The organism is Lactobacillus sp. ESL0260 (assembly GCF_003692935.1).
Taxonomy (GTDB): domain Bacteria; phylum Bacillota; class Bacilli; order Lactobacillales; family Lactobacillaceae; genus Lactobacillus; species Lactobacillus melliventris.
This window is the reverse complement of record NZ_REHO01000013.1, coordinates 458,404-516,074: the sequence shown is the minus strand read 5'-3', so window position 1 is coordinate 516,074 and position 57,671 is coordinate 458,404. Positions and strand designations below refer to the sequence as shown.

Below are 57,671 nucleotides of genomic sequence, written 5' to 3'. Positions count from 1 at the left end.
TTTACGACTAGCTGCAATAATTTCATCTTTTAGATGGTCATAATCGTCAACTGAAAATGCTACAGGTAGTTTGCCTTTGTCAGCAATCTGTGTAAGCATCATTGAAATCACATCATTAGGTTTAAGACCAATTTTTCTAATAACTAGTTCTGCAGTATCCGCTATTTGTTTGTCTATATTAACAGAATATCTTTTAGTAACAATCTTAGTTGCCATAATTTGCCTCCCGAAATTACTTTGTTACATAATAATATCATAAAAGTACCTAAAATAGCATATTTTAGGTACTTTTTGCAAATTTTAGCCTAAAAATTGTCTTAAATAAAATACTATACTAAAACTGACTTTGAATTTTTGCTTTTCTTCTGAACCAAAAAAATATACCACTTAGTTTCTTAAAATTGCCACTTAGTTAAAAGTGCTAGATTTTACATAAAAATAAGCGTTTAATAAAATCATCAAGTGATGAAGGGCAGGTGAGAAGCGTGAAAATAAAAATAGAGCTGGATCCGGATATGGATAATGATGAAACTAGTGTAACTATCCGTGCTAAAGCTGTGACACCAGAAGTTGAACAAATTTACCGTCAACTTCAAGGTATTAGCAGCCACCCTGATCAAATTGAATGTAAAAAAGATAACGTGTCCTATTACTTGAGTATGAACGAAATTTTATTTTTTGAAACAGAAGATAAACAAGTGATTGCACATACTGCGAGGGATGCCTTTACAGTAGATTATAAACTCTATGAATTAGAAAATTTATTAAACTATCAATTCATGCGGGTATCTAAGTCAACAATTTTAAATTTAAATCAAATTTATGCGTTAACACGCTCGATTTCTAATTGTAAAATTAATTTTCGCGATTCTTATAAAACTGTCTATGTTTCACGTCATTACTACCATAACTTAAATGATAGGTTAAACGAGAGAAGGTCATCATAATGAGAAAAAATAAAATTAGAGAAATATTTTGGGGGATAGCATTAGTGGCTGCTGCTATTTTCTTGGTAATGAACCAGCTGCACCTGTTTTCTTTTCACTTGAAAGTAAGTATGATTATTTGGACTATTGTGTTTGGAGCGGCTTTAATTGAAAGCGTGGCGGATAAAAGTTTGTTTGGTACAACTTTTTCTATTGCTTTTCTCTTAATTGTTTACGCTGAACCATTGCATATTACCAAAATTGTTCCATGGACAGTATTGATTGCTGCATTGTTGATTTATATAGGTTTGACATTAATTTTTAGAAAAAGCTGGTTTTTAGGAGGAAACTACTTTAAACATAAATTTAATCCTAGGGATTACTATGATGATTGGTCAGACTTTGATAAAAGTTATAAAACGACTGATAATAATACCATTAATGACAGTAAAGATTATACAACTGATGGCGATACCATTAATGACAGTAAAGACCATACTGATGGTGAAGATATAGTAATCAATCAGAAGCTGTCATCAGTTTCACGCTATGTTCATTCACAAAATTTACGTAGTGTCATGATTAATTCTTCATTAGGTGAAGTTGAAGTCTACCTTGATCAGGCTAAGGCTGCTGGCGATGTAGTGACAGTAGATATTAACGGTACCATGGGTGAAATTGAAATTTATGTGCCACTTTCATGGAAAGTTAATAGTGAAAACTTAGATCTTGTTTTGGGAGAACTGGAAATTTCTGGTGAATCTAGTGGCGATGGTCCCACATTGGTTTTGACCGGCCACTGCAGTATGTCTGAAGTTGAAATTAATTATGTATAAAAATAAAATAGTTGCTTTAAAGCAGCTACATGATTATGTCAAAGAAAACTATAAAAATGCTGAAAAAGCATATTAAAAATGGTTTGAAACCAATGACTATAACTATTATGCAGCAAAAACTGCTATGAAAAAGAGTTCTCTTAGTGATTATCAAATGGGTTGTGAACAAGCCAAAAAGGACTATGCAGAGAGTCATTCTTTTAAGGCTTTTCCTAAAAAAGGTGTTAACTTAGTTAATCGTGTTACCCAGAATAAAGCAATTGAAATAGAACGCTACATTGACGGCTACAATGATGCCAAGGCCAAAATTTTACAGTCGAAAAAATAACTTTTCTAAAAATTCAAAGTACCAGGCTAGAAGTGCCTCGGTACTTTTTTATTTCAATTAGGTTTTAAATTAGTAAAAATTGATGTTTTATTTACAGCTGGTAACGGTAAAAATAATAGGGAATATTCCAAACTTGCGAATCAGCTGCAACTAGATCATCATTCATTAAATATTTGGGCAGTAATGCAGTTGCCTGACCTTTTTTAACCAGCTCTAAAATCATTTCCAGAGAATTGATTTCAGTTATGTCATTTTTATTCTGCGTTAACTTGAGAGTCAAGTTCCGAAACGGACAATTGATATCAGCATTGATAGCAACTGGTACTTTGCCGGCTGTTTTTTTGTTGCCTTTTAAAAAACAGGCTTCTAAATGACTTTTTTTGATTAGCGAATATTTGGGTAGAGTAATAGGGGTAAAAGTCCAGACCATGTCATATGCATGCTTAGTTATTAATTCTTGAATTTCATTGGTATTTTTAATAATAATGTCGTAGTGCTCAAATGAAAATGGTGCTTTTTTGGTAATAATATAGCCAAAAAGCAACTCAGAAATGAGGACTTTGGGCCTGTTAATAGACAAATCCTCTTTCAGGTTTTGGTAGTTTTGTAAAACTTTAGTGGCGAAATCATGCATTTTTTGACCGTTTTTGGTTGGTTTGACTCCTAAATTAGAACGCACAAAAAGGGGCGTATTCAATTCTTGCTCCAGTGCTTTGAGCCTGGCTGTAATGTTGGATTGGGTGTAGCCTAATTTCAGTGCTGCTTTGTTAAGCGATCTAGTTTCATAAATTGTTTGGTAAATATGTAAGTCGTTGAAATTCATGTTGCTCCATATCATTAAAAGTGATAACTCTATTATAAACTTGGATTATGCAAGGCTATTTTATCTTAATATACTAATTTTGTAATCTAAAAGGAGGAACTTATTATGACTACAAAAATTGGTATTAACGGCTTTGGCCGCATTGGCCGACTTGCTTTACGGCGAATATATGAAGTGGCCAGTGATGATATCGAAATTGTCGCAATCAATGATTTGACTTCACCAGCTATGTTAGCACATTTATTGAAGTATGATACCGCGCATGGCCAATTTCATCATGAAGTAACTGCTACCACTAATAGTATTGTAATTGACGGTAAAAATATTCCGGTTTATGCGGAAAAAGATGCCAGTCAAATTCCGTGGGTCAAAAATGATGGTGTCAAAATAGTGCTTGAATGTACCGGCTTTTACACTTCAACTGCAAAATCACAGGCTCATCTTGATGCCGGTGTTAAAAGAGTATTAATTTCTGCTCCTGCAGGTAACATGAAGATAATTGTCTACAGTGTAAATGATGATCAACTAACTGACTCTGATCAAATTATTTCCGCTGGCTCATGTACCACTAATTGCTTGGCACCGTTAGCACAAGCAATGAACGATGAATTTGGCATTCAGGTAGGAATCATGTCTACCACTCATGCTTATACTGCTTCGCAAATGTTGCAGGATGGACCTGACCGTGGAGGCAATGTCCGTAATGCCCGTGCCGCAGTTGCTAATGTTATTCCCCATTCTACAGGAGCAGCTAAAGCGATAGGACTAGTTATACCTGAATTAGACGGCAAACTTACAGGTATTGCACAAAGAGTTCCGGTTATTTCCGGTTCAATTACTGAACTAGCCGCTATTTTGAAGCAAAAAGTTACAGCTGAAGAGTTTAATGCCAAAATTAAAAAGCACACTGAAGGTAATCCTTCTTTTGGTTATAATGATGATCAGATTGTATCATCAGATATTATTGGTACTGAGTATGGCTCGGTCTTTGATCCGACTCTGACTCAAGTTGAAACTGGTGATGACGGTGCACAATTAGTTAAGGGTTACGCCTGGTATGATAATGAATCCGGCTTTGTAGCTCAGATGATTAGAACACTGCAAAAAGTTGCCCAATTAGGTTAATTATCAATATAGCTCATATTTTTACAATTAAAAACTGTTTATCATCAATAAAAAATGGTTCTGCCGAGTGCAGAATCATTTTTTGTGTCTTTAAAATATGCTAGTCGCTTTTTATCCATGGCGCTGTGAGCATTTGACTAACAGTTTGCTTAATATTATTGCTTTGAGCAATCATTGAGATTACTGCAGCACCAGCTGCCTTAGTTTTAGCGATTGCCTCTAAATCGTTAACAGTTATCCCGCCAATAGCAACAATTGGCCGAGTAGCATTTTTGACCAGTTGTCTTAAGCCGGCAATACCAATTTCGGGGTCGGCATCACTTTTAGACTGGGTGGCATAAATTGGGCCACTACCATAATAATCAATTCCGCTAATTTTATTGGCTTGTTCAACTTGCGTTGAATTCGAACAGGAATAGCCGATAATCATTTGCTCGCCAACTTCTTTAATGACCTGTCTAATTTCTTCATCACTTTGACCAACATGAACTCCCTCGGCATGAACTTGTTGGGCCAACTTGACATCATCATCAATGAAAAAGGGCACGTGATACGTTTGACACAGTTGATGTAATTTTTGCGCCATAGGTAGTCTCTCAGTTTTACTTAAAGTTGAATTAGGACCCTTGTCCCGAAACTGAAAAGCCGTGATGCCGGCAGCAAGGGCTTCTGCGACTATACCAGGTAGTGTTTTACCTTTGGGCACATCTTGACTGCCACAAATAAAGTAAGCATGTAAAAAATCAGTGTTAAATTCTTTCATTATTTCTCCTAAATTACTTTGCCCAATGATTTAAGGGGCCGTGACCATGACCAACTTGAATAGTTTCCTTAATGGTTTTAGTAACGTACTTTTTGGCAATTTTAATTGCGGCAGGTAAACTTTGACCTAAAGCGAGTTGAGCTGTAATTGCTGCAGCTAAGGTGTCACCGGTGCCGTGAGTGCGTTTAGTATGTACTCTGGAGCTGCTGACCCAAAGATCAGAACCATCGGCAAATAAAGCATAATCTTTTACTTCTGCGCTATTAGTGTGCCCACCTTTAATTAGCACATTTTTAACACCCATATCTTGTAATTTATGGGCTAATTCAGGAAATTGATCTTGCATTTGTACCTTAATGCCAGTTAAAGTTTCTGCTTCTGGTAAGTTAGGTGTGATTAAATCGGCTAAAGGCAGCAATTCATTTTTAACGGTGGCGACAGCATCTTGACTTAATAATGGAGCCCCACCCTTAGCAATCATCACGGGATCGATGGTAATGGGGCCAAAGTCATACTTTTGCAGGTTAAGTGCAACTTGGTGAACATGAGCTGCATCACCTAACATTCCCGTTTTACAAGCACGAATATGAAAATCTTCTGCTAAAGATGCAAATTGGGCATCGATCATTTCTAAGGGCAGTAAAAAAGATTTTTGCACGCCTAAAGTGTTTTGTGCTGTCACTGCTACTACAACAGCTGTTCCAAATACTTTTTGCATTTGAAAAGTTTTTAGGTCAGCCATGATCCCGGCACCACCACCTGAATCTGTACCGGCAATAGTTAAAACCTGGGGAAAAGAATTAATTTTTTCTGTCATCATGAAGTTCCTTAATCAAAATCAGCAATTTGCTTAATATCAGGGACTGTTACTTTGTACAAATAATCCATGAGGTACATACCAAAAGTACCTGGTCCAACACCGGGATGATCTTGGACAACCATTTGACCCGCACAACTGAAAACTAAAGCACCTATCTGAGCCGCTTCAAACGGATCATCAGTGACTGCGGTAAAAGCTGTGACAATACTGGACAACATATCACCTGAGCCCACATGAGTTTTAAAAAGTGGTGAGCCGTTGTGAACATGAGCCAGTCTTTTACCGTCACTAATTGTATCTGTAGGACCGCTGGCAATGACCGTACAATGATATTTCTGAGCAGTTTTCATAGCGATATCATCAATATTACCAGATCCGGAACCTGCATCGATGCCCTTTGAATTCCAGTTGAAGTCACCTAGTGCAGCGATTTCACCAATATTGCCGCGAATAATACTGGTATGAAAATCCCATAAAAGCTTATCTGCGATTTTGTAGCGATATTCGACTGCACCAACCGCAACAGGATCAAATACTATCGGCTTGTTATATTGCCGTGCTAGGTCTTCTACCTTTTTAATATGATTGATTTGCTGCTTGGTTAAACAGCCAATATTAACTGCAACTGCGGCAGCCATCCGCACTATTTCTTCAGCTTCAGCGACTTCATTGCTCATAATTGGTGAAGCACCAATAGCATTAACAGCATTGGCCACGTCTTGAACTGTTACAAAATTAGCGATATTGAAAATAACGGGATTTTGCGCTCGTAATTTATCTAATAAGTCTAACTTCATTCTATTACTCCTGACTAAATGTTCTTGAAAATTCTGATTAATAAAAAAGCCTTGGCACGTGGAAAGGCCAAAGCTTAAGCGTTTTTGACACGTTCCTACGCAAGTATTGACTTACAGGTTCAAAGGGTCTGAAATACTTTCATCTCAGCCTAAAAGGCACCCCTCGTGTTATCGCTTTCAATTATAACGGAATTTATTCTTTTTGACAACGCTAGGTTAATAAAGATACTATCTGTTTATGTCATAAGTACTAGTATTTTAGTTATTATAAAAAATGCGGAAATTGCAATTTTAAGTTGAATACCCTACTTGATTTGATAAATGCAATTTACAGCCTGCCAAAACTATTGGTAAAGATTGGAACGATGTGCTAGTTAATAGTAAAAAACAAGAAAATTCTACTAAGCGGAGATACAATTAAATAAAGACAAAACAGATAGTGTTGTGATTTCCAATAAGCAGGTAATACAATCCACAGGTATAGAACTTGAATAGCACTACTTTAAAATCTAATATCGCTTTTTACCATATATCAATATAAATGTGACTAAATATGGTATAATATAAGTACAGATATTGGAGGTTTTAAAATGAGTGCAACAATCGTTAAACTACTTAAAAGCAAAAATATAAGCGTCGCTAAAGTCGCTGAGGCCAGCAACGTCCCACTTAGTACTTTAAGAAACTCAATTGTTAAACCAATTGAGACCTGGTCAATTAGGGTCCTTAATGCCTTTGCAATCGCACTTAAAGAGAAGCCAGGAGATTTACTCAATATGCTAGAAACGCAACCATATATTTTAGATATAAACGATGAAACGCAGACTATCCAAGGCGTTTTCATTGCTAATAAAGAAATTTACCAACAAATTAGAACTGTCGTGGAAGTCAACCACCTGGAAGGGTGGAATCCTACAGAATCAGATATCCAGGAATTATTTGATGAAGCTATCCAGCCTGATCCAGTAGTGGCTGAGCGCTTTGAAGAAATTTGGGGCAAGGATAATGAGTGATTGGATTAGTGAAACCTTGTATTCAAATGGCGTCCTAAAAAATAAGCTCCATATCCATGACTCAAAGGAGTTAGAGAAAAAGGAATATGAGCTATCCGCTCGGAATGCTTTGTTCTTGTTGCAAAAAAAGCCCCAAATAAACGATATCGGAAACCTTAAGAAGGTACACCAATTCTTATTTGGTGAACTATACGATTGGGCCGGTAAATATCGCCCCGGCAATTTCAATAAAAACGGGTATGAATTTTTTGATCATACCAGATTCGATTTTGCCGAAAAAGATATTAATAACATGCTGCACAAGCACCCCGCGGGCAAGCCTTTGGCTAACAAAGACTATGCTGAGCTGCTAGACGCAATTAATTTCATGCACCCGTTTAGAGAGGGCAACGGCCGTAGTTGCAAAGTTCTTCTTTCTGCATACGCGGCTAATCATGGCCAAGTAATTGACTATCCGCGAAGAAACAAAGAGATGATTGAAGCGCAAAATGAAGCTAACGTTGATAAAATTGCTAAACTGATTAAAGTTGAGAACACCCCCAGCCGCAATCGGGCGTTCCAAATACTAGCCTCGCAGCAAAGTGCTGGAAAGACACTTAGCCAAGCTGAACTTGCCCAAAAATACGCTGAACAACAGAACAAAGAGCAGCAGGAGTTTGATCAAGATGAAGGCCTTGAATTAGAGTAGAAAGCAGGATAAATCAATTGAAGTATGAAGACAAATTCAGGCTAACGCCTGAAAAAATAGACGCTTTGCCAAAACCAATCTAACCAAATTAGTCTTCACTAACTCACGCTTTGAAGGCCTGACTACCACCATGCCGCAAACCTAGACAATCATTGATGGCCTGGGTGTTGACGGCATTCCAATCGATGATATTAATATTATTGTTCAATTGAAGCGCGGTTGGCAGTTTGCTATCAATGAAAAAAGCCCCTGGACTTTAACATGGAAAAGAGGCTTAATGCGATTGTTGCCCGCGATACGGCGGTCTTTCCAGGATATTTGCGTAATGGTTCAGGCGGTGTAGCAACTTACCAGGGCGAGTTTGAACCACCTATGATCGAAGAGAACAAGGAACAGAAATATTTAAAGCAGTTGTTAGTCAGTGATCGTACCGCCACCGATAAGGTACTAACTCTGATGTATCACAATATGCGCCAGCAAATGTTCTACGACGGTAACAAGCGAACCGCTCCAACCTGATAGTTCTGCCAAAGATAAAAAATTTCAATTTTGTCTTGCTTAGATAATTTAGACATAAAAATATGACCTGCAAAATTGTCTTAATTCAGGGTCATATCATTTACTACACCTAGTAGCCTTTTTGTAATTAATTTGTTTCAGCTGCTATTCGCTCATCATGCCATTCAAGAATCATCTTGACTATGGCGTTAGCGACATTCAAGTTTTTTAACAACGGTCCGTGAGAATAGGTACCGATAAAATTGCGGTAGCGCAGGCCTTCGACGTGATCTTGGGGATTGTTGCCGTAGCCTTCAATCATTTCTCCTAGGGGATGCAACTTATCCTGATCATCAAAATAGGTTTGCCCGGAATGATTTTCAAAGGCCTTGACTTCACCCCATTCGCTCATGTAGCGGGTATCACCAATCATCCGCTTATCTGCCTTAAAAACGGTATGGAAAGGTAGAATATCTAACCCTTTGATTGTCACTCCGGCATTGGTTTTATAATATGTGCCCACTAGCTGATAGCCACCGCAGACGCCTACCATAGGTTTGCCTGCGTTAATATACTTTGTCAAAGTTTCTTTATGACGTGGTAAATCTTTAGCAACAACGGTTTGCTCAAAGTCCTGTCCGCCACCAAAAAAAACAAAGTCATAATCAAAAGCGTTAAATTGATCACCAAGAGAAATATTATCAACTTGTGTATCATAGCCCTGTTTTTTTAGCAAAAACCTGATAATTTTAACGTCGCCAGAATCACCGTAAGTATTCATCAGGTCTTCGTATAAATATGCAATCTTAATTGTTTTGTTTGCCATTGTTTACCAACCCCTATTATCTTGTTTAAAGTATATCTTAATAGTTAGAAGCGGGCAAAGAATAGTTATTTAAGATTTTGCTGCGCTGCAAAATGATTGATTGGACCGTATTTAGAACCAACTGCAATAGGATGGGCAATCGCTTCGTACGTGAAGTCCTTGGCAATTTGCACACTGTCAATAATGGTCTTTCCCTTGGCTAGTTCAGCGGCAATTACAGCAGATAGAGTATCGCCGGTGCCATTAATTCGATCTGTATTAATGAAAGGCTTGGTAAATTCGTGGAATTCGCCATCTGCAGTTAATAAGATGTCAGTCACTTGGGACTGCTGGGAGTTATCATGGCGCCCCTTCATTAAAACATTTTTAGCGCCCATTTCCTGCAGCTTTTTAGCACCTTGGCGAATTTCTTCTTTAGTATCTAAACTTAAGCCCGTTAACTTTTTCTGTTCATAAAAGTTAGGCGTAATAATGTCAGCCAGTGGCATTAATTGCTCAAGAAACGCTTGGTAAGCATCATCATCAAGTAGGGTATCACCGTGCTTAGTCATAATGACCGGATCAAGCACAATTTTACCCATGTCATATTTATGCAAATTGGCGGCAACACAAGCAATTACGTCTTTGTTAGCAAGCATACCGGTTTTAAGTGCATCAATTTTAAAATCATCGTTTAGGACATCAAACTGCTTTTGGATAAAAGGAATTGGCATGACTTCTTGGGCGTAAATTCCAGTAGTATTACCAGCTACTGCGGCTGTCAAAAGCCCCATACCATAAACTTGCCTAGCATAAAAAGAATGCAGGTCAGCGGTCATTCCCGCACTACCATCGCTGTCATTGCCAGCAATTGTTAAAGCAATAATTTCTTTTTTCATTTTTGATATATCCCCATTTTAATAAAAGCTCTATGTAACCAGTATAACTTAAAACAAGCATAATGTTATAATAATTTCTTGTAAAAGCAAGGCCTAGTAGTAAAATGAAGATAAAACCGCTTTCTGTTGGAGAGGATCAAAGATGTTAAAAGAATATATTATGGCAATTGATGAAGGCACAACTTCAACCAGGGCAATGATAATTGACCATCAGGGCAGAAAAATTGCCTCTTCACAAAAAGAATTCCCCCAATATTTTCCCCAACCAGGCTGGGTGGAACATAAGGCAGAAGAAATTTGGCACGCAGTGCAAACAACAATTGCCAATGCCATCATCAATTCTGGAGTGCGGCCACAGCAAATAGTAGGAATAGGCATTACCAACCAGCGTGAGACCACAGTAATTTGGGATAAAAAAACCGGCAAGCCCATTTATAACGCAATTGTGTGGCAATCACGGCAGACGACCGACTTAGCAGAAAAGCTAAAAAAAGATGGCTATAGCAATCTGATCCACAAAAAGACGGGACTAATAATTGACCCTTATTTTAGCGCCACTAAAATTCGCTGGATTTTAGATCATGTCGCTGGAGCACAAGAAAAGGCCGCAAATGGCGAGCTGCTATTTGGAACAATTGACAGCTGGCTTTTATGGAATTTAACTGCTGGTGAAGTTCATGTGACTGATTATACTAACGCCTCAAGAACGATGCTTTTCAATATTCATGATTTAACTTGGGATGAAGACATTTTAAAGTTGCTTAATATTCCTAAAGTAATGTTGCCGGAGGTAAAGTCCAATTCTGAAATTTATGGCTACACCAAGTCTTATACTTTTTTTGGTGGGCGCGTACCCATTGCCGGCATTGCCGGTGATCAACAAGCGGCTTTATTTGGCCAGTTAGCCCTGAAAAAGGGCATGGTTAAAAATACCTATGGTACCGGCTCCTTTATCGTGATGAATACGGGAGAACAACCAACAGAATCTGACAATAATTTATTGACTACTATTGCGTATGGTTTAAACGGCAAAATTTCGTATGCTTTAGAGGGTTCTATTTTTGTTTCCGGCAGCGCTATTCAGTGGTTGCGTGATTCGCTCAAAATGATTAAGACGGCAGCGGATTCGGAGAAGGCAGCTAGGCTATCAAAGTCTGAAAATGAGGTTTACGTGGTACCGGCATTTACCGGCTTAGGGGCACCGTACTGGGACTCCGAAGCCCGTGGTTCCGTCTTCGGGATTACACGTGGAACAAATGACAAAGATTTTATCAAGGCCACACTACAGTCGCTGGCTTATCAAACGCGAGATGTAGTTGATACGATGCAAGTTGATTCGGGCATTAAAATTCCGACTTTGCGCGTTGATGGCGGTGCTTCCAATAATGACTATTTGCTGCAATTTCAGTCTGACATCTTAGGTATTAAAATTGAGCGTGCCAAAATATTAGAAACAACTTCAATGGGTGCAGCTTTCTTAGCTGGCTTAGCTGTGGGTTATTGGCAAAATGTCAATGAATTAAAGGATATTTTCGTAGTAGGTAAAACTTTTGAACCAAAGATGCCTGAAAGCGAAAAGGAACATTTGTATCAGGGTTGGAAAAAAGCCGTGAAGGCCACCCAAGTCTTTGCCCACGGTGAGTAGTTTTATAATAAAAGGAGGATAAGAAAGTGGCACATGATCGAATAATTGCATTAGATAGTCCGATGAACTTTCGCGATGTTGGAGGTTATCAAAGTGTAACTGGTCAGACAGTTAAATGGAATAAAATTTATCGTTCAGATTCACTCAGCTCTTTAACAGCAAGAGACCAGGTTAAATTAGCTAAGTTACGCGTCACTGTCGACTGTGACCTGCGCTCTGAATACGAAAAGTCCTCTTCACCTGATATGTCATGGCCCGATGTGAAATATGTTGATTTGCCCGTATATTCTGACAATATCAATGATGTGCAAAATAACCGGTCAATCTACCGCTTTTTGCATCATATTCCTGATATGCATAATAATTTTATTGGTCGGATTTATCAACAAACTCTGCTAAGTTCCCACAGCCAGGAAATGTTTGCCCGCGTTTTTGCGGAACTGTTGGAATTGCCAGAAGATGAAGCACTGGTTTACCACTGTAGTGCTGGTAAGGACAGAACGGGAATGGTATCTGCCTTGATCTTAATGGCATTAGGCGTAGACGATGACACTATTGCCCGTGATTATTTGTTAACCAATGAACTTTATGATTTTGCAGTTTCTCGGCAATTGCCAAGTAATGATGAAATTACGCAAATGGTTTCCAAAATGAACGTCACTAAAGGCGAGGGTATAGCAATTCGCGGCATTACGGAAACTGTTCGTGGCGGCTGGGGCGATTTTCCCACCTTTTTTAAAAAAGTATTGGGCTTTAATGATGATGACTTGGCTCAACTAAAACGAATGTACTTAGATTAGAGGCGAATCGTGATGGTAACCTTGCTTGATGTTGCTAAAAAGGCTAATGTTTCAAAGATGACAGTTTCGCGGGTGATTAATCATCCTGAACAAGTAACCGATGAATTGCGCAAATTAGTTGAACAGGCGATGGATGAACTGGATTATCACCCTAATTATGTTGCTCAGGCTTTGGTAAATAAGCGGACAAATGTGATTAAATTTGTCACCCTGGAAGATGTGGATACGACAGAGCCATATTATATGAACCTGTTATTTGGTATTGCTCGTGGGTTATCTAAAAAGCAATATGCCATCCAACTGGTTACAGACAGAAATCAAATAGAAGATGGTAACTTTGACGGTTACCTGATTACTGGTGCCCGCTCCAGTGATTATGCTTTATTTGACAGCCTTAAAAAACCCTTTATTTTATTTGGCGAAAATCATCATGGCTATGATTATGTGGATAATAATAATCAGTATGGTGGAGAACTGGCGACAAAATATGCACTTTCGCGGTTATACCAAAACGTTATTTTCATTGGCATTGATGTCAGAGAGCCATTTGAGTATTCGCGTGAAACGGGTTATGTCAATACTTTACAGAAGCACAAAAAGGTCCCGCAAATCTACCGCATTGCTAATCACAGTCACGCTGCGCAAGAAGTAATCAAAAATAATTTCCACAAGTTTCCTAAAGATACTTGTTTTATCTGTGCCAGCGATCGTATTGCTACAGGAGTGGTCAGGCAATTGCAGGATGAAAAGGCTAAAGTTCCGGCTGACTTTGGTGTGATTGGCTACGATGGCGTTTTTCTGGATCAGGTTTCCAACTTGAAGTTAACTACTGTTAAACAGCCAATTTTTAAAATGGGTGAACTCTTGGCCAACATGCTCTTACGCAAAATTGATCAAAAAGGGTCTCCTCAAGGAGAGGCACTAATTAAGCCTTCCTTAGTTAAAAGAGAATCAACCAGGTAAAATATAAGTACAAGCAGAAATACACATAATAATCAGATAGCGGGCTTGATTACCATGTGTTTTTTAACGTCTAGTTTTTTTGAGGCAAAAAAAGTGAATGGCCAGACAATATGTCTGACCATTCACTAACACTAAAGTAGATTATACTTCTACTTAATTAATCACAAACTACGGTAAAAAATATGAATAACAGATTTACTTTGTACCCATTTATTTTAGCACAGATTAGCTTAAAATATTGATTTTAATATGTATATTTTTACGGCATGAAATCCGCGCAAGAGAATTGTACTGATATAAATGAACCCACAAAAAATGCCAAAACAATTTTTCAAAAAAAGTTTTGGCATTAATTATTTAAAAATAAATATATCTTGCTTTTCCCAAATTTCATACATTTCTGGGATTTTGAACAATAATTAAATTGTCCAATACCAAAATTTTATTATGGAATTAAGCAAAAGGCAAGTAAGAATGATATGACCCCCAAATTTGTCCTAAATTTGGGGGTCATATTTTTTTGAGAAAAATTAATTCTCTCAGACTCTAATAAATGGTTTTAATGTAAGATTACTTTCTTTATTATTCAGGTTTGTAATCAGGATCAATAATTAAAACAGGTTTGATTGTTTTACCAGAAACTGAATCAGCATTAGCCTGATTAATATCTTCAAATTGATAAAACTTTTCAGTCTTATCAAACGGAAACTTCCCTAATTGATAGAACTCAAGCAATCTTGGTATGTCAACTTGTGGAATGGCATCACCCATGTTAACGCCAACCACTTTTCTATCATCTACACAAAGATCGTTCCAAGTAGAAATAGTCAGATTTTGAGCTGTTACGGCAATTGCTGCGCAAGTGCCGCCCTGTGCCAATGCCTCAACAGCATTTTTAATAACGCCAGAAATACCAGTAGTATCAACTGTCCAGTCAACGCCATATCCACCAGTTAATTCCTTGATCTTGGCAACTGGGTCTTCTTCTTTACTGTTGATTGTATGTGTGGCACCCAATTCTTTAGCCAATTCAAGCCGCTCTGGAACAACATCAACTGCTATTACTTTAGTGCAGCCGCTGATTACGCCGGCCATCATTGCGGCTAATCCTACCGCACCTGTACCAAAGACAGCAATAGTATCGCCTGGTCTAGCTTTCAGAGTATTGAAAACAGTACCAGAACCGGTAACGTAGCCGCAGCCGAGAGGGCCAACCTTGCGCAAGTCGATACTATCAGCAATTTTTACTGCATTTCTCTGATCAACTACAGTAGTGGTAGTGAATGATGATTGGTTAAACATATCACAAATTCTGTGACCGTCTTTTTGGAAATGATCATCACCATCTGCACGGACACCGGAAAGATTATAGTCGCTATAATGACGGCATTGGGTTGGGATACCCTTTAAACAATTATCACAAATACCATCAGCGTAGAAAGATAAAATTACGTGATCGCCTACACTGAAGTTTTTAACTTGGTCACCAACTTTTTCAACAATTCCGGAACCCTCATGTCCTAGAATTACCGGGTAGCCAACACTTGAATCACCTTTGCGCAAGGCTTCATCTGAGTGGCAGATTCCGCTTGCCACCATGTGAATTTGCAAGTCAGTTGGTCCTACTTCGTGTAAATCAATATTGTCTTCGATCTCAAACGGATCGCCCATTTTTTTAACAACAGCAGCTTTTATTTTCATAAAAAAATCCTCCTTACCTGTTAGCGATTTCAAGATTATTGTGAACCTGTACACATAAAAATGCAATAGTTTTTTAGGAAAAAACATACCTGAATATACCGAACAACGCTAATTTAATAGAACTAGCGGCGATTTTTTCTGATAGCGGTAACATTACCATTACCATTGCCTCTCACCAGGTTTCTCAGCTAAACTTTAAGTGGAGGTATAAATTTATGACGCAATGGTATGAGCATGCAATAATTTACCAAATTTATCCCAAGTCTTTTCAAGACAGTAATGATGATGGTATTGGTGATTTAAATGGAATCAGGCAGAGATTACCTTATTTACAGCAGCTCGGTATTAATACTATTTGGCTAAATCCTGTTTTTGTTTCACCGCAGGTTGATAACGGCTATGATGTGGCAGATTATTTTAAAATTGATCCCCGAATGGGAACAATGAAAGACATGAAAGCTCTAATTGCTGCTTGTCATCAAGTAGGGATTCATGTGCTTTTAGATTTTGTTTTAAACCATACTTCTGATCAAAATAAATGGTTTCAAAAGGCCAAAAGTGATCCGCATAGTCAATACCGCGACTACTATATTTTTGCAGGTGCAAATGATCAGCGCCCGAATAACTGGGGCAGCTTTTTCGGTGGCAGCGTTTGGGAGCCGGATCCGGCAGGTACAGGCCAATTTTATTTCCATTTGTTTGACAAGCACATGCCTGATTTAAACTGGCGTAATCCCAAATTAAGACAAGAAATGCTCAAAATTGCGGAATTTTGGCTGGCTCAAGGAATAGATGGCTTGCGCCTTGACGCTTTTATTCATATTGCCAAGGCAGATTTACGGCAAAGTTTTCCGGTAAAGGAAGTTACAAACGAAGATGACCAAACGGTAGTTGCCGAACCCTTTTTTGCTAATTTGCCCCAAGTTCAGAAGTGGCTGCGACCATTTTGTGAGCAAATAAAAAAGGATTATCCGGAAGCTTTGCTTTTGGGGGAAGCTGCCAGCGCTAATGTTAACTTAGCAGCGGACTATACGGCAAAAGACCACCATCTTTTAGATAGTGTTGTTACTTTTCGTTATTTTAAGGATGATCAAGGGCACATTGATCCTAACTTGCCTGCAGATTTTCAGCCTAAAGGACTTGACTGGGATGCTTTTAAGAAGACGCAGGTTATTTGGCAACAAACTTTGGCGCAGGTTTCTCAACCTACATTATATTGGAGCAATCACGACATGCCGCGACTGGCTAGCAGAATAGCAAAAACTGAAACACAGGCACGCAGCTTAGCAATGTTGATGTATTTGCAACGAGGAATCCCCATTATCTACTATGGCGAAGAATTAGGCTTAAAAAATCTGCTTTTTACTGCTAAAGAAGAGTTTAATGATCAAGAAGCGGAAGGCTTTATCACGAAAGCTGCAGATTGGGGTCTAACAAAAGCAGCAGCACTAAAAATGGTCAGCCAAGCCCACAAAATGCCGGCACGAGGGCCGATGCCGTGGACAGCTAAAAAGCCAAATTATGGTTTTTCAAAAGTGAGTCCGTGGCTTGAAGGTCAAAGCCAAAATAACGCTAATGTTCAGGCCGAACTGGATGACCCTGACAGTATGTTTAACTTCTACAGACAACTGATTAGTTTGAAAAAAACGGCTTTGTTTCAATCAGGTAGTTTTTACTTGTTAGCAACCGCTAATGACAGCTACATTTACCAGCGGGATTTAGCAAATGATAGTGCAATCGTGGCTGTTTCACTAAGCAGTCAAAAATTAAAAATTAAAATACCTGGTGAATATAGGAAAGTCATGTTAACTGCCGGACAGCATTATTTGAATAAGGATGAATTGATTTTGATGCCGTATTCTGGTGTGGTTTTAAGTAAATAATGGAGGAAAAAATGCAATTAGCAGCCCTGAAACATAGAACAGAAAGCGAAGACTGTTTTGTCATTAGTCAGCACCATGTGCGGATTCGGTTCCATAGTGCCAAAAATGATGTTAAAAAAATAATAGTTCACTATACAGATAATTATCTTGATACCAAGACTGATAAAACCGTGGCCATGACTAAGGCGGGACAAGGGCAGGTAACTGATTATTGGGTAGCAACTTTGAAAGCTCCTTATCGCCGCCTTAAATATACTTTCGAAGTTATTGGCCAGGATGACAGCCATAAAATTGTTGGAGACCGCGGGATCAAAGACTTTACCGCAGCAAATTTAGCAGCTGACAGCAGCTACTTCAAATTGCCTTACTTGCATGAAATTGATCAAACCAAAACTCCTGACTGGGTTAAAAACACTGTTTGGTATCAGATCTTTCCTGAACGTTTTGCCAATGGTGATAAAAATAATGATCCTCAAGGTACAAAACCCTGGAATCCGCAAGATCATCCCGGACGAGAAGACTTTTACGGGGGCGACTTACAGGGCATTATTGACCATCTGGACTATTTAAAGGAATTGGGCGTTAATGGGTTATACCTGTGTCCGGTTTTTAAAGCTAGCTCCAATCATAAGTATGATACGATAGACTATCTGCAAATTGACCCTGATTTTGGTGACAAGGATTTGTTTGCCAAGTTTGTGAGTGAAGCTCATAAAAGGGGAATGAAGGTAATGCTGGACGCTGTCTTTAATCATTTAGGCGGCCAGTCAATGCAGTGGCAGGATGTAATCAAAAATGGCACTAAGTCGCGGTTTGCATCCTGGTTTCATATTAATCATTTTCCAGTTAAACCATATCAAGGACCTGAGGCGGGCGGTCCAAATTATGATACCTTTGCTTTTGAAGGACAAATGCCGAAATTAAATACTGCCAATCCTGCAGTCCAAGATTTTCTGCTGGAAATCGCAACTTATTGGGTAAAATATTTTGATATTGATGCCTGGCGGCTGGATGTTGCTAACGAAGTAGACCATCATTTTTGGCGAAAATTTCATGATGCGCTTACTGCAATTAAGCCGGACTTTTATATTGTAGGTGAAATTTGGCATAGTGCACGGCCTTGGCTCAACGGTGACGAGTTTTCTGCAGTAATGAATTATCCGTATACTTTACAGATTGAGGAACATTTTCTGCACAAAACAAAAACAGCCCAGGAACTAGTTGCGGCTCTTACTGATCAACTAATGATGTACCGCGACTGCACGAATCAGGCCATGATGAATATGCTTGATTCTCATGATACCGCCCGTTTACTGACGCTTGCAGGTGAAAATAAAGCGCTGGCTTTGCAAACGCTGACTTTTATGTTCGTGCAGACTGGCAGCCCGTGCATTTATTACGGTACTGAAATGGGAATGACGGGAGGAGAAGATCCCGATTGCCGCAAGCCAATGGACTGGCAAAAAGAGGGCACGCCTTTTTGGTATAAAGTGCAAAAGCTGATTGCTTTTAGAAATAACCATGCTGCTACTTTAGGTAACGGCACAATCAGTCTAAGCGTTACGTCTAGCGGCTTAATCAAAGTTAAGCGAATTGGTGCAGAAAAGATCACTGCTCTTTTTAATACAAGTCCTGATAAGATTGCTATTGCCACAAACGGCCAAGTAGTATTAAGTCAGAATTTTGCAGCTGGGCAACTTGCCGAGCACGGATTTGTCATTGAACTTGCAAATTAATTTTAAAAACAACTAGTTGGTGCTGGTTGTTTTTTTAAAACATGATTCTGATACCGTTAACAGCGATTTTGCTATTGTCAAATACCTCGTTTTTGCGAATAATGAAAGCGTAAACAAAAAACCTCACCAAAGAGGGAGCGAAAGTAAATGAAACGAATTTTTGAGGTTGACCCATGGAAAGTTGCCACACACAAGTTTTCCCCGGTGGATAAAAGGCTGCAGGAAAGCATTACTGCAATTGGCAATGACTATATGGGGATGCGCGGTAATTTTGAGGAAGGATATTCTGGCGATCAACTGCAGGGTACATACTTAGCAGGTGTCTGGTTCCCAGATAAAACGCGAGTAGGCTGGTGGAAAAACGGCTATCCGAAATATTTTGGCAAAACCATTAATGCCCCCAGCTTTATTGGAATTGGCATCACAGTTAATAATGAAAAAATTGACTTAGCCAAGATTAAATTTACAGATTTTTATTTTGAATTAGATATGCATCAAGGCTTGCTTAGCCGCAGCTTTATTTATGAGGGTGCAAATACTAAAGTCAAGTTTGAATTTCAGCGTTTTTTACACATCAGGTTAAAAGAAGCGGCTTTAATCACTGTTAAAGCTACTGTACTTGCAGGTCAGGCAGAAATTGAGTTTAATTCAACGCTTGACGGCACAGTTACTAATGAAGATAGTAACTATAATGAACATTTTTGGCTTAGCTGTAATGAGAATGCTGCAAAGCGTTCCATTCAAGTTATAACCAAGCCTAATCCTTACGATGTGCCCCAGTTTACGGTTTTATTAAAAGCAGGCCTAAGAAATAATAATCATGTTGTTAAGGGTACTGTTAAAACTGCAACTGCAAAGTTAAGTGAGAAGTTGGCAGTTACTTTAAATGCTGGAGAAAGTTACACTTTAGAAAAAGATGTGATCGTAATTACCAGTCGTGATGTAGCACCCGAAAAGCAAAGTGATCGTGCGGATGAGTTGATGCAACAATTGCAATCAAAAAGCTTTGCAGAAAATTTGGCTGATCATACTGCGGTTTGGCAAAAGCGTTGGACTAAAAGTGATGTGGTTATTACCGGCAATGATGAAGCACAACAGGGTATTCGTTTTAACATTTTACAGTTATTCATGACATATTACGGTGAAGACAAGAGACTTAATATCGGTCCTAAAGGTTTTACTGGTGAAAAATATGGTGGAGCCACATATTGGGACACAGAGGCTTTTATCTTTCCGATGTATCTTTGTATTACTAAGCCGAATGTCACGCGGGCGCTATTACAATACAGACATGATCAACTTGACGGTGCCTATTATAATGCTAGGCAGCAGGGCTTAGCCGGAGCACTTTTCCCAATGGTAACCTTTAACGGGATTGAATGTCATAACGAGTGGGAAATTACTTTTGAAGAAATACACCGTAATGAAGATATTCCTTTTGCAATCAAACAGTATACTAGTTATACGGGAGACGAATCATATGTTAAGGACGAAGGCATGGATGTCCTGGTAGGCACTGCCAGATTTTGGGCTGATCGAGTCCATTATTCTAAATGGCGGCATAAATATGTTATCCACGGAGTAACAGGACCTGATGAATACGACAATAATGTTAATAATAATTGGTTTACCAACATTATGGCGCAATGGGTACTGCAATATACTTTAAAGAGACTGCCACTTGCGGATAAGGCTGCTCAAGAGCGTTTAAATGTAACTAAAGAAGAAAAGGCAAAATGGCAGGACATTATTGAAAATATTTATTTGCCTGAAGATAAAGAACGCGGCATTTTCTTGCAGCAAGATGATTTCTTGGATAAAGATATTAGGCCAGCTACAGAAATTCCGCTTGACCAAAGACCAATAAATCAGCATTGGTCTTGGGATAAAATCTTACGGTCACCTTTCATCAAGCAGGCCGATGTATTGCAGGGTATTTATTACTTGGATGACAGGTTTACCAAGGAACAAAAAGAGCGTAACTTTGCATTTTATGAGCCGTTGACGGTGCATGAAAGCTCCCTTTCCGCCTGTATCCATTCAATTTTGGCAGCGGAATTAGGGCGTAAAAAGCAGTCAGTAGAATTCTATGAACGCACGGCCCGCCTAGATCTCGATAACTACAATAATGATACGAATGACGGCCTACACATTACTTCGATGAGCGGTTCTTGGCTGGCAATAGTCCAGGGTTTTGCTGGCATGCGTTATGATCACAATCAATTGAGATTTAATCCTTTTGTGCCAGATAATTGGACCGGGTATAGTTTTAAAATTAATTATCGCGGCCGCTTAATTCAGGTAGAAGTAACGCAGCAGGAGACACGCATTACGTTAATTAGCGGAAAGGAACTAACGATTTTAGTTAAAGAGCAAAAGGTTACTTTAAAAGAGGGTGAACAAAATTGCTTAAAGGCTTAATTTTTGATTTAGATGGTGTCCTAACGGATTCAGCCAAATTTCACCTGGCGGCGTGGAATAATTTAGCTCAAGAACTGGGTATTAAATTAACCAGCGCGCAGTTAGATTCTCTGCGGGGAATATCACGGATGGATTCTCTTAATTTAATTCTGAAGTATGGCAAGCAGGAAAGTAAGTACACCAAGACCCAGAAAGAAGAATTTGCGGCAGAAAAAAATGAAAAGTTTTTAGAGCAGGTTGAAACCATGACGCCAGCTGATATTTTGCCCGGAATCACAGAATTACTGGCAGATGCCAAAAAGGCAGGTCTGAAAATGTCTATTGCTTCTGCTTCTAAAAATGCCCCCAAAATCTTGAGTAAGCTGGGTATTGCCGCTCAATTTGATCAAATTGTTAATCCCGCTTTGCTGAAACGCGGCAAGCCGGATCCGGAAATTTATCAAAAAGCACAGCAATTATTGCAGCTGCATAATGATGAAGTGATTAGCTTTGAAGATGCGGCTGCCGGTGTTGCGGCAATTAAGGCTGCGCACCAGTTTGCAGTGGGAATTGGAGATAAACAAATACTTAAAGGAGCTGATTATATCGTTAAATCTACAGAAGAATTAAAGCTGGATAAAATTGTGGCTGTATTTAAGAAAAATAATAAGAAGGTAGGTTAAAGATATGGTTGAAGTTGACTTAAACCATATGTGTAAAAAGTATGAAGGCAATGATCACTATTCAGTGAAAGACTTTGATTTACACATTAAAGATAAAGAGTTCATTGTTTTTGTCGGCCCCTCAGGCTGTGGTAAATCAACTACTTTAAGAATGATTGCGGGATTAGAGGATATTAGCAAAGGTACTCTTGAAATTGATCATAAGGTAATGAATGATGTGGCACCTAAAGACCGCCATATTGCCATGGTTTTCCAGAACTACGCGCTTTATCCGCACATGTCAATCTACGATAACATGGCGTTCGGCTTGAAACTGCGCCATTATCATAAAGATGAGATTGATAAAAGGGTACAAAATGCTGCTAAGATTCTTAATTTGCGTGAATATTTGGATAAAAAGCCGGCAGAACTTTCTGGTGGTCAAAGGCAAAGAGTTGCACTAGGACGGGCAATAGTGCGGGATGCTCCCATCTTCTTGATGGATGAGCCGCTGTCAAACTTGGATGCGAAACTGCGTGTTTCTATGCGGGCAGAGATTGCCAAGCTGCACCAGAACTTAGGTACAACTACAATTTACGTTACTCATGATCAGACTGAAGCTATGACCTTGGCTGACCGGGTAGTCGTAATGTCAGTTGGTAAAATTGAACAGATTGGGACACCTCAGGAAGTATATAACCATCCAGTTAATCAATTTGTCGCCGGCTTTATCGGTTCACCGCAAATGAATTTCTTTAATGTCCACTATCATGACGGTCAAGTCTCTGATGGCAAGGGCCTTAATCTGGGAATACCTGAAGGCAAGTCAAAATTGCTTAATGAGCAGGGCTATAATGACCGCGACTTGATACTGGGTATTCGGCCGGAAGATATCCACGCAGAAGAGGCCTTTTTAGAAACTTGGCCTGACGCAGTGGTCGAATCTGAAGTCGTTGTTTCTGAACTCTTAGGCGCTACTATTCAGCTTTACCAAAGAGTGGATGAAACAGAGTTTGTAGCTAACATCAATGCCCGGGATATTTATCAACCAGGGCAAAAAGTCAAGATGGGCTTTGATTTGAACAAAGCACACTTTTTCGACAAGGATACGACCTTGGCGGTAGTTAATTAAGGGAATAAAATCAGTGACTTTAGTTGTCATTGATATAAAAACATGTTGTTTTATATTAGGAGGTAAATAACATGAATATTTGGAAGAAAGTAGCTTTAGGAAGTACAGCAGTTTTAGCTGCAATGTCACTTGCAGCGTGTTCTAATGGTAAGTCAGATTCTTCATCAAGCAGCAGTAGTAATCAAAATACCAAGCTGAATTTATGGGTTGATACTAACCAGGTATCATACTACAAGAAAATTGCCAGTGATTTTACTAAATCACATAAGAATATTTCAGTGCGCGTTACGCAAAGTCCAACCGGATCAGCTAATGCTAAAAGTGATGTGGGTAAGGACCCTTCAAAAGCAGCCGATGTTTTTGAAGCACCAAATGATCAATTAGGCCAACTGGCAGATTCTGGTTATATTAACCCGCTGTCACCCAAAGATAGTAACAATATCAAGTCTAATTACATTGACGTTGCAGCTAAAGGTGTAACTTGGAAAGGCAAGATCTATGCTTATCCTTATGCACAACAGGCACAAACAATTTATTACAACAAGTCTAAATTATCAGCAAGTGATGTAAAAGACTGGAAGACTTTAACTTCAAAGGGAGTTGTGGCAACAGACTTTACTAACGCTTATGTTATGTGGCCGGTATTCTTCTCTGCTGGTACAAAGCTTTATGGTGACAGTGGTGAAGATTTGAAGGGCTCAACCTTTAACTCCGCTAAAGGTGTTAACGCATTGAAGTGGTTTGCAGAGCAAAAGAATAATAAGGGCGTAATGCAGACCTCTAATGCTTTGAACCAATTAAAGAAGGGCAACGCTCAAGCCATCTTGGATGGTCCTTGGAACGCAGCTAATATTAAGAAAATTTTAGGTAAAAACTTTGCTGTTGCTAAGTACCCAATGATTAATGTTGGTGGCAAGAATGTGCAAATGCAGGCCTTTTTGGGAATCGAAGGGTTCGCTGTTAATGCTCATACTAAGAACCCTAAGGCTGCATCACAATTAGCAGCATTTATTACAGATAAAAAGTCACAATTAATTGCGCACAAAGAAGCTGGTCAAATCCCTGTTCTTAAGGAAGCAGTTAATGACCCAGTAATTAAGAATGATCCAGTTGCTGATGCGGTTATTGAAATGTCTAAACCTGGCAATTCAGTCTTAATGCCGAAATTACCACAAATGTCTGTCTTCTGGAACGATGTTCCTCCTCTAATCAATGGTGCATATGATGGTAAAGTTAAACCTGATCAATATAAAGCACAACTTGATAAATTAGCTAAGCATTCATCAAAGAAATAGTTAATTAAAATACTTAAAGGTTGGACAAGTAGTGCCCAACCTTTTTGTTCAAGAAGAGGAAGAATTATGTTTAGAAAGAAAAAACATGCGGCACCTGAGGCAACCTTTAAGGAAGTATGGTCTAAAGGCAATATTGCTACCAAATTATCATTCTTTTTTATGGGTTCCAATGCTTTGGCAAATAAGCAATGGGTAAAAGGCATAGCATTATTGCTGGCAGAAATAGCCTTTATTGTTTGGTTTGTTTTTAGTGGCATATCCGCAATTAGTATGTTGTCAAATTTGGGACCAATTAAAAATAAAAAGGTTGTTTATGATAGCGCACAAGGCGTTTATATTACCAAGCAACCTTCAAATTCAGTTTTGATTCTTTTGTTTGGCTTACTGGCAATAATTGTATGCATTGCAATGGTCTACTTATACATTGTCAACCTGCGCTCTACCAGAAAAAATTATGTACTCCAGCGGGATGGCAAACACATTTTAACCAATAAAGAAGAACTGGCAAACTTGTTTGATTCTCGTTTGCATGATACTCTGATGACTTTTCCAATCATTGGTATTCTCTGCTTTACCATTTTGCCGACAATCTTTATGATTTCAATGGCGTTTACCAACTATAACCGACAACACCCAATTGCCTTTTCTTGGACAGGGTTTCAAGCTTTTGGCAATGTCCTTAGTGGTGACCTCTCAGGCACGTTCTTCCCGGTTTTGGGTTGGACACTCGTCTGGGCGGTAGCTGCTACGGCAACAACATTCTTTTTTGGAGTTTTGCTTGCCTTACTGATTGAATCTAAAGGAATAAAACATAAAGGCTTCTGGCGGACAATCTTTGTGATTGTCTGGGCTGTACCTCAGTTTGTTTCTTTGTTAATGATGGCTCAGTTCTTAGATTATCAGGGCGCACTCAACAATATCTTAATGAATATTGGCTGGATTTCTCATCCGTTACATTTTATTGACAGTCAAGCGTCACCTTTGGTAGCACGAATAACGGTTATTATTGTTAATATGTGGATCGGTATCCCGGTTTCAATGCTGGTTTCGACTGCGATTATTCAAAATTTGCCAACGGATCAAATTGAAGCCGCAAAAATCGATGGTGCTAATGCCTTACAGGTATTCAAGTCAATTACTTTTCCACAAATATTATTTGTGATGGCGCCTTCTCTTATTCAACAGTTTATTGGTAATATTAATAACTTTAACGTGATCTTCCTGTTAACTGGAGGAGCACCAATGAATAACAAGTATAATGGTGCGGGTTCTACCGACCTGTTGGTAACGTGGCTGTACAACTTAACCTTTGGTCAGGAGCAGCGCTACAATGCGTCAGCGGTCTTGGGTATCCTCATCTTTATTATCAGTGCGGTATTTTCATTAATTGCATACCGCCATACCAATGCTTTTAAGGAGGGCTAAAAATGAAATCATATCAAAATCAAAAACGCCTTTCACTCATTTTTCGTTATCTATTATTGATTATCCTGGCCGTAGTTTGGATTTTACCAATTATCTGGATAATATTAGCCAGTTTTTCCTATAATGATACGGGATTTGTTTCAACTTTTTGGCCTGACAAATTTACTTTTGACAACTACATTGGTATTTTTACTAATTCGCAGTACCCACTAGTCAGTTGGATTATTAACACATTGATTGTTTCTATACTATCAATGATCATTTCTACTTTTTTAACGATTTCGGTTGCTTATGTTTTATCACGGCTACGCTTTTCGTTTAGAAAGCCATTCATGCAGATTGCACTAGTCTTAGGAATGTTTCCTGGATTTATGTCAATGATTGCTCTTTATTACATTTTAAAGGGCTTAAACATGTTAAACCTGGGCGGCCTGCTACTGGTATATGTCGGTGGCGCCGGACTGGGATTCTACGTTGCTAAAGGCTTCTTTGACACGGTACCATTTTCAATAGATGAAGCAGCTGAAATTGACGGGGCCACTAAATGGCAAATCTTCATGCACGTTGATTTGCCATTAGCTAAGCCTATGATAGTTTACACTGCTTTAACAGCCTTTATTGGTCCGTGGACTGACTTTATTTTCTCGGGAATCATTTTGTCAACCTCAGGCAATCCTAAAACATACACAATTGCGTACGGACTTTATAACATGGTGCACAACACTAAAGGCAATGCTACCGCGTACTTTGCGGAGTTTGTTGCTGGTTGTGTGATTATCGCTATTCCAATCACGATCTTATTCGTCTTCATGCAGAAGTTTTACGTTAACGGTATTACTGCTGGTGCAGAAAAGGGATAGGACTTAGTAAGAAAAATGCGGCTCACATGGGTCGCATTTTTTGTTTGGGTAATATTTTTTGAAATCATTAAGTGGTCGTTAACATTCAATTTGTAATAATAGTTAAGCAAGTTTGTTAATCCAATTATGCCATTCTTGAATATAAAAATTAGAGTCACGCGGATCCATTTTTGGAATATAGAAAGTTGAATAATTTATTTCGTTAGAATAATGAACTGCATTATTTGCACTGCCGAAAGCACTGAGTTCTGAAATTGCGGCAGTTCTAACGTTTCTCTGAGCAATGTTACTTAAATACTGCATTAGATATTGATTGTAAATCATTCCCCCATCAGTATGAATTTCATGGTTGACTTGAGGAAATAGCTTTTTGAATTCAGAAAGGATATCTACAATTTGATAAACTAAGGAATTTAGCGTGGCTTTAATAAGTTCATTTTTACCAGTTGAAGAGGTCATTCCTACAAACGCCGCTTTCATGTTAGGTTTCCAATATGGGGCACCCAATCCGGCAAATGCTGGGATGAGATAAGTGCGATCGTTAGGATTGGCACTAAGAGCTAAATTACTTGTTTCTTCTGGAGACTTGATTAAATTCAAATTATCTTTTAGCCAGGTAATGCAAGCTCCTGCGTAATTAATATTGCCTTCAAGTACGTACGAGAGCTTGCCATTAAGGGACCAAGCAATAGAAGTATTTAATTTATTATTGATATTGTCTGGTAGTTTTTGCCCGATGTTTAACATAACGGAGGAGCCTGTACCAAAAGTAACTTTAAAATCGCCGGGATTAAAACAACCCTGAGCAAATAAAGCTGCTTGTGAATCACCTAAAACGCTCATTATGGGAACTGGCTGGTCTAGCAAACCAAATAAGTCTGTATCACCAAAATGGGCATTTGAATCTACTATTTCAGGTAAATCATCCAATTTAATACCAAAAATTTCTCCTAATTCTTTATCCCAAGTTCCTGTATGGATATTCATTAATTGGGTGCGGCATGCATTTGAGGGCTCGGTTTTAAAACTCTTTCCGTTAGTTAATTGGTAAATTAACCAACTGTCCATGGTTCCTAGACACAGATCATTATTTTGGTAAGCTTGAATAACTCTAGGCTCATTTAAAAGCATCCAGCCCCATTTTGCACCTGTAAAATAAGGTGAAAGGGCTAAGCCAGTTTTTGCTTTGACAGTTTTAACTAATTCAGGATATGAAATACGGTTTATCAATTTTTCTGTTCGATTATCTTGCCACACTATTGTAGGGCAAAGAGGATTACCAGTCTTTTTTGACCAAGCAGCGGCTGATTCACGCTGATTAGTAATCGCTAGTCCTGCGAGCTGGTCGGTGCTTATTCTTTTTAGCACCATCTTGAAAAGCTCACTGAGATTATTCCTAATTTCATTTAAATCGTGACTAATCCATCCCTGATCGTTAACTATTTGTTTATGTGGTAAATTTGCTTTCCAAACCAGTTGCATATGCTGGTCAAAAAGAATTAATTTAGTCGCTTGGGTACTCTGATCAATAGTTAAAATATATTTTTCAGGCATATAATACCAACTTCTATTCTGACAAAAAATTTTTGACTGATTGCTTAATACCCGCAGTATCTATACCATAGTAGTGAAAGACTTCGTCTTGTGTTCCTTGAATAGCAGGTTTGTCTGGAAAACCCAAAATTTTCAGTTTAGCATGACCATATTTAGCTGCCTCACACGCTACTGCGGCTCCAATACCATTGATAACGTCGTGCTCTTCAACAGTAACCAGATAGTCGAATTTTTGTGCTAATTTAGCAATCATTTCAGTATCAAGCGGCTTAATAGAAGCAAGATCAACTACTTCTGCATTAATGTTATCGTCAGCCAGTTCCTTAGCAGCCTGAAGGGCAAAGTATAAAGTCTCACCTGTGGAAATTAAGCATACATCTTTACCAGAACGAATTACTTTAGCTTTACCAGGAACGAACTCGAAATCTTGCTGATAAACGTTGTCAAGCTTGCGTTTACCAATACGAACATATGCCGGCTTATCGGAATTTAACAGGTATTTGAATAATGCCCGAATTTGGTATTTATCACATGGTTGATAAACTTCAAGATCGGGAATTGCTCGGGTAATGGCTACATCATTAAGAGAATGGTGAGTGTTACCCAGCCAAGTGTATGAATTACCGCCTGAAATACCAATTAACTTGACGTTATTATGATTAAATGCCACGTCCACTTTGACCTGTTCGATTGATCGCATTGCCAGAAAAGATGCTGGAGAAAAAACATAGGGATGTTTACCTTCATGAGCCATTCCGGCGGCAACTGTAACCGCATTTTGCTCTGCTATGCCCATTTCTATAGTTCTGTTGGGATGAGTGTTAGTAAATGGCACTAAGCCAGCTGAACCACGGGAATCACAAGTGATAACTATTAGATTAGGATCTGTAATTGTTGCCTGATCTAATGTTTGAGCAATAACTGTATTTGCAGTTAATTTTTCATCTAACTTAGTCATTATTTAAAGCCTCCATTTGTGCGTCTAGTTCTTTTAGTCCTTCTTTGTATTCAGCTGCACTTGGAATTTTATGATGCCAATCTGCTCTGTTTTCAGCCATCGAAATGCCTTTGCCTTTAACGGTATTAGCGATAATCAAGCGTGGTTTATTAGTGTTATTTGGTTTGGTTAAAATATTGACTAAGTCATTCATGTTATTGCCGTTAACCTCTGCAACATCCCAGTTAAACGCTAAATATTTATCACTTAACGGATTGGAACGCATTACCGAATCGGTAGTGCCTGAAATTTGTAAGTCATTATGATCAATAATAGCCACTAAGTTGTCTAAATTATAGTTTCCTGCAGCCATTGCTGCTTCCCAGATAGATCCTTCTGCTTGCTCACCATCGCCCATTAAAACGTAAACATGTTTACTAGATTGGTTCATTTTAGCTGCAAGGGCGACTCCAACACCTAAACCTAATCCATGACCAAGTGAACCTGTGTGAAACTCCATTCCTTTAACTTCAGTTGTAGGATGACCAATATAAGGGCTGTTAAAGGTTGAATATCTCTTTTCAAGATCACCACGTTCAATATAGCCTTTATCCGCTAATATTTCGTACCAGATTTCTACTGCGTGTCCTTTACTTTGAATGTATGTATCAATATTTTTTTCGCCAATATTTTCCGCATTTTGATTCATTACTTCATAATATAAGGCGACTAAAATATCAGTACAGGATAAATCAGAACCGGTATGACCATTTTGGTGATTGTAAATTAACTGCCACGTTCTTCTACGAAGTTCAACAGCTTTCTTTTTTAATTCGAGTTTATCCATAAAAACACCTCATTAGTTAATAAATACTTGTAATTGCTTACAATAATAGGTTATCATGTTTATATCTAATTTAGTTGTACTGATTAGTTAGTTTAGTTTAAGTTAGTAAATGTAATATTAAAGAGATGATTATTTGAATCTAAAAATGAGCGATATTGCTAAAATGGCAGGGGTCTCTAAAGCTGCTGTGTCTTTTGCATTAAATGGGAAGCCAGGCGTGAGTGAAGAGACTAGGAAAAAGATTTTTAAAGTGATTAAGGATCATGGATATGAGCCATTACGTAAGCATAAAAGAGGCGGAGTGCGCAAATTAGCCAGTATTAGTTTGATAATCATTCGGGATAAAACTGGAATGATGAATCGTAGTTATGCTAGCTTACCTTTTTTTGATGCTTTGGTTTCTAAATTGACTCAAAATGTGGGTGGTTTTGGCGGTCAGGTTCAAATAGTACAACTAGATATAAATCATTTGCGCGAAGACTTAAACAAAAATAAGGCCTTGATGCAATCAAAGGCTTCGATTGTTTTAGCAACTGATCTCAATAAGAATCAGATTGAATTATTAAACAGTAATCTAAAAAATCTGATTTTTATTGATAATTATTTTGAAAATGTAAATGCGGATTTTGTGTCAATAGATAATTTTCAAGGAGCTTACCAGGCTGGCAAGTATATTTTAGAAAAGGGTTATCGTAGAATAGGTTATGTAGCTTCTAACCACATCATTTCTAATTTTTTACAAAGAAGATCCGGATTTAGAAGAGCATTAAAAGAAGAAAAAATTGATATTCCACCTGAATTTGTTTATAGTCTGAACCCCACCGAACTAATGGGTGATTTGCCTGAATTTTTGCGGTTGGATAAGAAATTTCCAGATGCATTATTTTGTGAAGACGATTATATGGCTTTGCGCCTATTAAAAGAACTTACACAAAGAGGGATAAAAATTCCCGAAGATATTGCAATCATGGGTTTCGATGATATTTTTGAAGATACAATGGTTACACCGGAATTAACTACGATACATGTTCCGATCACCCAGATAATCAGTCAAACAATTAATCAGTTGCAAAGTAAAGTTGCGGATCGAAAATGGTTACCCCAAAAATGCTTTATTTCAACTAGATTGGTTAAAAGAAAGTCATTATAAAAAATGTAGTTTAGTTTAATTAAGTGAATACAGTATTGAATAGTCTACTAGTTTAGTTTATATTTTTTTGTAAGCGAATACAAAACATAAATAAATTAGGAGGCTATTTTTGATGGTAAGTAAACAAGGCTTGCAAAAAATAAAAATTGGTTTTGTTCCAACGCGAAGAAACATTTTTTCAGCTACTGCCGCCATTGAGTTTGCTGATAAAACGCGTAAAAAATTAGACGAGTTAGGCGTCAATTATGTTGATATTAAGGATGTCAATGATGATGGACTTCTTTATGATGATAAGGGATTGGAAAAGATTACAGCAAAATTTAAGAAAGCCAATATTGACGGTCTGTTTATAGCAAATGAAAATTTTGGTACTGAATATGAAGTCGCTCGTTTGGCGGCAAAATTTAATGTTCCTGTACTTCTGTGGGGACCTAAGGATGAAGCTCCGGCGGCAGACGGTTCACGGCAGAGAGATACGCAGTGTGGCTTATTTGCAATTGGTAAAGTGTTAAGGCATTTCAATGTTCCTTTTACTTACATAAGAAATAGTGATATTTCTGATCCGACTTTTAGTAAAGGAGTAATTGATTTTATTAAGGTATGCAACGTAGTAAAGACGTTTAAAAATACCAGAATTTTACAGATCGGTCCTAGACCATTTGATTTTTGGTCAGTAATTGTAAATGAGGGCGAACTGTTGGAAAAGTTTGGCATTCAGCTTTCACCTATTCCATTAGGAGAGCTTACTTCCTATATGAATAATCTGATTGAAAATAATGATTCACGTATTTCTGAAACTAAGAAAACCTTTAAAAAATGGGCTGACATTGAAATTAAAGAGGATGATTTTACTAAAGTTGCAGCTCTAAAACTGGCTATGCAGGATAAAATGAAGCAATATGGTTGCAACTGCGGGACTATTCAATGTTGGACTGAATTGCAGCGTGAAATAGGGATATTGCCATACGCTTCTGAGGCGTTATTACAAACAGAAGGGATGCCAGTAACATGTGAAACGGATATTAATGGGGCAATTTCGGAAGTATTGGTAGAATCAGCAACTCTGGGGGACGAAAAAGCGTTATTTGCAGATGTTAATTGTCGCCATCCTGATAATGAAAATAGTGAATTATTACAACATTTGGGTACCTTTGCTTTTCAAACTGCCAAAAACCGTCCGGTTCTGCCACCTTCACACTTCGTCTTTGATTATCCTGGTTCAGCTGCTTTTGAGGTCAAAGATGGCACATATACTTTAGTAAGATTTGATGGCGATCACGGAAAATATTCACTGCTCTTAGGTAATGCCAAAACGTGTTCTGGCCCTTATGAACAGGGAACATATGCCTGGTTTGAATTTAAAGATCTTAACAGGTTTGAAGCCAAGTATGTTTATGGTCCATATATTCATCACATGGCCGGTGTGCGAGCAGATGTTGTACCGATACTTGCTGAAGCATGTAAATATATCAATGTTACGCCGGATTATTTTGATCCAATACAAGATAAAGTAGCAGCGTATTGGTATGGTGACTGCGACACTATTTTAGATAATTAATAAATTATTGGAGGAAATCATGTTAAAGGCAAAAGGTAAATATTTATTTAATGATGATAAACGATTTTTTTACTTAGCAGACACTTGCTGGGGTGCATTTAGCAGTATTGAAATGCCAGATTGGCGTTATTATCTTGATACTCGCAAATCAGAAGGTTTCAATGTCATTCAGATTAATACACTACGGCAGTGGGATTCAAGTGCACCATTACCAAATAGAGAACCCTTTGCAGTTACTGAGTATGATAATGGCAATTATGAATATAATTTTGCAGAAATAAATAAACAGTATTTTAATAACGCTAAAAACATGCTCCAAGAAATAAAAAAAAGGAAAATGACCCCAGCATTAGTTCTATTGTGGGGGAATTATGTTCCAGGAACATGGATGAGTAAATTTGTTAAAAATAATACGATGCCTTTTGACCAAATTGAGCCCTATGTGACCTATGTAGTTAAGGAGTTTAAACAATTCAACCCAATTTGGTTTGTCAGTGGAGATGTTGGGTTTACAGATAATGGTAAGCAAGATCCATCAGTTGCAACTAAATATTATAGGGAAGTGCTAAAAGCAGCAAAAGCAGCAGATCCTGATGGCCTGTTTACATTTCATATTAATGGTGAAAGTCATGACTTACCGCAGGAATTTGTTAAGCAAATTGATTTTTACAGTTATCAATCGGGTCATGGTTATACTGGTCAGAATACCGCTTTTACAATTCCGCTTTCTTTACGTGGCTCTCAAGATTTTCAGGGTCCTATTATAGACACTGAACTCTGTTATGAAGGGCTAACTAAAATGAATGCACCTACACCTGAAAGATATAGTGCTTTTGAGGTGCGAAAAGCGGCGTGGAGAGCAGTATTATCGGGTGCAGATGCAGGATTGGGCTATGGTACATTTGGTATTTGGCCTTGGAATGACACAGTTAGACCAGAACAGAAACTTGAGCCTAACTTTAATGTTCAGTTAGTACCATACGATTGGCGCGATTGTTTGAAGTTTCGTGGGGCAAAAGATATGGGCTTTCTGAAAAACTTTATTTTAAAGTATGCTCCAGAGGGATTGGAACCTCTTAAACAAGATATTAAGGATAATTCTTCAGTTAGGGCAGCGGAAGCGAGTCACTATATTTTTATTTATCTACCAATAGCAGGTATTGTTAATTTTTCTCAACTAGGATTAAAAGTGGATCACTGTAAACTGATTGATTTGAAGGAACATACTGTAATGGATGGTAAAATCCAAAATAATACGTTACAGTTGTTACCAATTACGGAAGATGGACTAATTGTGATTAATAAAGATTAGCTTAATTAGACTAAAATAAGAATCATATTTAAGTTATCTACTGAAATCGATTTCAAATATGCTATACTGAAATTAAATCATAGGATTGTTACATTAAGTTGGCAAGACCATATTGAACTATATTTTGGCTCTTTTGGTCTTGCTCTTTTTTTGAAAGGCGTGGATATCTTGATCGTAATTAAAAGAGTACTAAACAATAATGCTGTAGTTGCACAAGATAATCATGGTCAAACGATAGTAGCATTAGGCGCAGGTATTGCGTTTCAACGTAAGGCGGGACAGACTATACCTCCAGAAAAAATTGAGAAATGTTTTTATCCTAAAAATAAAGAAGTAACAAATTCAATTAGTGAAACTTTAGCTCAAATCGAACCACAATATATTGAATTATCTGATCATATTATTTCTGAAACTGCTGCCAGTTCTGGAAAACAAATGAGTGATGATATCTATATTTCATTACCTGACCATTTGCAATTTGCTGTAGAACGTATAAAAAGGGGAATTCCGATCCAAAATAAGCTGACTATTGAAACTATGCAAACGTATCCGGATGAATTTCAGATAGGCAAACGTGTTTTAAATTATTTGACGGAAAAAACTAAATTAATTTTTCCTGATGATGAAGCAACTAATATTGCTATGCATTTGATTACTGCAGAAGAAGGTGATTCTCTAGAAAATACGGAAGGTACAATCGAGCTAATCAACAGGTTCATAAAAATTATTGAACAAATGCTTAATAAAAGTATCAACCCTCAATCTGTATCTTACTATCGCTTGGTAACTCACTTAAAATTTTTTATTCAGAGAATAAGAAAGAATGAAGTACAAGAGTTACCCCTTGATAAAGATTTATATAATATGATTGTGCATAGTTACCATAAAGAATATATCATTGCACAGCGAATTGCGGGCATTATTTTATCAGACTATGATTACAAAACTTCGGAGGATGAAATAATGTTTTTGACAATACATATTCATAGAGTAAATTTCACAGAAAGTGATGTTAATGAACAGATATGAAGAAGTAGCTCAAGCTATTTTGAAAGCGGTTGGTGGTAAAAACAACATTGCAGAAGCTTTTCACTGTGTAGCTAGAATCAGACTTTTTTTAAAGGACCCAAGAAAAGTTGTTGATTCTAAGCTGCAACAAATTCCAGAAATATATGAGTTTAATTTTACTGAACAGCAACTGCAAATCTTAATAGGAAATGATGTTAACCAATACTATGAGTCATTAATGAAATACATTAATAGCAATAAAGATTATTCCAATATAAAGAAAGGAAAAATAAAAATGTCGCGTTCAATCGAAAGGGATAAAAAACTAGCTGACCAAATAGTTGAACTGGTTGGCGGTAAAAGTAACATCAGTAGTTTAATCCACTGTGTTACTCGTTTGCGTTTTAAATTAAAGGATGAAAATAAAGCAAATGATGAGGCCATTAAAGAACTAAATGGTGTAATGGGAGTAGCCCATGCAGGTGGTCAATATCAAGTTATCATTGGTAATAATGTTGCAGATATTTATGATCAAATCATACCTTTATTAGATACAAATATTAAAGAGAAAACTTCTGATAATGAAGAGGGTAATACTAATATTTTTAATCGCTTTATTAAGCTACTAACCAAAATATTTACACCTTTTTTGGGAACTTTAGCTGCCGCAGGTGTATTAAAAGGCTTTTTGGTTTTACTAACTGTACTGCATGCTCTTAGTGCCAAAAGTGGTACATATCTGATTTTAAATGCTGCAGGAGATGCTCTATTTTACTTTTTACCAATAATGGTTGGTTTTTCTACAGCAAGGGCGTTTAAGATAAATGAATTTGTTGGAGCTGTGATTGGTGGAGCCCTATGTTATCCGGCTTTAGTGGCAGCATATCAGGCAAAGCAAAGTATTGATTTCTTAGGTATACCCGTAGTCTTAATGAGTTATCCGCAGACATTAATACCGGCAATTGTAGCGGTCTGGCTTGCTTCTATTTTATATAAGTTTTTGAATAAATATTTGCCAGCTTCTCTCAGACTGATTTTTACACCTTTAATAACAATAGCTGTTTCCGTACCGTTTACTTACTTAGTAGTTGGACCGATTACGTCCTGGCTTAGTCAAGGCCTGGCCAGCATTGTGCTGTGGGTCTATGCTCGTGCAAGCGTACTAGCTGGATTTGTTTTAGCAGGAATTTGGCAAGCAGTAGTATTACTGGGATTACACTGGGCATTTATTCCGATCTTTTTAAATAATATCGCTACTAAGGGTTTTGATCCAATTAATGCCATGCTTTATTGTACAGTTTTTGGACAAACCGGTGCAGCACTGGCAATGGTTATTAAAGCTAAAGATGTTAAATTTAAAGAAGTTGGTTGGCCGGCTATTATTTCTGGTTTCTTAGGTATTACTGAACCAATCATTTACGGTGTCACTTTACCACATAAAAAATCATTTATTTTTGGTTCCATTGGTTCTGCCTTTGGCGGAGCAATGGCTGCTATTGCAAATGCAAAAATGTTTGGTGGTTTTGCCTCAGGTGGCATCTTTGGTATTCCAATGTTCATTGATCAAAAAGCTGGAATTAATTTTAGTTTTATAGGCTTTTGCCTATCACTTATTGCAGCATTTGTCATTGCATTTATTATTACTTTTATTTGGGGCGATAAGGTAACTTCTGGTGATGATAATAAAAAGCAGGTTCAGTTGACGGAAGTAAAGGACGAAAGTATTAATGCTCCTGTTTCTGGAACTGTCGTTGAACTAAATCAAGTTAAAGATGATGTGTTTTCGGCTGGAACAATTGGTAAAGGAATAGCCATTATGCCAGATAGTGATGAAGTACGTGCCCCGTTTGCCGGTAAAATTGTTTCAGTTTTCCCAACTAAACATGCTATTGGTTTAAAATCAGAAAATGGTGTAGAGTTACTTATTCATTTGGGAATAGATACTGTTAATCTTTCTGGAAAGTATTTTTCTTCAAAAGTTGTGGACGGTCAAAAGGTGGAAAAAGGTGATTTACTGGAAACTTTTGATAGGGCTAAAATACAAAAAGCAGGATATGATACAGTAGTTCCTGTTATAGTTACAAATAGTGCGGATTTTGATGAGATATTAATTGAAAAGAAATCTGGAACTCACGTTGGGTTCACAGATCAATTGCTGATGGCTGCAGTTGATCAAGAAAAGAGGGCAGTCAGAGCCGTTCCTGCTTAATATTGAATAAAGCTGGATAATGAATTTTTAAAAAAGATAATGAAAATAATCCAGATTAGTAAAAATATCAATTTATAAGATATACTTAGTAAGTATAGAAAAATGCGGCTCTTAGGAATCGCATTTTTTGTTTGTTAAAAATCTTTTTAGGTTTAGAATGAAAGAAAAGAGGCTATACCTATGGGAAAGATCAAAATTATTCAAGGCGACATAACTAAATTAACGGTAGATGCAATTGTTAATGCCGCAAACAAGTCTTTATTAGGTGGCTTGGGTGTTGATGGTGCGATACACCAAGCAGCTGGACCAGAACTGCTGGCCGAGTGCAGACAGCTTCATGGCTGTGAAACGGGCCAAGCTAAGATTACCAAAGGATATCAGCTGCCTGCTAAATTTGTCATTCATACTGTGGGACCAATTTATTCAGGATCTAAACAAGATAATGAGTTATTAAAGGACTGTTATATAAACTCGTTAGCTTTAGCTAAAGATCATAATCTGCATAGTATTGCTTTTCCGGCAATTTCTACTGGGGCTTACGGTTTTCCTGCGGCACCAGCCGCCCATATTGCTTTTACAGCCGTGCAGAATTGGCTTACGGAGCATTCTGACTATCAAATGAAAGTTATTATGTGTGCGTTTGATGCTAAAACAGCAGAGTTATACCGAACAGAAGTTAAAAAATAGGCTTGAGGAAAGATTAAGAAGGTTATTTTCAATTGTTTTTCAAAAATTAATCTTACTAATGTCGAGCTATCCCTTTATCTTTTTTATTAAATTATAATTAACTTGTCTATAAAATAAAAATAGTTCTGAAAGTTGACTAACTATAAAGGTTCATTAGTTTGCGGGGCTTCGACTACTGGTAGAGTGTTGCCAATTTCGTAGTTGTGAGGCAGGACAAGCTAAAATTAATGCTAGATAAACTTGAGTAAAAATGAAAAAAGTAATATTATTAATTAAAAATATTAATAAAAAATAAAAATTAGGAGGAATATGCCTTTAATCAAATATTTTAAAAGAGCTAAGTGGCAATTTAGTATAGTAATTGCCTTAACTGTTATTAATTCCGGCTTTTCAACACTTGCAGGAATTGCCAGTGCAAATGCCCTAACTCAGGTCACCAAACTGCATGCCCAACTGTTTTTTATTTGGGTCACAATTATGGCTGCTGCCTATGTCATGTACGCGATCTTTACCTACTTGATTTCAATCAATCAAACAAAATTGAAGCAGCAAATTGACCTGCTAATTCGGCAGGATGTGGCACAAAAGTTGTCACAGTCGGATTATCAGTCTTTTCATCAGCAAACAACTGCAACTTACGCGTCATGGCTAACGAATGATATTAACACAATTAATGACTTTGGCGTAGATGACTTGATGATGATTGTGCAACAAATTAGCGAAATCTTGCTGGGAGCAGTCACTTTAGCATATTTTCAGGTCAGCTTACTTGCCACTGTTGTTATCTTAACTGCAATTATGGCAGTGGTACCTAATTTGTTTTCAAAATGGTTATCTAAACGTTCCCTTGAATTCTCCCATGCGCAAGAACGATTGGTTAATAAAATTAATGATGTCCTGAATGGCTTCAATACTTTATTTTTAGCAAATTTACCCCAAGTAATTATTAAAAGAATTAATCAGGGATCTGAAGATGTAAAGAAAAATGCTGTTGATTACGTTAAGGCAGCCGGGTTCACTCAATCATTTACCAATTGTATTGCCTATTTAAGCCAAGTAATTGTTTTAGCCCAGAGTGGCTATTTGATTTTACGGCATCTTACCCCGGTGGGAACTATTAGTGGTGCGCAATATTTTGCCGGTACAATTTTTGCCGAATTAAGCGGTATTAGCTTTAACTGGCAAGAATTTAGATCACTTAAACCAATTATGGATAAGCTGGCAAATATTAAAACGGCCACGCAGCCTGATCAAAAAACTGAAATTTCTGCTAGTCAAATTCAAATTAAGGGTCTTTCGTATACATATCAGGGGAAGAGCCAACCAATTTTAGACAATCTGAATTTAACTATTGAAGAAGGGAAAAAGTACCTTTTGCTCGGTGATTCTGCTGCAGGCAAATCAACACTGCTTAATATTATTAGTGGTCTGCTAAAAAATTATACTGGTACGCTTAAATTGGGTGACATAGACTATGCTAAAATAACTGACAGCCAGTTGCATCGAGTAATTTCTTATGTCGAACAAACGCCCTATATTTTCGCAGCCAGTTTAAAATGGAATTTAACTTTGGGGCAAAAGGTTGCTCCTGCAAAGCTAAACCAGGTCATTGCAGCATGTGGCATTGATAAAATAATTGCCCATCTTCCAGCTGGCGTCAACACGATACTGGCAAATCAGGGGTCTAATTTATCTGGTGGGCAAAAGCAGAGAATTGCACTTGCACGGGCACTTTTGCGTGATACACCAGTGTATCTTTTTGATGAGGCGACTTCATCATTAGATAAAGCGGCCAGCATTTCCTTGGAAAAGTTGATTTTAGCTCAGAAAAATAAAACCGTTGTTTTAGTAACACATCATCTACAAAAAGAAACAGCTGACTTATTTGACGGAAATATTATTTTAGATAAATAGGCTTTGAAACTCAATTCAGGGCCTTATTTGTGGTAAATCAACGGCAAAATTTCACCAGTGACAGTTTTACTTAATTGCTAAATCTTATTTTGGTAATTTAGTCACAATAATACCCCCAAATTTAGGACAAATTTGGGGGTATTTTCACAAAAATACGGCTTTTATTATTTATTTTACAATCACGGCAAAGGCTTCATATGGCCTTAAGTTAATGTTGTTAAGTGATTGCGGTGCATTATAGTTACTAATTAAAACTTGGTCAATTTTATCTGCTGCAGAAAACTGTTCATTACTACCAGTCAAATTGGCAACGACTAACCAGCGCTCACCAGCAAGTTCACGGTAATAAGCTAAGACGTTAGAACTCGCAGGAACAGGGGTAAAACTGCCATTAGTGATAATTTCGTTTTCATGACGTAATTTAATGAGTTTTTGATAGGTATAAAAAATTGATTGTGGGTCTGCTAAAGCGGTTTGAACATTAATATCCTGATAATTAGGATTAAGCGCCAGCCAAGGCTTACCAGTAGTAAAGCCAGCAGCTTTAGCTGTTGACCATTGCATCGGCCTGCGGGCATTGTCGCGTCCTTTAGCATTGATTGACCTGATCAGTTCTTCTTTGGTATAACCTTGCTTGATTCGCTCATTATACATATTGATACTTTCGAGGTCTTCAATTTCTGAAATATCCTTGACTGGGCAGTTAGTCATACCAATTTCTTCACCATTATAAATATACGGAGTACCACGCATTAAATGTAAGGCAATGGCAAACATTTTGGCAGACTGTACGCGGTATTTGTCGTCATTACCCCAACGTGAAATGACACGAGGAATGTCATGATTTTCCCAAAACAAACTGTTCCAACCGTGGTTATAATCTATTTGCGTCTGCCATTTAAGCAAGACTTCTTTAAGATCACTGGCTTTAAACGGTTTGAGATCCCACTTTGGTTTTCCCGGTTGCTTATCAATATTCTGATCTTCAAACTGAAAAATCATTGAGAGTTCATGTCGAGCGGGATCTGAATATTTACGGGCGCTGTCAAGATCGGCACTCCAGGTCTCACCAACAGTGACTACATCCCGGTTAGCTAAAACAGCTTGGCTCATTTCCTGAAGATAATGATGAAGCTGTGGACCATTTTCGCGAATTTTGCGATCAGGCTCTTTGCCAATCAGTTCGATTACGTCCATTCGGAAGCCGCCAATGCCTTTATCAAGCCAGAAGTTCATCATGTCGTATATTTTGTGCCGTAATTGCGGATTTTGCCAATTCAAATCTGGTTGTTGCGGGGCAAAAAAGTGCAAGTAATACTGGCCCGTTTGATCATCGAATTGCCAGGCAGAACCTGAAAAGTCAGATTTTAAATCATTTGGTTCATGACCAGCAACAGGATCACGCCAAATATAAAAATCGTGGTAAGGATTATCTTTACTTTTACGTGCCTCAATAAACCACTGGTGTTGATCAGAAGTATGATTAACAACTAAGTCCATGATGATCCGAATGCCGCGTTTGTTAGCCTCACTAATCAGCCTATCCATGTCTTGCATAGTGCCATATTGCGGATCAATTGCTTCATAATCAGCAATATCATAACCATTATCGATGCCGGGAGATTGATAAATTGGCGAAAGCCAAATTGCATCGATCCCCAATTTTTGCAAATAATCCAAGTGACTAATAATGCCGGGTAGGTCTCCGATGCCATCACCATTGCTATCTTGGAAGGACTTGGGATAAATTTGATAAATTACTGCATTTTTCCACCAAGGTGTCATATTAATTCTCCTTTGCAATCGCTAACATTATCAGTTAATTATAACACTGCAGAATAATGAGAATTAATGTTACCGGTATCTGATTAAAGTCCTAAATCTGAGCGTAATTGCAGTGCTTCTTCGTCATTGCCCAGCTGCAATAAAGCATCTTTTAAGCATAACATGGGCTTGCCGTCACGATCTGGCGTAGTTTGTGCGTGAGCCAAAGAACTGAGAATGGCTTCGTTAACTATATCAACTGTAATCCTAAAGTAGCGGTCAATTTTGTCATCAGTAATTGCCTGAATTGTGCTTAATTCCTGGTCAGGGAAATGACTTACACGGTTGGCGGTAGAAAAGGCTAGGGTAACTTCACCGCTGCCATTACCACTAAAGGAGCCAGTGCGTGTAATGCCAATACCAGAACGCTTAGCAATGCGTTTTAATTGCCTCGAGTTAAACGGAATATCGGTAGCAATTATTGTGATAATGCTGCCTTTTTCCTTACTGTCTTTGTTATCCACAAACTTTTTACCAATAGCATGGCCGTAAATATTAAGATCGGTGCTAAGACCGAAATTGGACATGACTAGCGCGCCCATTGTAAAGGTTTTACCGTCAATCTCGACTTGCCTTGATGCAGAGCCAATACCACCTTTGAGTTCATAGCAGCGCATACCTGTACCGCCACCAACGCCGCCTTCAGCGAAATCAGTTGCGGCCGCGGCAAAAGCATCGTTAACATCGTCTTCGGTGACACCCAAATCGCGGATATGATTAATTGAGCTGTCATTGCATTCCATAATGATCGGATTGACACTACCAGTTGAAAGGCCAATTTCAGGGTTTTCGGCCAGCATTCTTTTGACCAAAGCCATCGAGGCAGTGCCAACGCTGAGAGTATTGGTTAACACTAGAGGCGTTTCGATTGTACCCAGTTCGTTAATTTGAATTAAACCTGTACTTTTGCCAAAGCCGTTAATCACATGTGTAGCGGCCGGCATTTTTTCCCGAAAAATATTATCTGGGCAAGTGTTGATTACAGTGACACCGGTTCTGAGTCTATCGGTGACAACTGTCTTGTGGCCAACTGTCACTCCGGCAACATCTGTAATTAAGTTTTTTGGTCCAGGCTTAGTATCGCTAAGCGCAAATAAAAGTGGTTTGTTAAGTCCCATTTTTACTCCTTTTGTTTTTTAGAAATTTTCTTCTCTTATTAAAACGGTTTGCCAATTTTAATGCAAGACAAAATGGTTCTACAAAAACAATCTGATGCAAGTGCAGGTAGTCAACAAAGGCATAGCACACAGCTTCTGGCTGCGCCAATTTATGCAATCTGCTAATCAGGATCGGATTGACAGAAAACAAGGCAAAGAAAAAAAGAACCAAACAGTTTATTAACGGTTTGATTCTTTTTAATCTTTATTAACTGTATTTGCTAAAGAGTCAGAAATTTGCTAATTAATTATTTTTAAGTTGCTAAAAAATGGCTTTTTTAATATAACGGTTCTTACCAACAATATAGTATAACTTATGATTAATTTTAATAGCGCCACCATATGTTGTTAGCGTATATTTCTTTTTCAGTACCTTGCGGACCAAGCGTTTAGCTTTCTTAGTGTAGATGTAAGCATTATGCTTTAATTTACGGTTTACCCCAGTTATATTAACTGCTTTGATAAAGTCATTATTGCCTAAATCATAGTATTTTTTGCCTTGAATTAGCTTAGTACTATAAGTTTTGACCGTTTCGCCAGCAAAATACTCACCCTTTTTACGGACGCCATTTTCATCATAAACATATGAATTGTGGAAAACAGTTCTTGTAACAGGACTTAAACCGGTAGCATTTTTAGTGTAAATGTAAGTAACGTCTTGATTTTGATCACTGTAAAAGCCGGTAGCATTATCAGGCCTAGTCTTTAGCGTATAGCCAGCAATTTCTACAGGAGAGGTAATGTAGCCATCGCCGACATTGCCTTGTAATACCGTATCAGGTGCCAGTTTATTGCCGCTTTCATCTTGATAATGAACAATCACATTCGCGGCTTTGACTGGGGTTGAAGCGGCTGGAATAGAAGGGACGGATACGGGAACAGCGGAATAAATAAACTTGACAATTTGCGGCTGATCAGTGAAAAAGCCACTGGCGTTAGCGGGAATTTCCTTGATAACGTATCCTGGAATTGTTTTAGGTGTTAGTTTATAGCTGTTACCGATTTTGCCATTTAAAGTTGTTTCATCCGCAATAGATTTGCCGTCAATATCTAAATAAAAAGCCTTAATAGCTGCACCCAGACGAATAAACGTGTCATCAATTCCTTGGGCAGCTAAATCACTGGAAGGCAATTTCTGGTTTGCTTGTGGTGCGTCTTCAGTGCCATTGCCAACATTAACCCATGTTCCTGGAGTATCAAGATGCGTATCATTAATATAAGTTCTTTTTCCTAGTTTAAGGGTGTTTAATTTAGCAAGTCCCTGTAACATATAACCCTTGTCAATAGCGGGATTTATGACGAAACTGCTGAGATTAAGTTCTTTTAAGTTACCACAATTAGTAAACATTCCCATCATATCATTCACTTTAGAAGTATCAAAGGATGATAAGTCTAACTTGGTTAAGCTGGAGCAATCTTCAAAAACTCTTATCATGTTGGTAATATTACTAGTTTTAAATTTGCTAAGGTCTAGAGCAGTTAAACTGGAGCACTCACTAAACATGAATTTCATACTGTTTACATTAGCTATTGTGAATTTAGGTGAAAACTTAATGCTCTGCAAATTTTCACAACCTTGAAACATGCCTTCTACATATTGTGTATTGGTGGTATCAAAGCCGGACAAATCCAGGTCAGTCAATTTACCGCAATCCGCAAACATATAAAGCATATTAGTAACTTTGGGAGTTTGTAAATCACCAATGCCGTCTATGCTGGTTAAATTTTTGCAATTTGCAAACATGTACCTCATGTCAATGGTATCAGATGTATCAAGATTTTTTAGACCGGTAATTTTAGTTAAATTAGGTAAGCCTCTGAACAATTCTGCAGCCGAATTAACTTTTAATTGACCAGTAAACTTCACTTCCTGAATATCATCCTTGTTAATGCCATTAATGCAGGCCATAGATCCGGGTTGAGTAACACTGCCGCCGGGAACAGTAACTACGTGGTTGCTATAAGTGACGTCGAGGCTTCCCCACTTAAAAGTATCAAGACTTGGAGTAGGGGTTAAATCTTGAGATTGAGGCGCCTCTGGAGTGTTAACTTTTGGTTGATCGTTTGTGGTAGATTTAGGGGAAGCAACTTTATTGTTAGCAGAATTTTTACCAGCAACAGTTTGCTTGGTAAGGGATGAAGGCACTGTCTCATCGGCTTTGACTGTTTTAGGGGTCATAGCTAATAAGCTTAAGCTGGCAGCAGCAATGCTAAAGTACATTAATGAAGTTTCTGCTTGCTTAGAATTCTTTTTCTTCCTCATGTTACTATTCCTTCTTCAACAATAAAATAAATGTATACATGATTAATATTTAGCTTATACTTTATTATGGGTATTATACATCCTTTTAGTTTATTAACATAATTTATACACTTTTATTTAAAAAGAACAAATAGTTAATTTGATTAATAAATTGCCAAGCTGGCTTGCTTACTCACTAGGAGTTATTATGCCAAGCAAAAAGAAACCCGATTAGCAGCACACCTACTAATTGGGTTTCTTTATTTATGAAAAGTATTTTTTATTATCTAAAGTTAGCTTTCTTAACAAATTGGTTCTTGCCAATGATATAGTACCACTTGTTGTGCATCTTGACTGCACCACCGTAAGTTCTAACTTTCCTATTCTTCTTTAAAACTTTACGTCCAAAGCGCTTAACTTTATTATTCTTCTTAGTGTAAATGTAAGCATTATGCTTTAATTTACGGTTAATACCTGTAACGTTGTTGGCCTTGACGAAGCGATCGTTACCTAAGTCATAGAACTTCTTGCCGTTAATATACTTAGTGCCATAAGTGGTAATGGAATCACCAACATAAAATTCACCACTTACACGTACACCGTTTTGGTTAAAGATGTAAGCGTTGTGAGTAACAATTCTTTTAACGCCCTTCTTGACGTTAGTGTTTGGCTTAGTTGTAGTATTGTTGTTGGATGGAGTAACTGGCGTACTTGGAGTAGATGGAATAACTGGCGTACTTGGGGTTGAAGGTGTGCTTGGAGTGCTTGGTGTACTTGGGGTTGAAGGTGTGTTTGGTGTAGATGGAGTAGCTGGTGTATTGTTGTTATCTACTGGTTTTGTAGCCGTGTATTCACCTACATAATCAGTAACATCATTTTTACCGTCAAATTTCTGCATAAGTTCTACTGAACTTAACTTCTTATTTTTACTGTCCTTTAAAAGCCAGCTAGTTTTTCCATTATATAGACTCTCTTCTACTGAACCAGGGAGTCCTGAATTGTTAATGATATTGTTTGCACCAAGTTTAATATCATTTAAGCTATCCATACCTGATAACATATCTTGATCAATGGTATATGTTTGATGAGATGGCTTTGTAGTACCTTTATTATCATCGGTATTGTTAGTGTCAGAAACGTTATCTTTAATGGTTTCATTATTTTCAAGCATCATAAAACTACTAATGTCTAGGGATGTCAAAGCTTTATCACCCTTAAACATTTCCCACATCTTAGTAACTTTTTCGGTGTTGAATTTTTCCAAGCCATCAATTTTGGTTAAACTTGAATCATCACTAAACATATAAGACATGTCTTCTACTGAATCTGTCTTAAAGTTGGATACATTTAAAGTACTTAATGCTTCATCGCCAAAGAACATACCCATCATGTCAGTTACGTTAGAAGTGTTAAAGTTTGACAGGTCTATTGAAGTTAATTTAGGATCATTGGCAAACATTTCTTTCATGCTAGTAACTTCTTTTGTATTAAGGTTGTTTAATCCCTTAATTTTCTTCAAGTTTGGTAAATTAGCAAATAATAAACTGGCATCTCCTTCGAAAATAACAGGACCGTCAATGTTAATGGTTTCAATTTCATCTGTGTTAACATCATCAATATTCCAAGCTATTCGGGCGGGATTGATAGGTGGTTCTTGATCACCTGCATAATGATTGTTAAATTTATTTTCTTTACCTAGTCTAATAGTAAAAGTCTTAGTCTTTTCGTCATAACTATAAATGCCCTTAGTCCAACTTGAAGCCCATAGCATGTGTGAATCATTTTCGCCAGCGTTATCACCGGAATTAACTTCAGGAGTCTTAGAAGTTTGCTCTCCCTGTGCTTCGGCAGCCTTAGCTGCAACAGGACTAACTGCAATTACGCTTAACGCAGCAACTGCCATACTAGTAAATAAAATCTTTTTACCTTTATGATAAAAATTGTTATGCATATTCACACTCTTCCTCCAATTAAATTTTTATTACATCATAATTTATTATATACACATATCTTGTACAAATAAATATCATAAAATGTGTTTTTATATAGTTATGGCTATTTTTTGGTACAAGTAAATAAAGTAAAAAATTAAATTCATAAATTAAAGCTGGTTAAAAAAGAAGAGGGTATAATTTAAAGTCTGAGTCCGTTTTTCTGCCCTTGAACTATATGCCAATTAAGCCAACAAATAAGGCTTAGTTATCAATGATTTTATTATCTAGACTGCTGCTTTTACTTATCCTGCTTTCAGTTAAATTTTGCTTGTTTTGCTTGCTATTAATGGCAAACATTTTACCATTATTTTCATTATTAAAAATAATTTTATTAAATGATGATAGCTTTTAAGTACGAAATTGTTATCTGATTATTTTACTTTTTGAAGTCTTGGCTGATGTAATGTAGCTATCTCCCTATATAGTTAGTAATACTTTTACTTAGGGTGATTTCATTAACATTTTTTATTCATAATCTTGCTAACCAAAAGCTCCGTAAAGTTAACGTGTTTTACTGAGTATCTTCAATTAATGCGTTGCTAGCGCTAGTTGTTTTTTATTAAAAAAAGCATGACACCCCAACTATCTTGTTAGGATGTCATGCCTAGTCTTATATTTAAATTAAACTAGCAAAAGCAGCGTAAGAATATTTTAGCTATACTTAATTTCTAAAAGTTAGCTTTCTTAACAAAGTGGTTATTGCCTATGATGTAGTACAGCTTATTGTGCATCTTAACGGCTTTGCCATATACTCTTACTTTTTTATTTTTCTTTAGTACTTTGGTGCCAACGCGTTTAGCTTTTTTATTGTAAATATAAGCGTTATGCTTTAGTTTGCGTTTGATTCCAGAAATGTTGTTAACTTTGACAAATGTATCATTACCCAAGTCATAGTATTCTCTACCTTGAATATAGGTCTTACCATAAGTTGTAATACTTGTGCCACTATAATATTTACCTGTTTTACGACTTCCATTGTGATCATAAAGATATGAATTATGATATATCGTTCTGATAATAGGTGTAACCGTAGCTGCATTTTTACTGTAGATGTAGTTAACAGTTTGCGGTTGGCTACTAAAGAAGCCAGTAGCGTTTAAAGGCCTTACCTTTAAAGTATACCCTTGAATTTCTTTAGTTTCAGTTACATAGCCGTTACCTACATAGCCGGATAACGTTTCAGCTGGAGCCAATAGATTACCATTTTAATCTTCATAGTTAACTTTAATGTCACTGCCTTTGGTGTGGTTTACTGGACTGTAGGAATTATTAGTATTACTGCTGTCATGAGAATTATCTGATTTGACTTTAGTATAAATCAAAGTGATAGTCTGTGGGTCTGAAGAGTAGGTTACTTGATCTAACTCTACTTTTTGACCATTTATTTCGGCATGGTCAAACTTGTAACCAGGAATTTCTTTCTCCTTAAAGGAAGTAATAAATTGTGGGTTAGCTTGATTAATAAGCTTGTCGTTAATGTTGCCATATTGCTTTTCATCTTCAATACCTTCAATCTTATGCTTGTTTTGCCCATCTTGCTCGCGATATTGCACCGTAATTGGAGCAGCTAAATTTTCAAAGCGTACATAGGTATCATAATCAGTAGTACCTTGATATTTTGTAAAAAAGTCTTTTGAAGAATCCCATATTTTTTCTCCTCTAGCCAAATGATTGGTTTTACCCCAGTTAGCCCATTTTCCTGGTAATGTATTATTGATGTTATCACCGTCACCTCGTCCGGAAGCAGATGATTAAAATTTAAACTTATTACCTAGGTCTAGTTCACGTATACCTGAACTTTCCATAAACATACTTTCCATCAACTGTACTTTAGATGTATTAAAATGAGATAAATCTATTCTGGTTAAGGCTCTGCATCCCGAAAACATATTTTTCATCCAAATAACGTTAGAAGTATCAAAGCTTGATAAGTCAAGAGTTGCTACGCTATTCATAGACTCAAACTTAAAGGCCATATCGGTTACATCAGCAGTATCTAAATTAGTTAAACCTTGAAATTTAGTTAAATATGGAAATCCTTTAAAAAGTCCTTGCGCACCCCCTTCTAGTTTTATTCTTCCCTGAATTATTATTGTTTTAACATCTTGACTACTACAACCCATTTCACCCAAAGATCCTTCAAGAGGATACAGTTTGCTTTCGCCATCTATAGTATTTTTCATTATAACTGGCTGTTGCTCGGTTCCGCCAAAAATTGTTAATTCCTTTGCTTCGGGGTTAAAAGAAATATCAATATTATTCCATTTTGTCTTAGCAATTGTTTTATCATTATCATAAAATTGAGGTGTTTTGGCTGTTGTAGCCAAATTATCTGATGTCTTATTATCATTTTGCTTAATTATATTTGTTTTATTGGTTGTATCTTGGGAATTATTATAAGACCTACCAATAGAGTAATTTTGTTCATTTGAAAGATTTAACGAGTTCTTCTTAGATGAATTATTGACGCTGCTTTGACCAGTTTGCGAATTTGGTATTACGGTATCAGCCTTAACAACTTGACTGCTAGCTAGAAAGGTACTTCCAAGTAAAACAGACGCGGCACTGAGTCCTAATTTATATGCTATATTGGTTTTTACTCTGTCTTGCTTTGCTATAACTTTACTTTATAGGAATATTTAAACTAACAATGTATTTATTTGAATAGGTTATAAATATCATACTAAATGATTATATATAAATATATAAATGTACAATACAGTGATTATTTCTTAAAATTATTTTCCACTATATGAAACTGGTTTAGTATTAAAGAAGGGCTAAACTGACTATATTAGAGCATGACAAAAAGAATTCATCGTGTTAACGATAATCAATAAATTAAAATTTCAGAATTAAGTGGAAAATTTTGCTATGATTATTGTTTAGTAAATAAGCCTAATTTAAACTATACTAATATATTTTTAAAAATATTTTAGTACATTTTGTATTCATTTTTTTGCAATGAGATATAAACATACAATAAATGTTGAAACTTAACATTAAACTACTTATAATAGTTCTAAAAATGGTAATTACTAGTTTTGTAATAAGTTTCTGAACATCTTTCTTTTTATTAATAGTTGCGTATAACTTGCTATTAAAATTTTGACTTCGACTATTCTTACATTGCTGAGCAGTTTTACTTTTGGCCGCATGCTTTTTGCTATTTTATTATGATAATTAACAAAAGCCCTTTCACTTTACTACGGGAATAAGATAATTTCCTGTGGTTAACTGGTAAGAGTGATAGTAACGAAATTTTGATTGATTGGTGTCTCAATACCATTAACTAGTTTGGCAACGAGTGAATATTCGGTAAAGGTAGTAATTAGCGCAAAATCCAAATGCGCACAAGTCGCCAGCCAACTGCTAAAATAAAAATAACATTAAAGACAATGATTACCGTCTTGATGAAGGCCATATTTTGGTAAAACTTTGGCTGGGCTGCAGGCCGAACCTGCTCGGACTTTTTAATCTTTTTCTGGTCTTTTTTGGCTGTTAAAGACTCCTGGCGTCTTTTTTTACTTTGCTTTGGCTTAGCGGTTAATTCTGTAGCAATTAAGTTATGTTTCGTCGCTTTATTTTTAGCGATTAAATCGCCTTGCACAACCGTCCGGTGCTGGCCGTAGCCATACTTAGAGGTATTAAAGTCTGAACAGGTAATCAGTGTGATCATGCTTTTATCCTGCATGTTGTTTTCAACTTCAACCTGAGTGGGCTTAATAGCAAAGGAAATTGTTTTAATTTTATACGTATATATATGATGCAAGTCAGTTATGTAAATGAGGTCGCCGGGGCGTGATAAATGCAAATTATCTAAAACGGCGGGACCATAAGACCCCATGTAGTGTCCTGCAAGTACGTAATTATTAGCACCACCCATGACACGGTCGGGCAGGCAAGTTACCACACCGTATTCTAAATTTTGATTCTGGTCTCCATAACCGGCAAAAAGGGGATTATGAATATTGACACTGGGAATAGCAATTCTGCCAATGGCATAGGCCTTAATTTGTTTAGCTCTGAGAACTTCGGCTGCACTGACTGACTTAGTTTTGCTGGCATCGTAATTTGTTTTGCGTTTTTTATTTCTATCTGCTTTCTTTTGTGTTAAAGTTGTATTTGCTTTTTGCGCATTTTGTTGAACGACATAGGAGTTACCGAACCCGGAACCGAAAAAAATCAGGGTCACTCCCAGGTAAAAAAGGGCTCCTAATAGTAATACACGAATAGTAGACCACACTTGATATTTTAAAGAACGTTTTTGCTTTTTATTTGCCATTGAACTATTTCTCTTTAAACTGCTATATTAGGTTTCTGCTATTATTTAAGTATAAATTTGCGTAAAGCACAATTATTTGTTTTGTAGGAAACACTTAAAAATAATAATCAAATAAGTATTGAAATCGCTTATGCACTACTTTATAATATCAGCTGTAAGTAGACGTGTTACTGATTTGATCAGGCATTAACCTATGAACAATACTTATTTTGGTACTGTTTGTAGGTTTTTTTATTGGAAAGGAAGTAAGTTGAATGAAATTTGTAAAGAATTTTAACAACAATGCTGCCTTGGTGTCTGATGAATCTGAAGTAGACTGGGTGGTGATTGGTAACGGGATTGGTTTCGGCAAAAAAGCTGGCGATCCCATTGATGAGGACAAGATTTCGCGCCGTTTTATAGCTGTTGGGGAAAACCTTAAAATGGTTGACAGCGTGCGGGATATTGATCAGAGGACTTTAGCATTAACTACTGCTGTGATTAATTTGGCCAGCAAACAATTGCAGATAACTTTTTCGGATTATCAGTTTATGGTATTAGCAGATCATATCGACTTTATGTTAACCCGTGCTACTGAAAATATTGAATTAGGCCAAGATACGCTTGGCTGGGAAATGCGAAAATTATTTCCTAAAGAATACGGCACGGCTCAGGAAGCGTTAGAACTGATGCAGGGAAAAACCAAGCTTGATTTTCCTACAAGCGAAGCAGCATATCTGACATACCATTTTATTAACGCTGGCTCTGGTCAGACCAAACTGCAGGATACTATCAAAATTACTAAGCTTATTCGCGGAGTAGTTGATATTATCCAGTATCAATATGGGATGCAACTTGATACTGAATCATTTAATTTTAACAGGTTCATGACGCATTTACGTGCCTTCATGGTAAGGCATATGTGTGGCGAATGTGAAAAGGATTCGGGTGAAGAGCTTGATAATTCTTTAATTGAACTGATGAAAGTCAAGTATCAAAAGGCGTATGACACTGTCCAAAAAATCGGCACGTACTTATATAAACAAACAGGCTGGAAAATGCAGCCTGATGATCAGGTATATTTAACTCTTCATGTCTGGCGGGTAACGCACAGACAAAATGATGAGCAATTACGGGAGAGTTAATTCTACGATATTTTAATAATTAATCAGTTTAAACGGTGTGTTACTGTTTACAGGCATTAACCCGAGAACTTTAGGTGAAAGTCTCACAAAAAATTAGTGAGCTGTTTTCTTGAAGCTCCCGGGTTTTGCTATTTAGGAGGAAAAATGGCATACGAAGATTTAAGTAATGAAATTATCGCTGACGTTGGTGGTAAAGACAACGTAGTCAGTGTAGTTCACTGTACTACGCGCTTGCGTTTTAAATTAAAGGACATGAAGAAGGCAAACGATGACAAATTAAAAGCTACTGATGGCGTAATATCTGTTGTCAAGTCCGGTGGACAATACCAAGTTGTTATTGGTAATAATGTCGCTGATGTCTATGACACACTGGTTAAAGTAGGTGGCTTTTCTGGTGGCGGCAGCATTTCTGATGATGACGTTGACAACAGCAATATGAGCTTAGCTGATAAATTTATTGACTTGATTTCCGGTATTTTTAACCCACTTCTAGGTGCAATGTGTGCTGGTGGTATGATTAAAGGCTTTAACGCAATGTTTTTGGCGTTTGGCTGGCTATCAGCAACTTCTGGAACATATGTCATTTTAAACGCCATTGGCGACAGTTTATTCTATTTCTTACCTATTATTTTAGGAATTTCTTCAGCAAAAAAATTTGGTATCAACACATATCTAGGTGCCACTATTGGAGCTGCCCTTTGTTATCCTTCAATTGTGTCAATGGCAAGCAGTAAAACTGCACTGTTTACTGTCTTTAAGGGCACATTCTTAGAAGCACCGGTTCACATGACTTTTTTGGGCATTCCGGTAATTTCAATGAACTATACCACCTCGGTTATTCCGATTATCATTGCGGTCTGGTTTGCTTCTAAAGTGCAAAAGGTTGCTCGTAAGGTCATTCCAGATGTTGTTAAAACTTTCTTAGTACCATTTATCGTTTTATTAATTACTGTTCCAGTTACTTTTCTTGTTATCGGACCAGTTGCAACTTGGCTAGGTAACGGAGTTGCGGAAATTGTTAGTGCAATTTATAACTTTAGCCCGGTGATCGCTGGTATCTTAATGGGTGCTTTCTGGCAAGTATTTGTCATCTTTGGCGTTCATTGGGGCTTTGTGGCAGTTATGATGACTAACATTGCTGCTATGGGCTTTGACCCGATTATTGGTTTATCATTTGCTGCCTCATTTGCTCAAACTGGTGTGGTTTTAGCTATGATTTTTCAAACAAAAGACGAAAAGACTCGCAGTCTGGCTATTCCAGCATTCGTATCAGGTATCTTCGGTGTTACCGAACCAGCTATTTATGGTTTAACATTGCCACGTAAGAAGCCATTTATTCTCAGTTGTATTGCTTCTGCTGTTGGTGGCGGCTTAATTGGACTCTTTGGCACAAAAACTTATTTGATGGCCGGAATGGGTATCTTCGCAATTCCGTGTGCTATGGGTAAAAATGGCATTGACATGGGCGTCTATGGCTTGATGATTGGTATGGCTGCGGCAATCATTTTAGGCTTTATATTGCAAATGCTTTTGGGTAAGAAAAGCGTTGATGAGAATTTAGCTGGACAAGCTGCCGGTTCCACTGCAACAAATGGTTCTGCAGATTCAGCAGCTGTTAAGCCGGAAATTTCATCTAATAAAGAAGAAAAATTAGTAGCTCCGTTAACTGGTCAGGTTGTACCATTAAGCCAAGTCAAAGATGAGGTTTTCTCCAGCGGCTCAATGGGTAAAGGCATTGCGATTAAACCTAAAAATGGTCAAGTTTGTTCACCTCTTGATGGAGAAGTAGTAATGGTTTTCCCTACTGGACACGCTATCGGCCTTAAATCCAATAATGGTGCAGAAGTCATGATTCACATCGGTATGGATACAGTTGAACTTGATGGTAAAGGCTTTACTACTTTAGTTAAAAAGGATCAGAAAGTTAAAAAGGGTGAACCTTTAATTAACTTTGATCTGGAAGCCGTCAAAAAAGCTAGTTTTGAAACTACAACACCAGTGGTTGTTACTAATTCTAATAATTATCATGAAGTTAATGCAGTTGCAAATGGTACAATAACCATTGGGGATGCATTACTAGATTTAAAATAACGAAAGGAGACAATGATGACTACAAACAATTTTCCTAAAGGATTTTTATGGGGCGGTGCTACTGCTGCTAACCAATTAGAAGGTGCCTACCAAGAAGGAGGCAAAGGCTTATCCTTGCCAGACGTTTTACCTGGTGGTAAAGACAGAATGAAGATTATTGCTTCACCTGACTTTGATTTTAAGCTAAACCCAGACTATGTTTATCCTAATCATATTGGTATTGATCACTATCATCATTACAAAGAAGACATTGAGCTTTTTGCTGAAATGGGATTCAAGTGCTACCGCTTTTCAATTGCCTGGTCCAGAATCTTTCCTAATGGGGATGAGGAAACTCCTAATGAAGAAGGCCTTAAGTTCTACGATGCTGTAATTGACGAGTGTTTAAAGCATCACATTGAGCCTGTAATTACTATTTCACATTACGAAATGCCGCTGCATTTAATTACTGAATACGGCAGCTGGAAGAATAAGAAGCTGATCGACTTCTACGAGCGCTTTGCCCGCACTGTTTTAACCCGCTACCAAGATAAGGTTAAATACTGGATGACTTTCAACGAAATCAACAGTGCTGCTCACTTCCCAATTATGGGTCAAGGTCTCACCATCAGTAATGGCGCTGGTGACAAGAAGAATGTTTATCAAGCATGGCACAATCAATTTGTCGCTAGTGCTAAGGCTGTTAAAATTGGTCATGAACTCAATCCTGATATGAAAATTGGCTGCATGATTCTATATGCTACAACATACAGCTACGATTCTAACCCTAAGAACCAATTGGCTACCTTGCAAGATAATCAGGCTAATAACTTTTTCTGTGCCGATGTTCAAGTTAGAGGACATTACCCAACTTACACTAAGAGTTTATTGGCTCGCCAAGGTGTTAAATTATCAGACCTTGATTACACTGATGAAGAACTGGCATTGTTAGCTCAATATCCAGTTGACTATATTGGCTTTAGTTACTACATGTCTTCTGTAGTTGACGTTACCCATGAAAACCAAGAAACTACTAACGGCAACTTAATGGGCGGCGTTAAGAACCCATTCTTAAAGAGCAGCGACTGGGGCTGGCAAATTGACCCGACAGGCTTAAGAATTGCCTTGAACCAACTGTCAGACCGCTATCAAAAACCTGTATTCATTGTTGAAAATGGTTTAGGTGCGGTAGACAAGCCGGATAAAAATCATTATGTCGCAGATGATTACCGGATTGATTATTTGCGTGAACATATCGAAGCTATTTCCCAGGCAATCGACGATGGCGTTGACGTCATGGGCTACACTCCTTGGGGTTGCATCGACCTAGTTAGTGCTTCAACTGGTGAAATGTCGAAACGTTACGGTTTTATCTATGTTGATGAAGATGATGAAGGCCACGGAACCTTTAAGCGCTATAAGAAAAAATCTTTTGACTGGTACAAGAAGGTTATTTCTACTAACGGTGCTGATTTAGGGTAAATCTTGGCAAAGATAAGACTCGGCTCATGTGAGCAAAATAAGCAATAAAAAGCGTGCTTTTAAGCACGCTTTTTTGCTATGTCAATTTCTATTGCAATTTTTTCAAAACATTGATTGCTATAAACTAATTAGTCATAGTTAGGCTGCATAGATTATATAAATCACCTTTTTGCTTCATTAATTCTTCATAAGAACCTTCTTCAGTAATAGTGCCGTCTTTCATAAAAATTATCGCATCATATTTTTGTAATAAGTTGGGATTCAATTTATGTGTTACCACAATTGATGTTAAATCCTTTATTTCTAAAATGGCATTTTCAATTGCAGTAGTATTTTTTTGATCTAAAGATGACGTTGCTTCATCCATTAATAAAATAGGTGTTTTTCTAATTAATGCTCGCGCTATAGAAATTCTCTGCTTTTGGCCACCAGATAAAGCTTTGCCATTTTCGCCAACATTCAGATCAACGCCCTTAGAATTGCCGTCTACTAGCTTTCTTAAACCAGCCTTATTTATAGCATAATTCAGTTCTTTATCTGTAAAAGATTTGCCTAGCATTATATTATACGCAAGAGAATTATCAAAAATATAGACGTCCTGTTGGACAATATTTATTAGTTTATAAAGCGATGACAAATTAATGTTATTGATATTTACGTTATCTATACTGATGTTGCCATCCTTAGTCAATTTGTAATATCTCATTAGTAACTTTAATAATGTTGTCTTACCGCTGCCCGACATACCTACAAGCGCGTATTTTTTGCCTTTTTCTATTTGTAAATTGATGTGTGAAAGTACCCTCTTTCCCGTTTCACCATGCTGGGGATAGGAAAAACTAACGTTGGTCAATTTGATCTCATTTTCAAATCTGTTCAATTTCAAATAGTTGCTGTTATCTTTTACCGGATTATGCACTTTCTCCAGCAACTGATTCAGAGTTTTGCTGGCGGCTAAACCAGCCTTTTTGTTATTCATTTCCAGACCCAATTTGCTCAGTGGCATTACAATAAAATTAACTAATTGCACAATTGCTGTAACTCCGCCAATACTGGTGTTTCCATTAATTACCATAAACATTCCTAGTCCGTATGCAACCAGAAAAACTAAATATCCAGAGAAATTCGAAATTGATACCGAAATATTATTAAGTTCTGACAGAGAAAACTCACTATCAGCCCGTTTATCGTTACCGTTCTGAAATTCTTTGCTAATTTGCTTTTCAATATTAAAGCTTTTAATTACTAAAAAGCCTGAAAATGCGTCTTTTACCTTGGAGACATAGGCATTTTGTTGCGTCAAAGCCAGATTTTGCTTTGCCTGCATTTTCCCACCCAACAAACTCATAACAATAATTGGCACTAAACTTACTATTAGCACTGGTATTGACAGCTGCCAGTTAATCATAAACATCCCTATAATCGAGAAAAGCAGTAATGACGAGTTAGAAACAATACTAAAGAAAGATTTGATATATTTTTCCTCAATTGTCG

48 protein-coding genes and 1 riboswitch (2 of these 49 only partly in view) are annotated in these 57,671 nt (G+C 37.4%); of the genes, 28 read left to right on the top strand and 20 right to left on the bottom strand.

Annotated elements, in window-relative coordinates:
• Positions 1–216: the 5' portion of a type II toxin-antitoxin system RelB/DinJ family antitoxin gene (locus F5ESL0260_RS08735; protein ID WP_046325662.1), read on the bottom strand. Its footprint begins 57 nt before the window's first position; 216 of the gene's 273 nt are visible here — the first part of the coding sequence; the start codon lies at positions 214–216; the stop codon falls past the left edge of the window.
• Positions 217–485: 269 nt separating this feature from the next.
• Between F5ESL0260_RS08735 and F5ESL0260_RS08730 the strand changes: the two genes are divergently transcribed.
• The 3 genes from F5ESL0260_RS08730 (at position 486) to F5ESL0260_RS08720 (ending at position 2,090) form a co-directional block, all read left to right on the top strand.
• Positions 486–947, top strand: coding sequence for a LytTR family DNA-binding domain-containing protein (locus F5ESL0260_RS08730; RefSeq protein ID WP_122026627.1), 462 nt, complete (start codon positions 486–488; stop codon positions 945–947).
• On the top strand, positions 947–1,762 hold the full coding sequence (locus F5ESL0260_RS08725) for a LiaF domain-containing protein (protein WP_122026626.1): 816 nt from the start codon (positions 947–949) through the stop codon (positions 1,760–1,762). The genes F5ESL0260_RS08730 and F5ESL0260_RS08725 overlap by 1 nt, the downstream gene beginning before the upstream one ends.
• Before the next feature lie 124 nt (positions 1,763–1,886).
• On the top strand, positions 1,887–2,090 hold the full coding sequence (locus F5ESL0260_RS08720; protein ID WP_122026625.1) for a hypothetical protein: 204 nt from the start codon (positions 1,887–1,889) through the stop codon (positions 2,088–2,090).
• A 91-nt stretch (positions 2,091–2,181) separates the two neighbouring features.
• Here the strand turns inward: F5ESL0260_RS08720 and F5ESL0260_RS08715 are convergent, their stop codons facing one another.
• Positions 2,182–2,913, bottom strand: coding sequence for a LysR family transcriptional regulator (locus tag F5ESL0260_RS08715; protein WP_158593831.1), 732 nt, complete (start codon positions 2,911–2,913; stop codon positions 2,182–2,184).
• A 105-nt stretch (positions 2,914–3,018) separates the two neighbouring features.
• Between F5ESL0260_RS08715 and gap the strand changes: the two genes are divergently transcribed.
• Positions 3,019–4,038, top strand: coding sequence for a type I glyceraldehyde-3-phosphate dehydrogenase (gap, locus tag F5ESL0260_RS08710; RefSeq protein WP_122026623.1), 1,020 nt, complete (start codon positions 3,019–3,021; stop codon positions 4,036–4,038).
• 100 nt (positions 4,039–4,138) lie between these two features.
• Here gap and thiE read toward each other — a convergent pair whose 3' ends face one another.
• The 3 genes from thiE to thiM are packed head-to-tail and all read right to left on the bottom strand — an operon-like array spanning position 4,139 to position 6,418.
• Positions 4,139–4,804 (bottom strand): thiamine phosphate synthase, encoded by a 666-nt coding sequence (gene thiE / locus F5ESL0260_RS08705; protein ID WP_370448598.1) that lies wholly within the window; start codon positions 4,802–4,804, stop codon positions 4,139–4,141.
• A gap of 10 nt (positions 4,805–4,814) precedes the next feature.
• Positions 4,815–5,618, bottom strand: coding sequence for a bifunctional hydroxymethylpyrimidine kinase/phosphomethylpyrimidine kinase (thiD, locus tag F5ESL0260_RS08700; protein WP_122026621.1), 804 nt, complete (start codon positions 5,616–5,618; stop codon positions 4,815–4,817).
• 11 nt (positions 5,619–5,629) lie between these two features.
• The gene (gene thiM, locus F5ESL0260_RS08695) at positions 5,630–6,418 is read right to left on the bottom strand and encodes a hydroxyethylthiazole kinase (protein ID WP_122026620.1); all 789 of its coding nucleotides are present in this window, start codon (positions 6,416–6,418) and stop codon (positions 5,630–5,632) included.
• A gap of 75 nt (positions 6,419–6,493) precedes the next feature.
• Positions 6,494–6,592: riboswitch (TPP riboswitch) on the bottom strand.
• Positions 6,593–7,008: 416 nt separating this feature from the next.
• Between thiM and F5ESL0260_RS08690 the strand changes: the two genes are divergently transcribed.
• The 3 genes from F5ESL0260_RS08690 to F5ESL0260_RS08680 all read left to right on the top strand — a co-directional run bounded on the left by F5ESL0260_RS08690 (position 7,009) and on the right by F5ESL0260_RS08680 (position 8,638).
• Positions 7,009–7,431, top strand: coding sequence for a helix-turn-helix transcriptional regulator (locus F5ESL0260_RS08690; protein WP_052724676.1), 423 nt, complete (start codon positions 7,009–7,011; stop codon positions 7,429–7,431).
• The gene (locus tag F5ESL0260_RS08685; protein ID WP_122026619.1) at positions 7,424–8,119 is read left to right on the top strand and encodes a Fic family protein; all 696 of its coding nucleotides are present in this window, start codon (positions 7,424–7,426) and stop codon (positions 8,117–8,119) included. Before F5ESL0260_RS08690 ends, F5ESL0260_RS08685 begins: the two co-directional genes overlap by 8 nt.
• A gap of 261 nt (positions 8,120–8,380) precedes the next feature.
• Positions 8,381–8,638: a hypothetical protein gene (locus F5ESL0260_RS08680; protein WP_122026618.1), complete on the top strand. Its 258-nt coding sequence runs from the start codon at positions 8,381–8,383 to the stop codon at positions 8,636–8,638.
• Between the two features lie 127 nt (positions 8,639–8,765).
• Here F5ESL0260_RS08680 and F5ESL0260_RS08675 read toward each other — a convergent pair whose 3' ends face one another.
• Positions 8,766–9,443, bottom strand: a complete 678-nt coding sequence (locus F5ESL0260_RS08675; protein ID WP_122026617.1) for a type 1 glutamine amidotransferase — start codon at positions 9,441–9,443, stop codon at positions 8,766–8,768.
• A gap of 65 nt (positions 9,444–9,508) precedes the next feature.
• Positions 9,509–10,321, bottom strand: coding sequence for a bifunctional hydroxymethylpyrimidine kinase/phosphomethylpyrimidine kinase (gene thiD, locus F5ESL0260_RS08670; protein WP_122026616.1), 813 nt, complete (start codon positions 10,319–10,321; stop codon positions 9,509–9,511).
• Between the two features lie 142 nt (positions 10,322–10,463).
• Here thiD (F5ESL0260_RS08670) and glpK point away from each other — a divergent pair, with 142 nt between their 5' ends.
• The 3 genes from glpK to F5ESL0260_RS08655 are packed head-to-tail and all read left to right on the top strand — an operon-like array spanning position 10,464 to position 13,729.
• Positions 10,464–11,966: a glycerol kinase GlpK gene (gene glpK, locus F5ESL0260_RS08665; RefSeq protein WP_122026615.1), complete on the top strand. Its 1,503-nt coding sequence runs from the start codon at positions 10,464–10,466 to the stop codon at positions 11,964–11,966.
• Positions 11,967–11,992: 26 nt separating this feature from the next.
• A complete protein-coding gene (locus tag F5ESL0260_RS08660) occupies positions 11,993–12,766 on the top strand; it encodes a tyrosine-protein phosphatase (RefSeq protein WP_122026614.1) in 774 nt (257 codons plus the stop codon).
• A 12-nt stretch (positions 12,767–12,778) separates the two neighbouring features.
• Positions 12,779–13,729 carry a LacI family DNA-binding transcriptional regulator gene (locus F5ESL0260_RS08655; RefSeq protein ID WP_046325650.1) on the top strand — a complete coding sequence of 317 codons (951 nt, stop codon included), beginning with the start codon at positions 12,779–12,781 and terminating at the stop codon, positions 13,727–13,729.
• A gap of 582 nt (positions 13,730–14,311) precedes the next feature.
• On the opposite strand, the gene F5ESL0260_RS08650 is transcribed toward F5ESL0260_RS08655, so the two are convergent.
• On the bottom strand, positions 14,312–15,430 hold the full coding sequence (locus F5ESL0260_RS08650) for an NAD(P)-dependent alcohol dehydrogenase (RefSeq protein WP_122026613.1): 1,119 nt from the start codon (positions 15,428–15,430) through the stop codon (positions 14,312–14,314).
• Positions 15,431–15,645: 215 nt separating this feature from the next.
• Here F5ESL0260_RS08650 and F5ESL0260_RS08645 point away from each other — a divergent pair, with 215 nt between their 5' ends.
• From F5ESL0260_RS08645 to F5ESL0260_RS08610, 8 genes are all read left to right on the top strand, one after another.
• Positions 15,646–17,313, top strand: a complete 1,668-nt coding sequence (locus F5ESL0260_RS08645; protein WP_122026612.1) for an alpha-glucosidase — start codon at positions 15,646–15,648, stop codon at positions 17,311–17,313.
• 11 nt (positions 17,314–17,324) lie between these two features.
• The gene (locus tag F5ESL0260_RS08640; protein ID WP_122026611.1) at positions 17,325–19,049 is read left to right on the top strand and encodes a glycoside hydrolase family 13 protein; all 1,725 of its coding nucleotides are present in this window, start codon (positions 17,325–17,327) and stop codon (positions 19,047–19,049) included.
• 147 nt (positions 19,050–19,196) lie between these two features.
• A complete protein-coding gene (locus F5ESL0260_RS08635) occupies positions 19,197–21,470 on the top strand; it encodes a glycoside hydrolase family 65 protein (RefSeq protein WP_122026610.1) in 2,274 nt (757 codons plus the stop codon).
• Positions 21,455–22,132 carry a beta-phosphoglucomutase gene (gene pgmB, locus F5ESL0260_RS08630; protein ID WP_122026609.1) on the top strand — a complete coding sequence of 226 codons (678 nt, stop codon included), beginning with the start codon at positions 21,455–21,457 and terminating at the stop codon, positions 22,130–22,132. The genes F5ESL0260_RS08635 and pgmB overlap by 16 nt, the downstream gene beginning before the upstream one ends.
• Positions 22,133–22,136: 4 nt before the next feature.
• Positions 22,137–23,243 (top strand): ABC transporter ATP-binding protein, encoded by a 1,107-nt coding sequence (locus F5ESL0260_RS08625; RefSeq protein WP_045928747.1) that lies wholly within the window; start codon positions 22,137–22,139, stop codon positions 23,241–23,243.
• A gap of 71 nt (positions 23,244–23,314) precedes the next feature.
• Positions 23,315–24,538, top strand: coding sequence for an extracellular solute-binding protein (locus F5ESL0260_RS08620; RefSeq protein ID WP_122026608.1), 1,224 nt, complete (start codon positions 23,315–23,317; stop codon positions 24,536–24,538).
• Between the two features lie 66 nt (positions 24,539–24,604).
• Complete coding sequence (locus tag F5ESL0260_RS08615) at positions 24,605–25,963, top strand: carbohydrate ABC transporter permease (RefSeq protein WP_122026607.1); 1,359 nt, start codon at positions 24,605–24,607, stop codon at positions 25,961–25,963.
• Positions 25,964–25,965: 2 nt separating this feature from the next.
• Positions 25,966–26,823, top strand: a complete 858-nt coding sequence (locus F5ESL0260_RS08610; RefSeq protein ID WP_045928744.1) for a sugar ABC transporter permease — start codon at positions 25,966–25,968, stop codon at positions 26,821–26,823.
• Positions 26,824–26,925: 102 nt separating this feature from the next.
• Here F5ESL0260_RS08610 and F5ESL0260_RS08605 read toward each other — a convergent pair whose 3' ends face one another.
• From F5ESL0260_RS08605 to F5ESL0260_RS08595, 3 genes are read right to left on the bottom strand one after another with little or no spacing between them, the layout of a single operon-like run.
• Positions 26,926–28,377 carry a glycerol kinase gene (locus tag F5ESL0260_RS08605; RefSeq protein WP_122026606.1) on the bottom strand — a complete coding sequence of 484 codons (1,452 nt, stop codon included), beginning with the start codon at positions 28,375–28,377 and terminating at the stop codon, positions 26,926–26,928.
• 13 nt (positions 28,378–28,390) lie between these two features.
• Positions 28,391–29,335 (bottom strand): transketolase family protein, encoded by a 945-nt coding sequence (locus F5ESL0260_RS08600; RefSeq protein WP_122026605.1) that lies wholly within the window; start codon positions 29,333–29,335, stop codon positions 28,391–28,393.
• On the bottom strand, positions 29,328–30,161 hold the full coding sequence (locus F5ESL0260_RS08595; RefSeq protein ID WP_122026604.1) for a transketolase: 834 nt from the start codon (positions 30,159–30,161) through the stop codon (positions 29,328–29,330). Before F5ESL0260_RS08595 ends, F5ESL0260_RS08600 begins: the two co-directional genes overlap by 8 nt.
• Positions 30,162–30,294: 133 nt before the next feature.
• Here F5ESL0260_RS08595 and F5ESL0260_RS08590 point away from each other — a divergent pair, with 133 nt between their 5' ends.
• The 7 genes from F5ESL0260_RS08590 (at position 30,295) to F5ESL0260_RS08560 (ending at position 39,999) form a co-directional block, all read left to right on the top strand.
• On the top strand, positions 30,295–31,311 hold the full coding sequence (locus F5ESL0260_RS08590; RefSeq protein WP_122026603.1) for a LacI family DNA-binding transcriptional regulator: 1,017 nt from the start codon (positions 30,295–30,297) through the stop codon (positions 31,309–31,311).
• A 112-nt stretch (positions 31,312–31,423) separates the two neighbouring features.
• Positions 31,424–32,869: an L-fucose/L-arabinose isomerase family protein gene (locus F5ESL0260_RS08585; RefSeq protein WP_122026602.1), complete on the top strand. Its 1,446-nt coding sequence runs from the start codon at positions 31,424–31,426 to the stop codon at positions 32,867–32,869.
• 19 nt (positions 32,870–32,888) lie between these two features.
• Complete coding sequence (locus F5ESL0260_RS08580; RefSeq protein ID WP_122026601.1) at positions 32,889–34,181, top strand: DUF4038 domain-containing protein; 1,293 nt, start codon at positions 32,889–32,891, stop codon at positions 34,179–34,181.
• 159 nt (positions 34,182–34,340) lie between these two features.
• Positions 34,341–35,210, top strand: coding sequence for a PRD domain-containing protein (locus tag F5ESL0260_RS08575; RefSeq protein ID WP_233557735.1), 870 nt, complete (start codon positions 34,341–34,343; stop codon positions 35,208–35,210).
• Entirely contained in the window at positions 35,197–37,398 is a 2,202-nt protein-coding gene (locus tag F5ESL0260_RS08570) for a beta-glucoside-specific PTS transporter subunit IIABC (RefSeq protein ID WP_122026599.1), read from the top strand. Before F5ESL0260_RS08575 ends, F5ESL0260_RS08570 begins: the two co-directional genes overlap by 14 nt.
• Positions 37,399–37,578: 180 nt before the next feature.
• Positions 37,579–38,085, top strand: coding sequence for an O-acetyl-ADP-ribose deacetylase (locus F5ESL0260_RS08565; protein WP_122026598.1), 507 nt, complete (start codon positions 37,579–37,581; stop codon positions 38,083–38,085).
• 309 nt (positions 38,086–38,394) lie between these two features.
• Positions 38,395–39,999: an ABC transporter ATP-binding protein gene (locus F5ESL0260_RS08560; RefSeq protein WP_122026597.1), complete on the top strand. Its 1,605-nt coding sequence runs from the start codon at positions 38,395–38,397 to the stop codon at positions 39,997–39,999.
• A 168-nt stretch (positions 40,000–40,167) separates the two neighbouring features.
• On the opposite strand, the gene F5ESL0260_RS08555 is transcribed toward F5ESL0260_RS08560, so the two are convergent.
• The 8 genes from F5ESL0260_RS08555 to F5ESL0260_RS08520 form a co-directional block, all read right to left on the bottom strand.
• Positions 40,168–41,784, bottom strand: a complete 1,617-nt coding sequence (locus F5ESL0260_RS08555) for an alpha-glucosidase (protein WP_122026596.1) — start codon at positions 41,782–41,784, stop codon at positions 40,168–40,170.
• A gap of 83 nt (positions 41,785–41,867) precedes the next feature.
• A complete protein-coding gene (locus F5ESL0260_RS08550; protein ID WP_122026595.1) occupies positions 41,868–42,941 on the bottom strand; it encodes a P1 family peptidase in 1,074 nt (357 codons plus the stop codon).
• Positions 42,942–43,242: 301 nt separating this feature from the next.
• Positions 43,243–45,243: a MucBP domain-containing protein gene (locus F5ESL0260_RS08545; protein ID WP_122026594.1), complete on the bottom strand. Its 2,001-nt coding sequence runs from the start codon at positions 45,241–45,243 to the stop codon at positions 43,243–43,245.
• A gap of 262 nt (positions 45,244–45,505) precedes the next feature.
• Positions 45,506–47,173: a BspA family leucine-rich repeat surface protein gene (locus F5ESL0260_RS08540; protein ID WP_122026593.1), complete on the bottom strand. Its 1,668-nt coding sequence runs from the start codon at positions 47,171–47,173 to the stop codon at positions 45,506–45,508.
• Positions 47,174–47,884: 711 nt separating this feature from the next.
• Positions 47,885–48,409, bottom strand: a complete 525-nt coding sequence (locus F5ESL0260_RS08535; RefSeq protein ID WP_122026592.1) for an SLAP domain-containing protein — start codon at positions 48,407–48,409, stop codon at positions 47,885–47,887.
• 12 nt (positions 48,410–48,421) lie between these two features.
• A complete protein-coding gene (locus F5ESL0260_RS08530; RefSeq protein WP_122026591.1) occupies positions 48,422–48,883 on the bottom strand; it encodes a MucBP domain-containing protein in 462 nt (153 codons plus the stop codon).
• Between the two features lie 84 nt (positions 48,884–48,967).
• Positions 48,968–49,543, bottom strand: a complete 576-nt coding sequence (locus tag F5ESL0260_RS08525; protein ID WP_122026590.1) for a BspA family leucine-rich repeat surface protein — start codon at positions 49,541–49,543, stop codon at positions 48,968–48,970.
• Positions 49,544–50,547: 1,004 nt separating this feature from the next.
• Entirely contained in the window at positions 50,548–51,501 is a 954-nt protein-coding gene (locus F5ESL0260_RS08520; RefSeq protein ID WP_122026589.1) for a class A sortase, read from the bottom strand.
• 254 nt (positions 51,502–51,755) lie between these two features.
• On the opposite strand from F5ESL0260_RS08520, the gene F5ESL0260_RS08515 reads away from it, so the two are divergent.
• The 3 genes from F5ESL0260_RS08515 (at position 51,756) to F5ESL0260_RS08505 (ending at position 56,177) form a co-directional block, all read left to right on the top strand.
• Positions 51,756–52,625, top strand: a complete 870-nt coding sequence (locus F5ESL0260_RS08515; RefSeq protein ID WP_122026588.1) for a PRD domain-containing protein — start codon at positions 51,756–51,758, stop codon at positions 52,623–52,625.
• 144 nt (positions 52,626–52,769) lie between these two features.
• Positions 52,770–54,716, top strand: coding sequence for a beta-glucoside-specific PTS transporter subunit IIABC (locus F5ESL0260_RS08510; RefSeq protein ID WP_122026587.1), 1,947 nt, complete (start codon positions 52,770–52,772; stop codon positions 54,714–54,716).
• A 15-nt stretch (positions 54,717–54,731) separates the two neighbouring features.
• Complete coding sequence (locus tag F5ESL0260_RS08505; RefSeq protein WP_122026586.1) at positions 54,732–56,177, top strand: glycoside hydrolase family 1 protein; 1,446 nt, start codon at positions 54,732–54,734, stop codon at positions 56,175–56,177.
• Positions 56,178–56,301: 124 nt separating this feature from the next.
• Here F5ESL0260_RS08505 and F5ESL0260_RS08500 read toward each other — a convergent pair whose 3' ends face one another.
• Positions 56,302–57,671, bottom strand: the 3' portion of a protein-coding gene (locus F5ESL0260_RS08500; protein ID WP_158593830.1) for an ABC transporter ATP-binding protein. The gene runs 352 nt beyond the window's last position; the window shows 1,370 of its 1,722 coding nt (coding positions 353–1,722); the start codon falls outside the window, past its right edge — the gene reads right to left on this strand; its stop codon occupies positions 56,302–56,304.

Coding starts and splice junctions, on each gene's coding strand:
- F5ESL0260_RS08675 (WP_122026617.1), bottom strand. CDS start 9,443: ATGGCAAACAAAACAATTAAGATTGCATATTTATACGAAGACCTGATG.
- F5ESL0260_RS08615 (WP_122026607.1), top strand. CDS start 24,605: ATGTTTAGAAAGAAAAAACATGCGGCACCTGAGGCAACCTTTAAGGAA.
- F5ESL0260_RS08610 (WP_045928744.1), top strand. CDS start 25,966: ATGAAATCATATCAAAATCAAAAACGCCTTTCACTCATTTTTCGTTAT.
- F5ESL0260_RS08680 (WP_122026618.1), top strand. CDS start 8,381: ATGGAAAAGAGGCTTAATGCGATTGTTGCCCGCGATACGGCGGTCTTT.
- thiD (WP_122026616.1), bottom strand. CDS start 10,321: ATGAAAAAAGAAATTATTGCTTTAACAATTGCTGGCAATGACAGCGAT.
- glpK (WP_122026615.1), top strand. CDS start 10,464: ATGTTAAAAGAATATATTATGGCAATTGATGAAGGCACAACTTCAACC.
- F5ESL0260_RS08550 (WP_122026595.1), bottom strand. CDS start 42,941: ATGGGACTTAACAAACCACTTTTATTTGCGCTTAGCGATACTAAGCCT.
- F5ESL0260_RS08650 (WP_122026613.1), bottom strand. CDS start 15,430: ATGAAAATAAAAGCTGCTGTTGTTAAAAAAATGGGCGATCCGTTTGAG.
- F5ESL0260_RS08645 (WP_122026612.1), top strand. CDS start 15,646: ATGACGCAATGGTATGAGCATGCAATAATTTACCAAATTTATCCCAAG.
- F5ESL0260_RS08605 (WP_122026606.1), bottom strand. CDS start 28,377: ATGCCTGAAAAATATATTTTAACTATTGATCAGAGTACCCAAGCGACT.
- F5ESL0260_RS08715 (WP_158593831.1), bottom strand. CDS start 2,913: ATGAATTTCAACGACTTACATATTTACCAAACAATTTATGAAACTAGA.
- thiD (WP_122026621.1), bottom strand. CDS start 5,618: ATGACAGAAAAAATTAATTCTTTTCCCCAGGTTTTAACTATTGCCGGT.
- F5ESL0260_RS08570 (WP_122026599.1), top strand. CDS start 35,197: ATGAACAGATATGAAGAAGTAGCTCAAGCTATTTTGAAAGCGGTTGGT.
- F5ESL0260_RS08720 (WP_122026625.1), top strand. CDS start 1,887: ATGAAAAAGAGTTCTCTTAGTGATTATCAAATGGGTTGTGAACAAGCC.
- F5ESL0260_RS08555 (WP_122026596.1), bottom strand. CDS start 41,784: ATGACACCTTGGTGGAAAAATGCAGTAATTTATCAAATTTATCCCAAG.
- F5ESL0260_RS08725 (WP_122026626.1), top strand. CDS start 947: ATGAGAAAAAATAAAATTAGAGAAATATTTTGGGGGATAGCATTAGTG.
- F5ESL0260_RS08510 (WP_122026587.1), top strand. CDS start 52,770: ATGGCATACGAAGATTTAAGTAATGAAATTATCGCTGACGTTGGTGGT.
- F5ESL0260_RS08635 (WP_122026610.1), top strand. CDS start 19,197: ATGAAACGAATTTTTGAGGTTGACCCATGGAAAGTTGCCACACACAAG.
- F5ESL0260_RS08655 (WP_046325650.1), top strand. CDS start 12,779: ATGGTAACCTTGCTTGATGTTGCTAAAAAGGCTAATGTTTCAAAGATG.
- F5ESL0260_RS08505 (WP_122026586.1), top strand. CDS start 54,732: ATGACTACAAACAATTTTCCTAAAGGATTTTTATGGGGCGGTGCTACT.
- F5ESL0260_RS08585 (WP_122026602.1), top strand. CDS start 31,424: ATGGTAAGTAAACAAGGCTTGCAAAAAATAAAAATTGGTTTTGTTCCA.
- F5ESL0260_RS08640 (WP_122026611.1), top strand. CDS start 17,325: ATGCAATTAGCAGCCCTGAAACATAGAACAGAAAGCGAAGACTGTTTT.
- F5ESL0260_RS08625 (WP_045928747.1), top strand. CDS start 22,137: ATGGTTGAAGTTGACTTAAACCATATGTGTAAAAAGTATGAAGGCAAT.
- F5ESL0260_RS08540 (WP_122026593.1), bottom strand. CDS start 47,173: ATGCATAACAATTTTTATCATAAAGGTAAAAAGATTTTATTTACTAGT.
- F5ESL0260_RS08580 (WP_122026601.1), top strand. CDS start 32,889: ATGTTAAAGGCAAAAGGTAAATATTTATTTAATGATGATAAACGATTT.
- gap (WP_122026623.1), top strand. CDS start 3,019: ATGACTACAAAAATTGGTATTAACGGCTTTGGCCGCATTGGCCGACTT.
- F5ESL0260_RS08515 (WP_122026588.1), top strand. CDS start 51,756: ATGAAATTTGTAAAGAATTTTAACAACAATGCTGCCTTGGTGTCTGAT.
- F5ESL0260_RS08545 (WP_122026594.1), bottom strand. CDS start 45,243: ATGAGGAAGAAAAAGAATTCTAAGCAAGCAGAAACTTCATTAATGTAC.
- F5ESL0260_RS08600 (WP_122026605.1), bottom strand. CDS start 29,335: ATGACTAAGTTAGATGAAAAATTAACTGCAAATACAGTTATTGCTCAA.
- F5ESL0260_RS08620 (WP_122026608.1), top strand. CDS start 23,315: ATGAATATTTGGAAGAAAGTAGCTTTAGGAAGTACAGCAGTTTTAGCT.
- F5ESL0260_RS08565 (WP_122026598.1), top strand. CDS start 37,579: ATGGGAAAGATCAAAATTATTCAAGGCGACATAACTAAATTAACGGTA.
- thiM (WP_122026620.1), bottom strand. CDS start 6,418: ATGAAGTTAGACTTATTAGATAAATTACGAGCGCAAAATCCCGTTATT.
- F5ESL0260_RS08520 (WP_122026589.1), bottom strand. CDS start 51,501: ATGGCAAATAAAAAGCAAAAACGTTCTTTAAAATATCAAGTGTGGTCT.
- F5ESL0260_RS08595 (WP_122026604.1), bottom strand. CDS start 30,161: ATGGATAAACTCGAATTAAAAAAGAAAGCTGTTGAACTTCGTAGAAGA.
- F5ESL0260_RS08690 (WP_052724676.1), top strand. CDS start 7,009: ATGAGTGCAACAATCGTTAAACTACTTAAAAGCAAAAATATAAGCGTC.
- F5ESL0260_RS08560 (WP_122026597.1), top strand. CDS start 38,395: ATGCCTTTAATCAAATATTTTAAAAGAGCTAAGTGGCAATTTAGTATA.
- F5ESL0260_RS08685 (WP_122026619.1), top strand. CDS start 7,424: ATGAGTGATTGGATTAGTGAAACCTTGTATTCAAATGGCGTCCTAAAA.